At 26.7% G+C, this 45,842-nt stretch carries 44 protein-coding genes and 1 pseudogene; 12 read left to right on the forward strand and 33 right to left on the reverse strand.

Annotation, left to right across the window (positions count from 1 at the left end):
- Positions 1-174 precede the first annotated feature (174 nt).
- On the forward strand, positions 175-1,104 hold the full coding sequence (locus R4K56_RS06700; protein WP_335757940.1) for a hypothetical protein: 930 nt from the start codon (positions 175-177) through the stop codon (positions 1,102-1,104).
- 129 nt (positions 1,105-1,233) lie between these two features.
- The gene (locus tag R4K56_RS06705) at positions 1,234-2,190 is read left to right on the forward strand and encodes a hypothetical protein (RefSeq protein WP_335772901.1); all 957 of its coding nucleotides are present in this window, start codon (positions 1,234-1,236) and stop codon (positions 2,188-2,190) included.
- An 82-nt stretch (positions 2,191-2,272) separates the two neighbouring features.
- On the opposite strand, the gene R4K56_RS06710 is transcribed toward R4K56_RS06705, so the two are convergent.
- From R4K56_RS06710 to R4K56_RS06760, 11 genes and pseudogenes are all read right to left on the reverse strand, one after another.
- Complete coding sequence (locus tag R4K56_RS06710; RefSeq protein WP_335772902.1) at positions 2,273-2,482, reverse strand: hypothetical protein; 210 nt, start codon at positions 2,480-2,482, stop codon at positions 2,273-2,275.
- A 45-nt stretch (positions 2,483-2,527) separates the two neighbouring features.
- On the reverse strand, positions 2,528-2,974 hold the full coding sequence (locus R4K56_RS06715; protein ID WP_335772903.1) for a CAP domain-containing protein: 447 nt from the start codon (positions 2,972-2,974) through the stop codon (positions 2,528-2,530).
- Between the two features lie 82 nt (positions 2,975-3,056).
- Positions 3,057-4,013 carry an ADP-glyceromanno-heptose 6-epimerase gene (rfaD, locus tag R4K56_RS06720; protein WP_335772904.1) on the reverse strand — a complete coding sequence of 319 codons (957 nt, stop codon included), beginning with the start codon at positions 4,011-4,013 and terminating at the stop codon, positions 3,057-3,059.
- A 36-nt stretch (positions 4,014-4,049) separates the two neighbouring features.
- Positions 4,050-4,508: a D-glycero-beta-D-manno-heptose 1-phosphate adenylyltransferase gene (gene rfaE2, locus R4K56_RS06725; protein WP_335757936.1), complete on the reverse strand. Its 459-nt coding sequence runs from the start codon at positions 4,506-4,508 to the stop codon at positions 4,050-4,052.
- 124 nt (positions 4,509-4,632) lie between these two features.
- Complete coding sequence (locus tag R4K56_RS06730; protein WP_297297496.1) at positions 4,633-5,391, reverse strand: MBL fold metallo-hydrolase; 759 nt, start codon at positions 5,389-5,391, stop codon at positions 4,633-4,635.
- Positions 5,392-5,499: 108 nt separating this feature from the next.
- Positions 5,500-7,692: an alpha-galactosidase gene (locus tag R4K56_RS06735; RefSeq protein ID WP_335772905.1), complete on the reverse strand. Its 2,193-nt coding sequence runs from the start codon at positions 7,690-7,692 to the stop codon at positions 5,500-5,502.
- A gap of 167 nt (positions 7,693-7,859) precedes the next feature.
- Positions 7,860-9,056 carry a class I SAM-dependent RNA methyltransferase gene (locus R4K56_RS06740; RefSeq protein ID WP_335772906.1) on the reverse strand — a complete coding sequence of 399 codons (1,197 nt, stop codon included), beginning with the start codon at positions 9,054-9,056 and terminating at the stop codon, positions 7,860-7,862.
- An 82-nt stretch (positions 9,057-9,138) separates the two neighbouring features.
- A pseudogene (locus R4K56_RS06745) lies at positions 9,139-9,990 on the reverse strand (Rpn family recombination-promoting nuclease/putative transposase).
- Between the two features lie 54 nt (positions 9,991-10,044).
- A complete protein-coding gene (locus tag R4K56_RS06750; protein WP_335772907.1) occupies positions 10,045-11,325 on the reverse strand; it encodes a GNAT family N-acetyltransferase in 1,281 nt (426 codons plus the stop codon).
- Between the two features lie 91 nt (positions 11,326-11,416).
- Positions 11,417-12,247: a RecB family exonuclease gene (locus tag R4K56_RS06755; RefSeq protein ID WP_335758596.1), complete on the reverse strand. Its 831-nt coding sequence runs from the start codon at positions 12,245-12,247 to the stop codon at positions 11,417-11,419.
- Between the two features lie 17 nt (positions 12,248-12,264).
- Positions 12,265-13,164 (reverse strand): ankyrin repeat domain-containing protein, encoded by a 900-nt coding sequence (locus R4K56_RS06760; protein ID WP_335772908.1) that lies wholly within the window; start codon positions 13,162-13,164, stop codon positions 12,265-12,267.
- A gap of 268 nt (positions 13,165-13,432) precedes the next feature.
- Here R4K56_RS06760 and R4K56_RS06765 point away from each other — a divergent pair, with 268 nt between their 5' ends.
- Together R4K56_RS06765 and proB are read left to right on the forward strand one after the other, a co-directional pair.
- Entirely contained in the window at positions 13,433-14,683 is a 1,251-nt protein-coding gene (locus tag R4K56_RS06765; protein ID WP_335772407.1) for a hypothetical protein, read from the forward strand.
- Positions 14,684-14,743: 60 nt separating this feature from the next.
- On the forward strand, positions 14,744-15,889 hold the full coding sequence (gene proB, locus R4K56_RS06770) for a glutamate 5-kinase (protein ID WP_335769498.1): 1,146 nt from the start codon (positions 14,744-14,746) through the stop codon (positions 15,887-15,889).
- Here proB and R4K56_RS06775 read toward each other — a convergent pair.
- From R4K56_RS06775 to pyk, 7 genes are all read right to left on the reverse strand, one after another.
- Positions 15,884-16,885, reverse strand: a complete 1,002-nt coding sequence (locus R4K56_RS06775; protein ID WP_335769497.1) for a galactose-1-phosphate uridylyltransferase — start codon at positions 16,883-16,885, stop codon at positions 15,884-15,886. The genes proB and R4K56_RS06775 overlap by 6 nt on opposite strands.
- Positions 16,886-16,894: 9 nt before the next feature.
- The gene (locus tag R4K56_RS06780) at positions 16,895-17,257 is read right to left on the reverse strand and encodes a response regulator (RefSeq protein WP_012670232.1); all 363 of its coding nucleotides are present in this window, start codon (positions 17,255-17,257) and stop codon (positions 16,895-16,897) included.
- A gap of 138 nt (positions 17,258-17,395) precedes the next feature.
- Positions 17,396-18,187 (reverse strand): pyrroline-5-carboxylate reductase, encoded by a 792-nt coding sequence (gene proC, locus R4K56_RS06785; protein ID WP_335756528.1) that lies wholly within the window; start codon positions 18,185-18,187, stop codon positions 17,396-17,398.
- 110 nt (positions 18,188-18,297) lie between these two features.
- Entirely contained in the window at positions 18,298-18,720 is a 423-nt protein-coding gene (locus R4K56_RS06790) for a PaaI family thioesterase (RefSeq protein WP_335756527.1), read from the reverse strand.
- 39 nt (positions 18,721-18,759) lie between these two features.
- On the reverse strand, positions 18,760-19,542 hold the full coding sequence (locus tag R4K56_RS06795) for an EFR1 family ferrodoxin (protein ID WP_335772406.1): 783 nt from the start codon (positions 19,540-19,542) through the stop codon (positions 18,760-18,762).
- Positions 19,543-19,642: 100 nt separating this feature from the next.
- Complete coding sequence (locus R4K56_RS06800) at positions 19,643-21,034, reverse strand: sodium-dependent transporter (protein ID WP_335759653.1); 1,392 nt, start codon at positions 21,032-21,034, stop codon at positions 19,643-19,645.
- A 145-nt stretch (positions 21,035-21,179) separates the two neighbouring features.
- Positions 21,180-22,613, reverse strand: a complete 1,434-nt coding sequence (gene pyk / locus R4K56_RS06805) for a pyruvate kinase (RefSeq protein WP_335756524.1) — start codon at positions 22,611-22,613, stop codon at positions 21,180-21,182.
- A 166-nt stretch (positions 22,614-22,779) separates the two neighbouring features.
- Here pyk and R4K56_RS06810 point away from each other — a divergent pair, with 166 nt between their 5' ends.
- Positions 22,780-23,331, forward strand: a complete 552-nt coding sequence (locus R4K56_RS06810) for a hypothetical protein (protein ID WP_335756523.1) — start codon at positions 22,780-22,782, stop codon at positions 23,329-23,331.
- Here R4K56_RS06810 and rsmA read toward each other — a convergent pair.
- The 4 genes from rsmA to R4K56_RS06830 are packed head-to-tail and all read right to left on the reverse strand — an operon-like array spanning position 23,328 to position 26,638.
- Positions 23,328-24,173 carry a 16S rRNA (adenine(1518)-N(6)/adenine(1519)-N(6))-dimethyltransferase RsmA gene (gene rsmA, locus R4K56_RS06815; protein ID WP_335759651.1) on the reverse strand — a complete coding sequence of 282 codons (846 nt, stop codon included), beginning with the start codon at positions 24,171-24,173 and terminating at the stop codon, positions 23,328-23,330. The two genes, R4K56_RS06810 and rsmA, sit on opposite strands and share 4 nt — an antisense overlap.
- Entirely contained in the window at positions 24,163-25,890 is a 1,728-nt protein-coding gene (locus R4K56_RS06820; protein ID WP_335772405.1) for a tetratricopeptide repeat protein, read from the reverse strand. The genes rsmA and R4K56_RS06820 overlap by 11 nt, the downstream gene beginning before the upstream one ends.
- Entirely contained in the window at positions 25,887-26,321 is a 435-nt protein-coding gene (locus R4K56_RS06825) for a tetratricopeptide repeat protein (RefSeq protein WP_335772404.1), read from the reverse strand. The genes R4K56_RS06820 and R4K56_RS06825 overlap by 4 nt, the downstream gene beginning before the upstream one ends.
- An 11-nt stretch (positions 26,322-26,332) precedes the next feature.
- Entirely contained in the window at positions 26,333-26,638 is a 306-nt protein-coding gene (locus R4K56_RS06830; protein WP_335756519.1) for a hypothetical protein, read from the reverse strand.
- 274 nt (positions 26,639-26,912) lie between these two features.
- Here R4K56_RS06830 and R4K56_RS06835 point away from each other — a divergent pair, with 274 nt between their 5' ends.
- Positions 26,913-27,566, forward strand: coding sequence for a hypothetical protein (locus tag R4K56_RS06835; protein WP_335769491.1), 654 nt, complete (start codon positions 26,913-26,915; stop codon positions 27,564-27,566).
- Positions 27,567-27,594: 28 nt separating this feature from the next.
- Positions 27,595-28,341 (forward strand): hypothetical protein, encoded by a 747-nt coding sequence (locus R4K56_RS06840; RefSeq protein WP_335756517.1) that lies wholly within the window; start codon positions 27,595-27,597, stop codon positions 28,339-28,341.
- A gap of 80 nt (positions 28,342-28,421) precedes the next feature.
- Here the strand turns inward: R4K56_RS06840 and rarD are convergent, their stop codons facing one another.
- From rarD to R4K56_RS06870, 6 genes are all read right to left on the reverse strand, one after another.
- Positions 28,422-29,309, reverse strand: coding sequence for an EamA family transporter RarD (gene rarD / locus R4K56_RS06845; protein ID WP_335772403.1), 888 nt, complete (start codon positions 29,307-29,309; stop codon positions 28,422-28,424).
- A gap of 169 nt (positions 29,310-29,478) precedes the next feature.
- Positions 29,479-31,479 (reverse strand): tetratricopeptide repeat protein, encoded by a 2,001-nt coding sequence (locus tag R4K56_RS06850; protein ID WP_335772402.1) that lies wholly within the window; start codon positions 31,477-31,479, stop codon positions 29,479-29,481.
- Positions 31,480-31,552: 73 nt separating this feature from the next.
- On the reverse strand, positions 31,553-32,200 hold the full coding sequence (gene rpe / locus R4K56_RS06855) for a ribulose-phosphate 3-epimerase (protein ID WP_335772401.1): 648 nt from the start codon (positions 32,198-32,200) through the stop codon (positions 31,553-31,555).
- Positions 32,201-32,371: 171 nt separating this feature from the next.
- A complete protein-coding gene (gene rnc / locus R4K56_RS06860) occupies positions 32,372-33,106 on the reverse strand; it encodes a ribonuclease III (protein WP_335756513.1) in 735 nt (244 codons plus the stop codon).
- A 103-nt stretch (positions 33,107-33,209) separates the two neighbouring features.
- Positions 33,210-34,673, reverse strand: a complete 1,464-nt coding sequence (locus R4K56_RS06865; RefSeq protein WP_335772400.1) for a VWA domain-containing protein — start codon at positions 34,671-34,673, stop codon at positions 33,210-33,212.
- 8 nt (positions 34,674-34,681) lie between these two features.
- A complete protein-coding gene (locus tag R4K56_RS06870) occupies positions 34,682-36,358 on the reverse strand; it encodes an AAA family ATPase (RefSeq protein ID WP_335772399.1) in 1,677 nt (558 codons plus the stop codon).
- Between the two features lie 156 nt (positions 36,359-36,514).
- Here R4K56_RS06870 and R4K56_RS06875 point away from each other — a divergent pair, with 156 nt between their 5' ends.
- From R4K56_RS06875 to pgsA, 4 genes are read left to right on the forward strand one after another with little or no spacing between them, the layout of a single operon-like run.
- Entirely contained in the window at positions 36,515-37,462 is a 948-nt protein-coding gene (locus R4K56_RS06875) for an ABC transporter ATP-binding protein (protein WP_335756510.1), read from the forward strand.
- Complete coding sequence (locus tag R4K56_RS06880) at positions 37,463-38,197, forward strand: ABC-2 transporter permease (RefSeq protein WP_297297841.1); 735 nt, start codon at positions 37,463-37,465, stop codon at positions 38,195-38,197.
- A gap of 41 nt (positions 38,198-38,238) precedes the next feature.
- The gene (locus R4K56_RS06885; RefSeq protein WP_335772398.1) at positions 38,239-39,264 is read left to right on the forward strand and encodes a DUF4340 domain-containing protein; all 1,026 of its coding nucleotides are present in this window, start codon (positions 38,239-38,241) and stop codon (positions 39,262-39,264) included.
- Between the two features lie 30 nt (positions 39,265-39,294).
- Entirely contained in the window at positions 39,295-39,852 is a 558-nt protein-coding gene (pgsA, locus tag R4K56_RS06890) for a CDP-diacylglycerol--glycerol-3-phosphate 3-phosphatidyltransferase (protein WP_297297837.1), read from the forward strand.
- A gap of 134 nt (positions 39,853-39,986) precedes the next feature.
- On the opposite strand, the gene R4K56_RS06895 is transcribed toward pgsA, so the two are convergent.
- From R4K56_RS06895 to galK, 4 genes are all read right to left on the reverse strand, one after another.
- Positions 39,987-40,559: a hypothetical protein gene (locus tag R4K56_RS06895; protein WP_335756508.1), complete on the reverse strand. Its 573-nt coding sequence runs from the start codon at positions 40,557-40,559 to the stop codon at positions 39,987-39,989.
- 133 nt (positions 40,560-40,692) lie between these two features.
- Positions 40,693-41,265: a hypothetical protein gene (locus tag R4K56_RS06900; protein ID WP_335756507.1), complete on the reverse strand. Its 573-nt coding sequence runs from the start codon at positions 41,263-41,265 to the stop codon at positions 40,693-40,695.
- Positions 41,266-41,378: 113 nt separating this feature from the next.
- A protein-coding gene (gene prfB / locus R4K56_RS06905) for a peptide chain release factor 2 (RefSeq protein ID WP_297297831.1) occupies positions 41,379-42,483 on the reverse strand; the annotation gives its coding sequence in 2 pieces (ribosomal slippage) (positions 41,379-42,410 and positions 42,412-42,483; 1,104 coding nt in all).
- 36 nt (positions 42,484-42,519) lie between these two features.
- Positions 42,520-43,701, reverse strand: a complete 1,182-nt coding sequence (galK, locus tag R4K56_RS06910) for a galactokinase (protein WP_335772397.1) — start codon at positions 43,699-43,701, stop codon at positions 42,520-42,522.
- A 237-nt stretch (positions 43,702-43,938) separates the two neighbouring features.
- On the opposite strand from galK, the gene R4K56_RS06915 reads away from it, so the two are divergent.
- Positions 43,939-45,207, forward strand: a complete 1,269-nt coding sequence (locus R4K56_RS06915; RefSeq protein WP_335772396.1) for an L-cysteine desulfidase family protein — start codon at positions 43,939-43,941, stop codon at positions 45,205-45,207.
- 29 nt (positions 45,208-45,236) lie between these two features.
- On the opposite strand, the gene R4K56_RS06920 is transcribed toward R4K56_RS06915, so the two are convergent.
- The gene (locus R4K56_RS06920) at positions 45,237-45,626 is read right to left on the reverse strand and encodes a hypothetical protein (protein ID WP_335756504.1); all 390 of its coding nucleotides are present in this window, start codon (positions 45,624-45,626) and stop codon (positions 45,237-45,239) included.
- Between the last annotated feature and the right edge of the window lie 216 nt (positions 45,627-45,842).

A 45,842-nucleotide genomic window follows, 5' to 3' on the forward strand; every position in this document is an offset into this window, starting at 1 on the left:
TTATACAATATCCAATCTCCAAGCTCCAAGCTCCAAGCTCCAAATAAATTTATAATTTCTAATAATAATTTATCAATCAAAAATACACAATTAATAAAATACAGCATTTCTTTTATCGTTGCAAAAATTTTAATTAATAAAAATTTAATAAATATATTTTTTAAGGAGAAAAATATGAAAAAACTTTTAATTACATCAATGATGTTATTATCTTTATTTATTATAGGATGCGGAAATAAAACTACAGCTCCTACAACAACAAATAATAATAATCATTCACGATCTTTTACAGGTAATTTTACATTTGGAACATTTGGTAATGCTTCTGCTTTATCAATCAATGAAGATGGAAGTATTTATATGAATATGGATAATGTTTTATTAACGATAAAAAAAGAAATGGTTACTAAAATATCCGATTCAAAGTACCAAATAAAAGGACAAATGCCTACTGTAAAATATGATACTTCATCAGCAGCTGCAAAATCAATAATGTTTGCTCAAAGTGCTTCTGATATGAATACTGTAGATGTTTCACTTAATTTAAGCGGTACAAGTTTATCATTATCTGGAAAAATTAACAATGATAATGTAAGCGGCAATTTAAAAGAAGTAAATGGATATATACCAAGTGATTATGTTGGTGTATATTATATAGGTGATGATAAATATAATACTGAAATTGAAATAAGGTCTGATGGTTATATAACTATGAAAGGAAAGCAAGATGGTATTGTTGTTGTAGAACAAGAATATACTGATAAATTAATAAAGTTATCTGAAAATGAATATATATTAAATCATAATTCTGCCAAAAGAAATATACCAAGCACTGGTACAATAAGTTTTGCTGATGCAGAAAGTATTGTAATAACAGAAGCTGAAAAATATTATAATATATCTCAAAAATCTACTCTAAAATTTGAAAACAATACTATGATAATTACAGTTCAAGGATTAATAGTTACTTATAAAGATGTAGATACGATAGGAAAACAGATTGAAAAGGTTAGAGAAGACAGGGCATATCTTAAAGAAGTTGACTATTCATTATTTTCATTACAATTAACAGATGAATCTTCTGATACATTTACTAAAAAATAATCAATTATATAAACTAACAATAATAAAAGGCTTGAGTTAATTCAAAATTGAAAGGCTTTTATATATTAGTTTATTATACAAGCATTAATAATAGTTAATAAATAAAATATATTTTTTAAGGAGAAAAATATGGAAAAACTTTTACTTACATTGATAATGCTATTGTCTATATTAGGCATTAGCTGCGAAAAGAAACCTACAGCCCCAAATACTACTAATCCTAATAATACAGGTCATTCTCAATCCTTTACAGGTAGTTTTACATTCGGAACATTTGGAAATGCATCTGCTTTATCAATCAATGAAGATGGAAGTATTTATATGAATATGGATAATGTTTTATTAACTATAAAAAAAGAAATGGTTACAAAAATATCCGATTCACAGTACCAAATAAAAGGACAAATGCCTACTATAAAACTTGATACTTCATCAGCAGCTGCAAAATCAATAATGTTTGCTCAAAGTGCTTCTGATATGAATACAGTAGATGTATCACTTAATTTAAGCGGCGGAAGTTTATCATTATCTGGTACAATTAATAATAATAGTGTAAGCGGAAGTTTGAAAGAAGTAAGCGGATATATACCAAGCGATTATGTTGGGGTGTACTATATAGGTGATGGTATAAACGATTATGGATTTGAGATTAAATCTGATGGAATAGTTGTTAATATAGAACTTCAAAATGGTAATGTAATATATCATAAAGGATATACTGAAAAATTAATAAAAGTGTCTGACAATGAATATATATTAAATATAAACTCTTTGGAAAATAATACACCTTCTACAGGTCCAATAAGTTTTGGAGAGGCAGAAAGTATTGTAATAACAGAAGCTATGAAATATTATAATATATCTCAAAAATCTACTCTAAAATTTGAAAACAATACTATGATAATTACAGGTCAAGGATTAATAGCTACTTATAAAGATGTGGATACTATAAAAAAATATATTGATGAAGTTGCAAAAGACAATAAATATTTAGAAAAACTTGATGATATTGAACGCCGTAACTTATTTTCATTATTTTCATTACAATTAACAGATAAAACTTCTCAAATAATAAATAAAAAATAATAAATCATAATAAGTTAGAAATAATAAAAGGCTTGGGTTCATAAAAAACTCAAGCCTTTTTAAATTTAACTAATTTATAAAATTAATCAAAAAGTTCGTCTATTTTATCTCCTGCTTCATCTAATGCCTTTTCAGCTTTCTCACCTGCTTTCTCGATTTTATCTTCTGCTTTGTCCATTGATTTTTCTATTTTGTCAGTTACTTTATCAATTTTCTTTTCCACTTTGTCATCTTCGCATGATATAAAGATTATTGACATTATCATACAAAAAATAAAAATAATTTTTTTCATAAGAATTTACTCCATTTTAATTTATTTCAACAATAAAAATATTATTTATTCAGCTAATGAACAATAAAGAATAGCCCAATAAGTATTTTTAGCATTTTTGTATATACCTACCCCAATGTAAGTATAGTCTATATCCAAAATAGATGAAGAATCGTTAGGGTCTTTGATCATAGCCCTAAAAATTCCATCTGCTGTTTGATGTCCGCTTCTTATGGATTCACCATAATATGCCACTCTAATATTATTGTCTGTATAAACTGTATATATATCTCTGCCGTCCGGTCTTGATGATTCAAATACTTCTGCTATCTCCTCTGCTCTTATTGCTGCTACATTCTTTAATTCATCGCTTGTCTTATACTCATAAAGACCTGCTTTTTTCCTTTCAGCATTAATCAATTCAAGTAATTTAGCCGCTTCTTCAGGATCCTGAGAAAACAAAGGCAAAGAATATACTAAAATACAAAACAAAAATAAAACTATATTTTTCATAATACTATCCTAAATAAAAACTATATATTTTAAAAGCATTATAATAGATAATAGTAAAACATTTTGTACTACTTTTTTGTTATTACATCAAATATCCGTTACTTTTTTCTAAAACTTCAGCATATTTTTTTACGCCGGTATTAACATTCATGAAACTTTTATCATAACCAGCATTTCTTAACTTTTTCAAATCTGCTTGAGTATATTTTTGATATTTACCTTTTAAAGCATCTGGGAAAGGTATATATTCTATTTCAGCACTAGAATAAACTTCTTTTAACGCCTTAGCTATTTCAACAAAACTTTCTGCATTTCCTGTACCGCAATTGAATATTCCTGATTTATCTGCATTTTCAAAGAAGAAATTATTAACTGAAACAACATCATCAATATGAACGAAATCTCTTAAGAAATTTTCACTTCCTTCAAATATTTTCATCTTTTCGCCTGCTTTAATTTGATTAAATAAATGGAAAGCTACTGATGCCATTCTGCCTTTGTGATTTTCTTGTGGGCCATAAACATTAAAATATCTTAATCCTACAACTTGAGTATTAACTTTATTTTCTCTAAATAATTTATTTAAATATCTGTCAAATTGATATTTTGAAAAAGCATAAACATTCAAAGGATACTCATTTTTTTCATCTTCTTCAAAACCATTTTCACCATTACCGTATACAGAGGCACTTGAAGCATAAAAAAGTCTTATTTTATTGTTCAAACATATATGAAGAATATTTTTTGTATATTCATAATTATTTTTCATCATATATTTACCGTCTGTTTCCATAGTATCAGAACAAGCACCTTGATGAAATATTGCATCTACTTTATTTTTTCCTACAAATGAAGTTAAATAATCTAAAGTAAAGTCTTCTTTATCCATATAATCTTTAAACTTAATTCTATTTAAATTCTTATGTTTAGAAGCATTCTTTAAATTGTCAACTATTAATATATCATCGATACCTAAATTATTTAATCCTCTTACTATATTAGAACCTATAAATCCAGCTCCGCCTGTTACTATAATCATATTTACACTCCTATAATTTTATTTTGTTAAAATAAATTAACTATTAATTTTTTTTATAATATTTGTAGTAGAATAACCGTTTACAAAATCAATCAATATTGTTTCTTTTGCATATTCTCTGCCTACCACATTTTCTATTTTATAGTCGCCGCCCTTTACTAAAATATCTGGTTTTACAATCTTTATCAATTCAAGAGGTGTATCCTCATCGAATATAGATATAAAAGTAATACATTCCAAAGCAGCTAAAACTATAGCCCTATCAATCTCATTATTTATTGGTCTGTCATTACCTTTTAAACGCTTAACAGAATCATCACTATTAAGTCCAAGTACAAGTAAATCTCCCAATTCTCTAGCCTTTTGTAAATACTCAACATGTCCTCTATGAAGTATGTCAAAACAGCCGTTTGTAAATACTATTTTTTTATTTTCTTTTCTATATTCATCTAGTATACTAGATAAATTATTTCTTTCTATAAGTTTTTTATTCATATTAAAATCTATTCCAACTATATATTTATTTAATTATAGCATAGAACATATTAATAACAAGAATATAAAATTGCTAATATTTATAAGATTTGAGCAAAATATATAATAATGCTATATAAACCGATTATACTTCTATAGTAAGTCCGTCATAAGCAGGATGCATATTAGAAGGAAGTTCTCTTTCTAAATGCCTATGCAATACATCATGTGTCATATGCGTAAAATAAGCCTTTTTCACTCCCAATTTATCAGCTATATTAACGGATTCCTGTAATGATAAATGTGTATGATGCGGTCTGTATCTTAAGCCATTCAAAACTAAAATTTCTGTACCTTCTATTAATTTAAAACTTTCATCGCTTATGAAGCTGGCATCAGTTATATAAGTAAAATTATTAAATCTATATCCTAATATATCCAAAATACCATGCTTTACTGGAATAGGAGTAACTTTAATATCATCAAAAATCATAGTATTTTCAATATGATGAAAAACTACTTGTGGAAGCCCTCCTCCAACTTGAATCGGATTAAAAAAGAAATCATATTTATCTCTCAATATATCCATAGTATTTTTATTACCATAACAATCTATAGAATCATGCATAATAAAATTTAATGATCTTAAATCTACTATGCCTGAAGTATGATCAGCATGTGAATGCGTATAAAATACTGCATCAAGTCTGTCAATTTTTTCTCTTAGCATTTGATATCTGAAATCTGCTGAAGTATCTACTATATAATTTTTATTATTATGCTGAATTAAAATAGAAGAACGTGTCCTTTTATCTCTTTTATCTTTGCTGCTGCATACTTTGCATTTACAGCCTATCATAGGTACACCGTCAGAAGTGCCTGTTCCTAAAAAAGTTATCTTCATAAAATTGCACCTCCATTTATTAATACTAATTAATATTATATAATTTTTATTCTTAATATCAATAAGTATTTTTATAAATGAAGGTGCTCAAATACTAATTATATCGATTTAACTAATTTTCTTTATAATCCATTGATAAGATAAAGCATCTTCTAATATCTCACCAAGTAAAAGACCTATATTCATCAACTCTTCACCTGTATAAATTTTACTAGAATCATTTACTTTATACTGAGATTTTGCATCCAATCCTTGTAAACGTAAACGCTTAGTAACTAAATTAGGTCTTACATTTATTTGTACATAAGTAACAACTATTGTTTTTTCATCAATACTTTTATAAAGCCAAGCATATTCATTACCTGCATCTAAACCTTTTAAACGGTAAAGACTTCCAAATTGAACTGTACTTCTTATAGATTTATACAATTCTAATTTTTCGGATATAACTTTTTTATCTTCTTCACTGATCTTATTTAAATTAAGCTCTAATCCTAAATTACCCCAAGACGCAACATTAGCTCTTGTTTCTATTCTTTCTTTTCTATGAGTTTGATGATTAGGTATATCTGAAATATGACAAGCTAAAGATATTGAAGGATAAATCAAAGAAGCACCATATTGTATAGCAAGTCTTTCTATAGCATCAGTATCATCACTTGTCCAAACTTGAGGCATATAATAAAGCATACCAGCATCACATCTTCCGCCGCCGCCTGCACAGCTTTCAAACAATACATTAGGAAATGCATTAACTATCTTTTCCAATACGCTATAAAGTCCCAACATATATCTATGAGCCTGTTCTTTCTGTCTTTCAGGGCTTAAATAAGAAGAACCCATATTAGTAATATTTCTATTCATATCCCATTTAATATAAGAAATATTGTTTTTAGATAAAAGTTCTGTCATAAAATTAACTATATATTCGCATACTTCAGGATTGCTCAAATCTAAAACATATTGATGTCTTGAAGTTTCTATTTTTCTGTCTTTTACTTGAATAGCCCATTCTGGGTGCTTACGGAATAAATCACTATCAGGAGATACCATTTCTGGTTCAACCCATAATCCAAAACTTATTCCTTTTTTATTTACTTCATCTATTAAATTTGATAAACTTCCTCCAAGTTTTTTTTCATTAGGAGTCCAATCACCAAGAGAACTTTTATCATCGTCTCTTTTTCCAAACCAGCCGTCATCTAATACAAATAATTCAGCACCTATTTTATTTCCTTCTTCTGCTAGTTTCAATAAACTTTCCTTATTAAAATCAAAATAATTAGATTCCCAACTATTAATTAAAATAGGACGTTCTTTATAAGCATATTTTCTTGACATTAAACAATCTTGATAAAGTTTATGGAATGTTCTTGACATCTCTCCTAAACCTTTATTAGAATACACTAATACTACTTCAGGAGTTCGGAATTCTTCATTAGGCATTAATGTCCAACCGAAATCAAAACTATTTATCCCCATTTGAAATCTAGTATTCAAATGCATATCTACTTCAGCACTTGCAGTAAAATTTCCGCTGTAAACAAAATTCATAGCATATACTTCGCCGTTATTTTCATCAGTATTTGGAGATATTAAAGCTGCAAAAGGATTTTGTCCATGTCCTGAAGCTCCTCTTGCACTTCCTATAGACTGCATTCCCTGCTCTAATCTTCTTCTTTTAATATGACATTCTCTGCCCCAAGCACCTGCTAAATGTAAAAACTCAAAATTAGAATCTTGAATATCCATATTTGCTGAAGCTATTTTTTCTATATACAAAGAATCTGCAGAATTTTTATTTATAACTTTTACTGATTTAGTTATAGCATTATGTTTTTCAAATACTGCCAAAGTAATTATAACTTCCACTTGTTTCAAATCATCAAACAAAACTAATTCCAATACTTCACTGTCATCATCTGATAACACTGTAGGAAGTCCTTCTAATTTTTTCTTATTTTTATATATATTATGTGATTTATAACGTAAGTCTGTAATCCTTGAACCGTCTTTATGAACGAAATGAAAAGCAGGTTCTTTTAAATCTGTATAACCATAAGAAGGATATATTTGAGGTATAACTTCTAATTGGAATTTTTTTCTATTATCTGTATCAGCCATATAATTAGCTTCAGTAATACCGTCAATAATATAATCTATATCAATTGCTTCTATTCTGCTTCCCCAATATGGTAAAAATACATAATTGTCTTCATGAACCATTACAACCAAAGATGTAGAAATAGTGTTTAAAAAGAATAATTTTCTTTTTTTATCATTTTCAATAATGCTGATCATTTTTTATATCTCCTAAATATAGAAATAAATTCTTTGATAAATAATATAAATAATTCTAAAGTTTTCAATAGTATTAAATAAAAAATATTGAATTTATATGACTTTTTAACAAAAAATATAGTAATCGATTACATCATATAATACAAATTTTAAAAAAAATAAAATAATTAAGATTTTTTTTCCAATAATGAAATAACTTCTATATGATAAGTGTCCGCAAACATATCTATAATATTTAAATCTGATAATTTATAATAATCTTTAATTAAATTTATATCACGTGAAAAAGTCATAGGATCGCATGAAACGTATATAATTTTTTTAGGCTTAATTCTAATTATATTTTCTACAACGTTTTTATTTAAACCTTCTCTAGGCGGGTCTACTACTAAAACATCTATATCATGATTAATATTTTTTAAAGTTAATGCGGCATCTTCATTTATAATATTTATTCCATACTTTGAAGCAACAGCTGCTGAATCTTTACTTATCTCTGATGAAATCAATTTATAATCATTATTAAAATTATTTAAAACATTGAGTAAAGCTGAAGTAAAAAATCCGCTTCCCGCATAAAGCTCAACTATTATTCTGTCATTATCATTTAAATATTTTACAACTTCTTTTTGAAAATCATCTAATAAATATAAATTACTTTGAAAAAAAGTTTTATGCCCAATACCTACATCACCATATTTAGTTTTATAAACAATAGTATCATCACCATAACTTTTTATTGTTTTATTATGCTTAACACTAATTCCATTGAAATATTTATTAAAACATTTTAAATTAGTTTTTTTATTAACTTCAAGAAAAGCAATAGCTTCATTATTATTATTTTCTAAAGCATAGATACTGCCTGTTATATTATTTTCTGATATAAAATTTTTAATTCTTTCAAATAAGCTTTCTTTTAATATAACACATTCATCTATATTGACAAAATCATTAGTTTTAAATTTATAAAATCCAACTTTTCCATTAACAGAAACCATATTAACTCTAAGTCTGTAATTGTAATTATTATTATAAATAATTTTTATGTCATTATTATATTCAATATTTCTAACAGCATTCAAAACTATATTTTTCTTTATATCCAACTGTTTTTTATAATCAATATGATTAAATACACAGCCTCCGCAAATACCAGCATATTTACATTTTGGATTAATTCTATATTCTGACGGTTCTATTATCTTATTTATAGATCCATAAGAAAATTTTTTAGTTTCTTTTATTATATCAATATCTAATATATCATTTTCCACACAATGAGGCACAAATATTACTTTACCGTCATTATCTTTAGCAATTCCATATCCGCCATAAGCAGTATCAATTATTTTAACTTCCATAAAACAAACACAAATTAATTTTTTATTTAAATAAATAACTATTAATAATTAAAAAATCTAAAATTAGAATAAATATAAACCTTCAAAGTTTTTCTACTTCCTCTAAACTTAAACCTGTATTATCACTTATAAATTTATTATCGAGTCCTGATTTCTTAAGACTTTTTGCTATATTTATTGCCTTATTTTTTTCACCTTGTTCTATGCCCTTCTCTATACCCTGTTCTATGCCCTGTTTTATACCTTCTTCTTTTCCTAATCTTCTTTCTTCATCAAGCATTATTTGATTACCATATAAATATGCTTCTTTCTTCTCATATTCCATCATCATCAATTTACTTTTCACAAAATTATTATATTTTTTTGTACTTCTTCCATTATAGGTTTTTCTTTTACTATTTCAGACATAATAACCTCCCTACGAGCTGTAGCACCAAACCGCACCGTATTTCAAAATATTATGGATAGTCTTCTATAGGTGCGGCTGAATACATTTCATTACACCATAAATTTATTTTATTACTAATTATACTATAAGTATTATCTAAATTGAAATCTAACATTTTAATACTTATTAATCATCATATCTTTCACCATGCTTTAATAGCTTACTGTAATTAGCTGCCCAATAATAAAGTATACGTTCTGGAAATCTTGAATTGCCTTGAAGCTGAATTTCTATAATAACGACTGCTCCGTTTTGTGTAATACACTTTATATCAACTATGGTCTCTTTCAAATTTCTATTCTTTTTCAAATTAAATGGAGTAAGTATTTCCACAGAACGAAAAGTCTTCATATTGGCATTAAGCATTATAGAATTGATAAAATCCAAAAGTATAGATTCGCTGCTTCCCTTATCAGTAAAAAGGTAACGTATAAAATAATCATTTAAAGGATTAAAAGTTTTTACATTACTTAATTTCTCTCTCATAAATATATTATACTGAAAATATAAAGTTTGTCAAAATAAAAAATAATTAACAAATTAAAAATAATCTGAGAAATAAGCCTGTTCTTTTGGTATGATTGACTCCAATAAATTTATACCTTTAGTACTTGATTCTATTCTTCCAATTTTGTACAAATAAGAAGGTGTTTTATAACTCATAAGCATAGTTGTAAGTGTTTGAATATCCATTTTTACAATAAATCTATCTTTACCATTTCTTTTATATTCTTTATTCAATCTCTTACATACGACCTCTCTATTTTCGTCCCAATAAATCAGAAAACTTCCATTATTCCATTTTGCCATATTATCTTTTATTATCAAATTGATTTTTTTATTTTTTGGTTTTCTTAAAAAAGGATAATTGGCAATGAATCCTTTAACATCTGTAATTCTAGCCATTATATATGGTCTTATAGTTTCTTTTATCTCACTATCCTCAAGCAAAAAAGCTACAGGTTCATTAGTATAATTATAACCTTGAACTTTATCTACCATAGAAAAATGTGCTGATATATAATTCCAAAGTCCCAATCTTGCCTCAAAATTCAAATATACCATTTCCTTAACATGAAAAACATCATTTTCTATAACATATACTAAAAAGCCTTTAGCCTCTTCTTTTTCATCATAATATATAGCAACTATAGTATCATCAACGTCCCATCTCCAATATTCTTCCCATTCCAAATCACCTCTAATCAAAGCACCATGCCTAATATGTGAAAATTTATCATAAAGTCCTTTCAAATCCTCACTATCAGTAGCAACACGTTCTACCCTTCCCTTACTTGTCATAGTTTTTGGTAATTGAGTATCTTTAATAGTAAAACTCATTTTGTCAGAAATAATTTCCCAACCTTTCCTTCTATAAAATGGAATAGAATATGGGTACAATACAGATATGGTTTGTCCTTCTTTTTTCATGTTCTCAATGCTTTTTATCATCAAATCATTCATAAGTCCCAAATTAGAATATTCGGGATATGTGGCAACTCCTGTAACTCCAGCCATTTTATATATAACACCATGAATATTCATTTTCATAGGATAAACAGCAATTTGAGAAGCAAGTTTTTCACCGTCAAACCAGCCTAATACTTTGGCCTTGCTTAAAACAGCAGATTTAGATTGTTTTATTTCATCTATTTCATAACCTAAATTTATAAGTTCATTATTACTTACTTGAAATGCATATCTTAATAAATTATTAAAATCATCTAAATCTTCTATTGTTAAATATCTTATTTTAAATTTGTCTTTCTTTCTCTTTATTATGTTTTCTTTTGAATCTTCTTTTTTATTATGATTACTCATAAAAAATACCTATATCTTGATAATATAAAATAATAATACTAAAAATATTTATAATTGTCAATTTTAAAAATAAAGTGTTTAAAATACAAAATTAATTATTATCAGAATTTTCTATATTAGCCATAAAAAGCTCATCAGAAGGCAAAACTAAATTATCAACATCATCTTCTTTACCCTGACAAAGTTTGAAAAAATCACAAAACTCACAATGCCTTCCTACTTTTTTTTCAAAAGCTCTGTCATATCTTATATCATCAACAATTTCATCAAACCATTCTCTTAAATAATTAATAGATTCAGGAGTAAATTCTATAGTATCAAATTTATCATCTTCAAAATGATAATAAGAACCGCTGGTAACTTTACATTTAAGACCATCTAATATACAAGCATACAATTTAAGCTGTATAGTTTTTCTGTCTCTTTCATCATTATCTTCACCAACATCATAATATTTTGTGGTTTTATAGTCTACTATTTGTAAAGTACCATCAGCAGATAAATCTATTCTGTCTATTCTTCCAAATAAAATATAATCTCTGACCCTATTTTCCATATAGCTTTCCATTCTATATGGAACTTTCTGACCAAATGAATTAAAGAAATTAGAAAGCATATAAAGACCTCTTTCTCCTAATTCCTTTTCTTCTTCTCTACTATTAAAAAAGGCTCTTATGCCGCTTCTTTTCCACACATTTCTAAATATATTATGCAAATTATCCAATGTGCGTTCTTCAGCCCTTTGTTCATAGAATTCTTTACATGCTAAATGGATAGCATTACCAAAGATAAAGTAAACATTAACACTTCTCTTTTGCTTTTTGAAAGGTTTTTCTATATATGTATATCTATACTTCCTAGGACAAAGCAAATATGTAGACATGCTATATTCACTAAATCTTTGTAATTTCTTTGATTCCATAATTATTAATTAGAAGTTTATTCTGCTTCAGTAATTTCTGTTGTTTCAGCTGCATCAGCTGTTTCAGTAATTTCTGTTGTTTCAGCCACATCAGCTGTTTTAGTATATTTATTTAATAATGCTTCTATATCTGTATCAGTAGTAACATCAATAGGCTTTTTACCTTCTATATCAGCAATGTTAGCATCAGCACCATTTTTCAAAAGTATTTCAACTGCTCTGTAACTATCTGAAGCTGCAGCAAAATGTAATGGAGTCCAGCCATCATCATCTTGTAAATTAACATCTGCTTTATATCTAAGAAGTACAGATATTACTGGTACCTGATTATTCATAGCTGCCCACATTAAAGGTGTAGTTCCTGTATTATCACCAATATTTGCAATGTCAACACCAGAATTTCTTGCCGCACTAGAATCTAATATAGCACTTACAACATTAGCATATCCTCTTGCTGCAGCAATATGTATAGCCATAGCATCATCTATAGTATCTTTAGCTAATACATCAGCACCATAACTTAAAAGTATAGTTACTATATCATAATATCCATAATAAGAAGCAAGTAAAAGAGGTGTTTGTCCGTCTGCATACCATTTACTATCACCTTCTATAAATATAGTATCTACAGGCAAAACTGGATTCATATCTATTTTTTTATGAGATAATAATTCTTTAACTACAGCTGGTTTATTAGCTTTAACTGCTATATGCAAAGCAGACCAACCTTCTTCATTAACGCTATTAACATTTGTTCCTTGAGATAATAATTCTCTAATCTTTTTTATATCACCATTTTCTATAGATGAGAAAAATATGTTATTAGTACCGTTAGTAATATCTTGATTTTCAGCTTCCTGTGAATATAAGGCAAAAGTTAATAAAAATAAACTAATAATTATATATACCTTTTTCATAAATAATATATCCTCATAATATAATATTATAATAGTAAGAATTATAGTATAAAAATTTAAAATATACAATAAGCAATATAATAATTTTATATAATATTACTTGATATATTGACTTATATCAATTAATATTATATGATAAGGAGCATGTATTATGACACAAGACACAAGACACAAGACACAAGACACAAGACACAAGACACAAGACACAACTAACTCATATAATATATTAACCTCAAACATAATATTTTATTTCGTCATTATTTGTATTATGTTACCTTATTTAAATAATAAGGCGTATACACAAACCACAAATACCAATAACACAAAAAGATACGGACAATTATCAGCATCTTTAGAAATGATAGCTTATGGAAGAATGAGCGATTTAATAGAACAAACTGGTAATGAAGATACCCTAGGAGTACTTTTATATGGTGATTTGCATTATATAAAAGAATATAAATATGCTTCTATAGAGGCTGCTGCTAATGCAAGATTTTATGAACCATTATCACATAAAGCTAGATTCTATAAAAACATGTCTCCTCCTGTATTTGATTTTTCTAAAATGAATATATTTGTAAATTTTAAATATATAGGAATAAGAGCTGGAGTATTAGAGCCATATACAAAAAATATACCTATGACATCATATTTTCCAACCTTATTTTATGTACATACTGTAAGCACTAATAAAGCAACTGTATTATCTGGCCCAAGGGATATGCCCATAGGTTATGATACTCAATTAATACCTAGATATGACACAGGTCTTATGATAGAATCTTCTTTTTATGGCGTATTTATCGGTGTAGGCTTAGTTAATGGGGAAATGGGGCTTGATGCCAATTCATCTAAAGGATTAATGGCTAAAATATCTTACAGTAATGATTATATAAATACAGGTGTTGCTGGAGTAGTTACAGAAATAGGTTCTCAGCCAATAAAAGAATGGGGAGATAGCATTAATGCATATTTCTATTTTAGAAATGGAAAAAATGGAAGATTTACTGTAGGTGTAGAAGGTTTTTGGTTTAGACATGGTATAAGAATATATAATGAATATTTTCCAGGTCAAGATAATACAAATAAGCCTCATTTTAATGATGGTTATTATACAGATTTTTCTATTCAAACATTTAATGGAAATAAACCTTATTATGCTATGAGCGGTTTCTTATTCTTTGAAGCTAGAAGATTATGGAAATTTGATATAACAGCTCATGTAGGGATACATGATAATAACATATATTCTAATTTAGAAGATATTTTTCAGCCTAAATTTAGGGCATTTTTAAGAATAACTCTAAACATAACAGACGATTTTAAAATAATGTTATCTGATACATTTACTTATGACCCTGTATATAAAAATAATTATCAATATTATGAATTAGAGGATAGATATCAACTTGGTGTTATATCTTATGAATCTAAAAATGGCGGTCATTATACAGTTGATAATGATTTTTATTTGGGATTAAGCTTTAAATTCGGCGGTACTTGGGGAAAGAAATAATTTTAAATAAATAGTAAATTATAACTTTATTTTTTTAATTTTTAATTTATAATACTTCGCATGAAAAAGATAGATTTAAACAATATAAATAGAATAGTATTCAAATTTGGTACAAATGTTTTAAGAAATGATGAAGGATATATTTCATTAGCTAGAATATATTCTTTTATAGAAGCAATAGCAAAATTCCATAGAATGGGAAAAGAAGTTTTAATAGTAACTTCCGGTGCTGTCGGACTTGGAGCAAAAAAAATTAATGTAAAAGATTTAGATGAAGTTGCTCTAAAACAGGCTTGTGCTGCTATAGGACAATCTCAGCTTATGTCTATATATGAAGACGGATTTTCAAAATTCGATATAGTAACAGCTCAAATTCTATTAACTGAAGAAGATTTTTCTAATAGAAGAAGATATTTAAATCTTAATTCTACATTAAGTATGCTTTTAAAATACAAAGTTGTACCTATAATAAATGAAAATGATACAGTATCTAGTGATGAGCTTAAACAATTATATGATGTTACACAAATAAGTTTTTCTGATAACGATAAATTATCTGCTTTAGTAGCAAGCGAATTAGATGCTAATTTACTTATAATACTTTCTGATATAAATGGTCTTTATGATGATAACCCTAAAACTAATCCTAATGCTAAATTCATACATGAAGTATTTGAAGTAACAAAGGAAATAGAAAGTTTAGGTCTTGATGCTTCTAAAGGCGGACGAGGCGGAATGAAAACAAAACTTCAGGCTGCTAAAATAGTTACAAGATCCGGATGTGCATTATTTATAGCAAATGGAAAAAGACCTAATGTTCTTAATGATATATTTGAAACTAAAGACAAAACAATATTCTACCCTGTTGAAGAAACAAGCGAACTTTCTACTAAAAAAAGATGGATTGCTTATGCTACTACTATAATAGGTAAATTAATAGTAAATGCCGGAGCTAAAAAGTCAGTTTTAGAAAAAGAATCAAGTTTGCTTCCTATAGGTGTAATAAAAGTAGTTAATACATTCAAAAAAGGCGATATAGTAAGCATTGTAGATGAAAGCGGAAATGAATTTGCAAGAGGTATAATCAATTATAACTCTGATGATGTAGAAAAAATAATAGGCCATCATTCTGATGATATATTAAAAATATTGGGATATAAAAATTACGATGCTGTTATTACTAGAGATTATATAGTAATATTATAATACAGATTTAAGGTGTTCGGTAGCATCTTCAGGTGTAATTGAATTAATAAATACTCCGCTTCCTAATTCATAACCTGCCAATTTACTCATTTTTGGCATTATATCTAGAAACCAATGACTTGAATGATCATATTTATTTTCAAGTACTGGTAAAAGTGTATGAAGCACATAATTAAAACTTACTTCACCAAGAAGTTTATATAATCTATCAAATATATTCTTTAATAAACTAGCAAAGTCTAATATTTGAGGACTAGATGCATAAGTTATACTGTTGGAATGTTTTTTAGGAATTACATATATTTGATAAGGCGACCTTGAAGCAAAAGGCGAAATGGCTATAAAACTGTCATTTTCACATATAACTCTTTTATCAATTATTTTTTCTTCTTTTATTATATCGCAATAAACACATCTTTGATTTTCATTATAATATTCTAAAGCTCCATTAATTTCATCGAGCATTTGTATAGGAATGAAAGGAGTAGTAATAATTTGTGAGTGAGAATGAGAAAGACTGGCACCAGCTTCAGGGCCGAAATTTTTAAAATGAAGGCTGTATAACATATCTTTATTTTTAGATAAATCTTTAAGCCTCATCATTACCGCTTTAAATATATAGAAAAAATCCTCTGTCTGAGCATGATAAAAATTAAAATGATGATTAGGGTGTTCTATAATAACATCATGAAACCCTTTAGAACTGCTTGCACAAAAAAGTTTATTTGTCATAGGCAATTCATTTTCACGAGTTTCAGATATTATAGGATACTTATTAGGCACTATTCTGACCTGCCAAATTTCCTCCTGTTCAGCATAAACTGTATAAACAGGATCAGGTGTTTTCATCTCATGGCCGCGGCAAAAAGGACAACTTAGTTCAGAATTAGCAACATGCTTTTCATTCATATTAACATAATCACTAGGTCTTCCTGTCCTTTCCGATGAAATAATAACAGACTGCTTTGTTACAGGGTCTTTACGAATATGTGGCATAAAAAATATTTAACCTATAAGTCTCTTTATCTTGTCCTTAATCTCTGTAAGATTACCAGATTTTAATATATAACCATCAGCATTCCAAACAGAGAACTCATGTCTATAATTGTTATAAGCTGTACATATTATAATTGGTAACTCTCTATGTTTCTCTCTAACTTTGGCTAAAAAGTCTAATCCGTCCATTTTTGGCATTTTTATATCCAAAGTTATCAAATCAATATGAGGAGTACCTTTATCAAGCATTTCTAAGGCTTCTTCTCCACTATCAGTGGATACTACATCATATCCCTCATCTTTAAACTCTTCTTCAAAGAGAGTTCTAATGCTCTTTTCATCGTCTAAAACTAAAATTGTTTTCTTAGGCATATTTTACTCCATATATCTTATATTCATATTATAATAATTGAATTAAAAAAGTCAAATAGAATTTTTTAATTTGATTATCATAATTTTGTTTATTTCATACAAAAAATTATTTATTGTATATATATTATAGTACAATTTTTACTTTTTTTCACTTTCTATTGACTTATTATAACTAGCAATAACACTTTCTATAAGTCCGCTTCTAAGTCCTTTTTCCTCTAATACTTCAACACCTTTAATAGTAAGTCCTCCAGGTGTACATACTCCGTCTTTTAATTGTGCTGGGTGCTTTCCAGACTCTAAAACCATTGCTCCTGTACCTTTAAATACTTGGGCAGCCATTTCTATAGAAGTTTTTCTGTCTATACCCATAACTACACCTGCATCGCTCATAGCCTCTATTAATATATACATAAATGCAGGAGAACAGCCAGCCATAGCATTATAAGCATGTATTTGTTCTTCTTTGATCACCTTAACCATTCCAACACGTTTTAATAGCTCTACAACACCATTTTCCACAACTTTATTTTCTGTTTCTACAACGGATATAAAACCATTACAAGTTTTTACAGGTGTATTAGGCATTATTCTTACTATTCTGCTTCCATTAAAATACATAGCCAAATCTTTTTTAGATATAGAAGCAGCAACACTTATTATTGTGGCACCAACTTTAATAGCTGATGATATTTCAGCAGCTACAGCTCTAACCATATATGGCTTAACTGCTATAAATAATACATCAGCCTCAGAAGCTACTTTTCTATTATCAGTATAAACTTTTATTCCTAAATTCTTTTCAAGATAATCTTTTTTTTCCATAGTTTTTACGCTTGCTATGATATTTGTATACTCTATTCCAGATTTAATAAATCCTTCTATTAAAGCTCCGCCCATAGCACCAGCACCAATAAAACCTATAATCATATTAAAAACTCCATAAAAATTATTTATTATTAAAAATTATTATATTTTAAAATATATTAAATTTCATAAAATAAAATATTAATAATTTTCATATTTCAAATATAAAAATATTATTTTAAAGAAGTATCAATTACAAACATAGTTGCTATCATCTTTGAAAGCATATTATCTTCTTCATCTTTCACTACTGATTCTACTATAATTAGATTTTTTCCTTCATTAATAACCTCGCCTACTGCTATTACTTTTTTACAAACAACAGGCTTTAAAAAATGTATTTTCAATTCGGAAGTTACTACTCCTTTTCCTTTTTCAAGAACGGTAGAAGCAGCATTACCTCCTGCAGTATCAGCCAAAGCAGTAACCATTCCGCCATGCATATAACCTAAATACTGAGAAAACTCTTTTTTATTTTCGCATGATATTATAACCTTGCCTCTTTCAACATGTTCAAGTTTCATTCCAACGAAAGACAAAAAATCTTGAGAATAAAATCTTTTTTCTACTTTTTGATATATTTCCTCATCTGTCATTTAATTATCAGCTCCTAAAATTTATAAATAAATATCAAACTATTTCAGTAAATTTAAACAGTCCTTAATGCTATATTGTGAAAAAACTTTTTTACCAAATAATGTAATAGCCTGAACCGGACATTCATTTACACATCTATAACACAAAGTACAATTATGATTACTGCAAGCCTTTTTATTTTCATTCAAATTTAAATTCTTCATAGGACATAATTTAACACATTTTCCGCATCCTATACATTTATTTACATCTATTTTTAATTTATTACTAAAATCTCTATTACCAAACCAAGCTCTTTGAGATAAATATCCAAGCATAAAACTTACAAAACTAAGTCCGTCTTTTGGATATTTTCCATCTTTTAATAATTTTGCTGTTTCCTCTATTTTTAATTTTGTTTTTCTTATTATATTAGTATTATTTTCTACAGTTTTGCATGTAAATTTTCCATCGCTTATAGAGTCAGGCATTTTTAAATGAACTGCTCCAATTATATCAGCTTTATATTTTTTTAATATTCTCGCCAATACTCCAGCACCATCACCGCTAAACATATACATAGTAGCTATTATAAATACTTTTTTATTATTAAAAATACTTCCGTTACTATTCACAAACTCCATTAATATTCTAGGTACTGAACTAAAATAAATAGGATAAGAAATAAATATATTTTCATCATTAGAAATTTCATTAATTAATTCTTTATTATTATTTAATTCTTCTACAGAAAATATTTTATAATTATCAGTATAGCACTCTAAAAAATATTCCAAACAATATTTGCTATTGCCTGTACCGCTGAAATAAATACCAGTCATAAAAAACCTCAAAAAATAATTTATATTTAAAATAATAATATTTTTTATAAATAAAGCCAAGCATAAAATATACTTGGCTATAATATTTAATATAATATTTTTAATTAATAAAGAATTTATATATATAATTAATAATAAACATAGCAAATAATATTATTGGAAGAACATAAGTTACATAAAATCTTGAAGAATTTGGAAACTTTATTCCAGTACCAGAATCAACTTCTTGTAAGAAATTATTCCAGCCCCAACCATATTTAGATACACAGAATATTATTATATATATTCCTCCAAGCTCAACTAAATTATAACTAACTATAAAATCAAATAAATCTAAGAAGCTTGTATTTGCCCCCATAGGCTGAATAAATGATAAAACATTAAAACCTAAAGCAGTACTTAAAGAGCATATAAATACAACTATACCAACTATTATAGATGCTTTATTACGCTTCATATTAAATTCTGACATTGTAAATGCTATCAAATTTTCAAATACAGTAACAACAGTAGTTAAAGCAGCCATTGATAAGAAAATAAAGAACAATGTTCCCCATAATCTAGGTAAAGGCATAGAATTAAATATATTAGGCAATGTAACGAATGCAAGTCCTGCACCTTCTCCAGGATTTACTCCAAAAGCAAAACATGCAGGAAATATTACAAGACCTGAAAGAAATGCTATTAAAGTATCCAATATTACTATTATTATGGATTCATTGGTAATAGATTTCTCTTTTCCTATATAACTTCCAAATATAGTCATGCTTCCTATACCAATACCCAATGTAAAAAATGCCTGACCAACTGCTGCGTATATAACTTCAAAAAAATTATCTACACCTCCATCGAACATCTTTGATAAATCCGGAAGTAAATAGAATTTTATGCCCTCTATAGCACCATCTAAAGTTACAGACCTTATTATAAGAACTATAACTATAACAAATAATGATGACATCATAAATTTAGAAGATTTTTCAACTCCGCCCTGAAGACCTTTAAAACATATCAATGTTCCTAAAAATACAGCTATAAATAAACTTATAACCATTACTTTAGGATTAGAAAGCATATTTCCAAAAAATTGTGCAACTCCATCTGGACTTAATCCTAATGTAGCACCAGTAGCCATATAATAAGCATAAGTAATAGTCCAGCCTGTAACACTGGTATAAAACATCATCAGTATAAGACAGCCAAGCATTTGTACATATCCTATTAGATGCCATTTTGAACCTTCTTTTTCTAATACTTTATAAGAACCTGCAATATCTCTTTGACCAGCACGTCCTATACTGAACTCCATTATTAGTATTGGAAGACCTACAACTGCTAAACATATTAAATAAATAAGTACAAAGGCAGCTCCGCCATATTTACCTGTTATGTAAGGGAATCGCCATATATTTCCAAGCCCTATAGCACATCCTGCTGATACTAATAAAAAACCGAGCCTGTTTGATAATCTTTCCCTCTTTTCATTATGCATAATAGCAACTCCATACAATTATTTTAATTCAAATATTATACATCATAAAAATATTACTTCAAGCAGTAATAATAAAAATATTTAAATTTATTATAAAAAAAGGACCACTAAATATAGTGATCCTTAAAATTTCATAATATTGATATTAGTGTATTGTAACTATACGAACACTATTTTCCTGCCATCTTCCCTGCCATTTACTGCCGCTGACAAGTATAGCTGTATCTCCATGTGAAGCCAAATTATGTTTAACTAAAGTATCTTCAAGTATATCAATTTGACCGCTATGACTAATACCTGCACTGAAATTCAAATCTTCAGGCATATTTATAGTATAAACATTATGACATATAGCAAGACTATTACATAAATTACTATCAGCTGACATAAATACAATAGGAGTTTTTGGTCTTTTCTTAGATAAATTTTTAACTGTTCTTCCAGACCTTGAAAGAGCTATTATTACTTTATTAGGCAAACTATATGATAAATAAGATGCACTATCTGCCAAAGCATCATTAAGGCCTCTGTCTAAATATGTCATATTTTCATGAGATGTTTTTACAATAGACCTTTCAGCAGCTTCAACTATAGAAACCATAGCTTTTACTGATTCTACCGGATAATCACCAGAAGCAGTTTCTGCAGACATCATAACAACATCGGTACCATCTAAAACAGCATTAGCGACATCGCTTGCTTCAGCTCTTGAAGGAACAGGGCTTTTTGTCATACTTTCAAGCATTTGAGTGGCTATTATTGTAATTTTACCCATATTATTAGCCATTTTTAATATTTTCTTTTGCCAAACTGGTACTTCTCCAAAAGGTATTTCAACACCTAAATCTCCTCTAGCTACCATAACACCATCAGAATGCTTTATTATATTCTCTAAATTTTCTAAAGATTCAGTATTTTCTATTTTAGATACTATTCCAACATGCTGTAAATTATTATCATCTAAAATCTTTCTAAGTCTGATTACATCTTCATCTCTTCTTACAAAGCTCATTCCTAAATAATTAACACCATTTTTTGCAGCAAATAGAGCATCATTAACATCTTTTTCTGTTAAAACCTCTGTTGTAACATGTGCTCCTGGTAAATTAATACCTTTACTGCTTAATATAGTTCCACCTGTTATAACTTTACATACAACAAGTTTTGAAGCTTCATCACTAGATTCTACTATTAATTGTATTGTTCCGTCTGCTATTAAAAGCATAGAACCATTTTTTACATCATGAGCTATATTACTATGAGTTGTAGGAATGATACTTTCATCATTTGTTTCTTTATAGCCGCTTAATTTTACTATATCCCCTTCTTTTACTGTAATAGGTTCTTTTAATTTTCCTATTCTTATTTTAGGACCTTGTAAATCTGCAAGTATAGCCACAGGCTTTTTTAAATCATTTGAAACTTTTCTTATTATATTGATTCTTTCCAAATGTTCATCATAAGTACCAAAAGAAAAGTTCAATCTGCATACATCAGCACCATTTTCTATAATCTTTTTTACCATATCTTCATTAGACCATCTAGGGCCTAAAGTCGCTATTATTTTAGTTTTTCTCATTAATACTTCCTTTATTCAAATTTACACTTATTAATCATAAAATTTTATAATATAAATATAAAAAATTATAGAGTAATGTAAAAATAATTTTTTAATTTTTATAAAAAAATAATAATATAATAAATTTTACACTTTAAAAAATATATTAATAGTATATAATAATTATATGATGAGAAATGTAATTATTATTTTTATAATCAGCATATTAATATTGCCTATATATGCATGCAAACCTCAAAATGTAACCATAACATTTAATGATATAGCTGTAGATATACCAAAAGATTTTCAAAAAGGTTTCCTAGATCAAACTGTTTCTGTTGATAATTCTGTGGAATTCAACGAATCTTATGGAGTTGAAAGAAAAACAGCTATATATACAGTTGTATATACAAAGCATAAAATAGCTTATAGCGGAAGAGTAAGTTTAGAAAATGCAAGAAACACTATAGTAAATGGACTCAAAAACAACAAAGCTGTACAAGAATTTCAGGTAGTTAATGAAGGTGCAGTAGAGGGATATGAGAACTCTTATCAAATTTTACTAAGTTTCTATTATGGTCCAAATAAAACATATCATAAATCATTTTTAATGCTTCATAATAATGCAATACTTCAAATAATGTGTATGTATAATGCCAATAGCAAAAAAGATGATAAAGAAATAAATAATATTATAAATTCTGTAAGAATCTTAGAAAATAACACTAATAATTAAATATATTCAATTAATATAGAAGCTAATTCTTTAACTTTATCTATATGTAAAGTTTCCCCTCTTATATTTCCGTCTATATTAGCTTTCTTTAATATTTCATCAACATATTTTTTATCTATATTTAAATAAGGTGAATTAATAAAGTTATTTTTTATTGTTTTTCTTCTATTATGAAATAAAGTTTTTGATAGAGATTTGAATATTTCTATCATATTAACATTAACTTCCTTAGGTACTACACTTATAATAGATGATGTAACTTTTGGTATAGGATAAAAAACATCTTTAGAAACATTATACTCCAATTTTATAGATGACATGAAATTAGCAAATAAAGTTAAAGAAGAATAATCTTCTGTATTTTCTTTAGCTATTAATCTATTGGCAAAATCACTTTGAACCATAAAAACTGCATAATTCCATTTACCATAAGATTTTTCTAAAAGCCACTCCATTATTGGGCTTGCTATATTATATGGTATATTTCCATAAACATCATATTTATTTTCTGAATTTGAAATATCAACAGTAAGTATATCTTTATGAATTATATTAATATTTTGAAATTTCTCTATTAAATGATTATATAAAGCATTATCATATTCTACTATAGTCAAATTTTCTTTATATATATCAACAAGCATATTACTTAAAGCTCCAAGTCCTCCGCCTATTTCTAAAGCAAATTCACCTCTTGAATAATTTTCTGGAACTGTAGATGCTATATTATATGCTATATTTCTATCGCATAAAAAATTTTGACCTCTATTTTTGTTTGGAAATATAGATTTATCTTTTAAATATTCTATTACTTCTTTTTTTGAGTATAAATTATCTAACATCTCTTGGAATTCTAGCCATTTGGAATAATACTATTAATATCAATATCAAAGCTATAACAATAATAATAATTACACTTAAAGTAATTTGAGATACCATAACAAGAAGCATAGATATATAGCTTACAATTACTTTAAATACTAAGCTTAAAAGCAATGTACCAACTACTCCAGTAACTCTATTATATATATGGAAATAATCTGTACAAGTTGACATTCTAAATCTAAATGAATAATAAGCTATTATAACAAATAACAATAAAAATGTTATAGGTTCTATACTTTTTGTTATTAATTCAAAATTTATATCTTTATCTGAATATCCAAATTTAGTAATTTCTTTTCTCAAAACAAATAAATCAGATAAATTTATATATTTTAACTCTAAACTTGCATAATTTTTTATAACATCTATAGTATTATCTGATATAGATATAGGAATAATTATACTATTTGTATCATCAAATGTATAATTTTTATTTACAGTATCAAAGTGTCCTTTTAAAATTATATTTTTATTATTATTAGTTCCTTTAAATACATCAGCGATTTTTCCATACATATAATCTTCGCATGAAATAATTTTCAATTCATCATCTAATTTAATTAAAGAAATATCGAAGAGATAAAAACTATCTTTAAAAATAGCACTGCTTGCTGATGATAATAAAACATTTTTATCCACCATTAAGTTAATACCATTATGATTCAATGCTGAAGAATATTGTAATATAGCAGGATTATTAATATATGCTTCTCTAATTTCTCTAGCTTCTTTTATAAAGAAATCATATCTGCTAATAGCATCTTTTATAATAGAATAATAGTTATTTACTTCTGCAACTGTAGGAGCTTCCATATACAATTTAGAAATTCCATCATAAGCTTCCCATAATCTTCCAGTTTCATAAAGAGTAATGATTTCTGATAATCTGCTGTATGTAGATGCCTCTTCTGTAGTAGTACTATGATAAAGAGGCTTTTCATTATTAGCTATGCTTATTCTATTTATATAATATAATGCTAATGGATTATATTTATCTAATGATACAACTTTATCGAAATATTTATATGCTTCATTATAATTTGACAAACTGAATGCTCTTGTACCTTGTTTTATCAAATTATTAATATTATCAACTTCTGTTTTATGAAGCCTAATATGTTTCTTTCTTTTTTCTTCCTGAATACCTTTTATAAGAAGCAAAGTATTACCGTCATTTTTATCATAGAATAACGCTTCTTCTGCAAAAGATGAAGCCATTTCTAAATTGCCATTTAAAAACTCATTTCTAGCCTTTTCATAAGCTTCATTTTTCAATTTAAGACCATATTCATAGTATACTTGCATATCTCTTTCAGCATTATGATTTTTAACTGTAGAGATAAAAATATTTACAAAAGAATAATCATATACGGCATAAAAAACTACCATTAGTACAATAGTAGCAATAGGAACAGCTATAACTTTAGATACACTTTCCTGATATAAGAACTTAGCTTTGAAAAAAGCAAAATATACAGATAAAGATATTATATAAGGCATATAAGTTTTATAAAATATCAAACTTAATAATACATAAGTAAACAGTGAATAATCTCTACCTGCCCCCCTAGAGTATAAAACATATAATACGAGTATTATAGTTATACTTACAATACTCATTATTAAGAAGTCTAATACAAGTCTAGTAGTTATGCTATGTTCTTTTTTCATCATGAATCTATATTTTCTTCAATAACTTCTACTTCCTCTTCTATAATCTCTACGGGTTTTAACTTAGGCTTTTTATCGTAAATATCCTGCATAACCTTCTGAGCCAGAATTCTAGGAGGTAAAACTGTAAAATTATTTACAACTATATCGAAATAATTTAAAGCTTCTTTATACTTATTTTGATAGTAATAACAAAAACCTATTTCATAATAGGCCCAAGCTACATCTTTAGCATAATTCTCTCTATCAAAATTATCTATTATGTATTGATAATATGCTATAGCTTTTTTGTAGTTTTTATTACCAAATTCAGTATACGCTTTCTCTGCTATTATCCTAGGGTATCTTTCTTCCTCTACAGATACTTTAACAGCAGAGGCACATGAAATTAGTAAAAATAAAAGTACAACTAAAAAAACAAAACTTTTTTTCACCAAAAATTCCACTATTTTTTTATAGTATATACTTCATCACGTACAGGCAAACTTTTGCGTAAAGCTTTTAGGAAACTTCTTAAATCTCCCATTTCTTTATAGTCATCACACTTTTCCACTGTTCTTCTGGCAACTGTAAAATACTTGTACATCTTTTCTTCACCAAGTTTTTTACGCCATTGTTCTTGTGTGCATTTTACTCTTAGCAAATATTGATTTCCGTCTATACCGCTAGATTTTCTAAACAAGACGCAATATCTGCAATTAGCACAATAAATACCTGTTTCTGACGATTGTTCATTTTGTTCTTCGCTCATAAATACTTACCATAAATTATATTTGTTTTATTTTGATACTGCAAGTATAACAAACTTTAAGATTAAAGTCAAGATTTCAGCTTTGCTAAAACATTTTATATTTTTCATAAATTTATAGTAACAAACAAAGCAACAAAATTTAATTATCTTATATTATTAGATGAAATATATCATTTAAATAAAAACGAAAAATATTACATTTGTAAAAAAAATATAATATTATTTTTTATTATTGCTAATAAAAAATTTTACGAGAATAAGAAAAAGGATAGTTATGAAAAAAATAATATTAATATTTATTTTATTATATATCACAGCATACTCTCAAGATGTTTCAAGTAACTTTGAATCTTTATATGAACAAATAAGAGAAAAATATTCTGCTATATATCCAAAAAAAATTGAAGCCTATATAAACGGTAAAATAGTACAAAGACAAATTGATACTATACCTGCCAAAAGCTATTCAAAAACAAAAGAAGATATAAAATTAAAATTCACTTTTTCTCAAGGCGGCAAACCTACCCTAGTACTTGAAAATGTTGATAGTTTTTATAGAAATATGTTTTCTGTTTTTGATGGGGCATTAGAAACTGTAGGCATTTATACTATTGTTGGTGAGAGTGATGATTATGCATCTTTATCAAAAAAATTCACTTATGAAACTGCTGAAGAAAACAAAGATAAATATGAAATAACATTGAGAGCAAAAGGCGAGAACAGCAATTACACAATTACATATATAGTAGATAAGGAAACTTTGTTAATAGAAAAAGCTGAATATTATAATAAAAAATCTAAAATATATGATGTTTCCATAACCTACGAAAATATAGAAGATTACACTATTCCAAAAATTATAAAATATAAAAGCTCTGACGGTAAGGTAAATTCTGAAATAGAATTTGTTGATATAAAAACTTCTTAAAAAATAAAAAATTACGGACTGAAAACTTATGAAAAAATTATTATTAATTATAACTTCTTTAGCTTTAAGTATAAATCTTTATGCCATTGATGTAGAAAGTTTATTTAATCTTTCAAATAATGGAGATATTGTATATTATAAAAGTGATGATATAAATAATAATGATTATACTCAAGCTGAAAATTTAAAACAAAATTTAGAATCTAAAGGCTACAAAGTAAATTCTATAGTTATAGCTGATGTTCTTCCATTTGAAGGAAATGAATTTATTGCTTTGGTATCTTCAACACAAGGAAATAAAATTTGTATATACAATAACGGTGAAGAAGAATTCTCATACAGCACTGATAAATTTGGTAAAAATACTGCAGTAGATTTAGAAAACTTTTATGACAAAAAAAATGAAGTTGGAATAATTAAATATTATATCATAAATGAAAATGGAAAAGACAGAGATATTTATATGTATATGTTTAGAATAGATGGTGCAAGTATAAAATTCATTGCTGATATATCATTCTATAAAGAAATTAATTCTATGAAAAGCTCTGTAGTAACACAAATGGATAATATATTTGAAGATATAGACGGTGATGGAATATATGAAATGTTAGTAGAATCAAGAGAAACTATTGATGGAAGAAATGACAGAGTTGAATATCAAATATACAAATTGAGTAAAAGCAAAGGAAGATATGAATGTATTATGTCTTCTTGGCTTGAGGAAACTCCTGTTGATTTATCCGGATATTTTAGAAAGAGAATACAAAAATAATTAATATATATAAAATAGTTATAAAAAGCCTTAGGTAATAAAAATTACTTAAGGCTTTTTTATATTATCTATAATAATACTTAATTATTTTTATTAGAAGAATTTTTAAATATAGAAATAGCATAAAGAACTGCGGCTAATATTATTATAGCCAAAGTAATAGCTCTATTCAAATTAACTTCTTCTTTATAAACAAAAATTGCAAGCAAAGTAGCAAAAAATGGAAGCAAAAATTGTAAAAATCCAAGAGTAGAAACTTGAAGTCCTTTAGCTGCTTTTGCATATAAATATAAAGGTATTCCTGTAGCAACTCCTGCAAACATCAATGATACCCAAGAATGAATAGGCTGAGAAGTTTTAGGAAAATATATTGTACTTAAAATTATTGATGGAATTAATATAGCAGCCGTTTCTAAAAATAAACTTTCCCAACTTGAATATATTGTAAGTTTTTTAAATAAACCATATATTGAAAAAGTAAGACCTATAAAAAATGCCATTATAGGAGGTCTGCCTAATGTGATAGTTTGATAAATCATTCCTATAAACATTAAAATAATTGCAGCATATTCCAATGGAGTTTTTTTCTCTCTAAAAACTATAATGCCTACTAATATACTTAAAATAGGTGCTATATAATAAGCAAGTCCTGCCTCAAGAACATGACCAGAATTAACAGTATAAATATATAAATACCAATTAAGCCCTAAGAAAATTCCAGCTATTATTATAGATATTAAAGGCTTAATACCTCTATATAGATTTGATTTTTTATATATTATAATTATTAAAGTAAATATAAAAGTAGTTATAACTCTGATTCCCAAAATAAAAGCCGAATCAAAATTTTGAACAGATTTCCAATAAAGAGGAAGAAGTCCCCATATTATATACGCTGTCGAAGCTAGTAAAATAGATTTATTATTATTATTATTATTATTATTATTATTATTATTATTATTTGACATCAATATATCCTACATATTTTTTTGATGGTAATAATAAAATTTAATAAAAATATTTTCAATATATTAAATTCAAATATTTATGAAAAATTTAATCTTATACTTTATGAAACTTCTTTATATGAGATTAAAGAGTTTATTTTTAAGTTTTTTTAATAACAAATATCACTTACTATTTTTTTAATAATGAAACTGTCTTAAACATTAGAACAAAAATTACTGTAAATAAAGGTAATGCCATACCAAGATTAGCTTTTACTTTGAATAAAAATATACCGCATACAATAAGAACCAAAATAAACAAAATTGCTACCCAAATATATGCATACTTTAAAAAATTTACTCCTACACTTTTTAAGCCTTCTTTATATGTTTGATTATAAGGATTTATTTTCAAAGCTTTTTTATATGCTTCTTTAGCTTCTTTATTTTGATTAATATTTTTCAATGAATTACCTAAATAATACCAATATTCTGCCTCATCTGGATGTAATTCTGTTAATTTCAAAAAAATATTTATAGCACTATTATATTCTCCACTATCATAATATGATTTTGATAAAGATTTTAAATTATCTGTATCATTAGGATTTAAACTATCATATTTAACAAACATTTCTATTGCTTTTTTATGATTATTTACAGAACTATATGATCTTCCTAATAAAGTTAAAATCTCCAAATTGTTTTCATCTTTTTCTAACACTTTCGATAAAATGGAATCAGATTTTTCATATTTTTCTGATTTGTAATAAGACTTTCCTAATATTGATAAGTATTCTATGTTTTCATCATCTATTTTTAAATTATCTATTTTTGACGCATTCTTTATAACTTTATCATATTTACCTATATTATAATATGAATCAGCAAGCCAATAATAACTATCTATAATATTGCTGCTTAATTCTATATTTTTCAATAGAAAATTTATTGATGCATTATAATTTTTATTTTGATTATATGTAGATCCAATCCAATGAAGATTGTAAATATTATCATTATCTAATTCATAAGCAAGTAAGAAAAAACATATTGATTTATTATACTCTCCAATTTTATTATAACATTTTCCTAACAAATGATAATAATCATAATTTTTTTCATCTAAATCTAAATTTTTACAAAGCTCTTCTATAGTTCTATCGTTCAATTCTAGTATTCTATTTTTTAATTTTCTAGATTTAATATTTATTAATTTTTCTTCTTTATGATTTTCTTTTAATAATTTTAATGTATTCAATAATATTTCTATAGATTTATCATAATCTTTATTTTTATAAAATGCATTAGCTAATACATAAGAATTACAAAAATTATTTTTATTTAAATCAACTGCTTTTGACGCTGAATCTATAGCTTCTTTATATTGATTTATTAATATATAAACATTTGCAAGCAAGTTATAATTAAAATCATCATTAGGATACAAATCTAAGTTTTTTGATAATGCTTCTATTGCCGTATTATACTGCTTATTTTTCATATATAGTATAGAAAGATATTGATATCCGAAGCATTCATTTATTTTTTCTGTATGCTCTAAATATTTTAATATAGATTTTATGGCTTCATCGTATTCACACTTAGCATCATAAATATAAGCTAATAAAAGCAAATTATTATAATCATCATTTCGTAATTCTATAGATTTAATAATTAAACTTAAAGCATTGTCATATTGATTAATACAATAATAAACTATTCCAAGCCTTTGAAAATATTTATAATTATTAACATCTAATCTTATAGCATTTAATAAATGATTTTCTGCTTCTTTATAATTCTCATTTAATATATATAATCCGCCAAGTTTATAAAGATATTTATGATTATTAGGATCCAATTTTACACATTCTGATATAGCATATACTGCATCATTATATCTGCCGCCATTTAAATATAAATAACTTAAATGCTCCCAATATTCTGTATTATTAGGATCAGTCCAAAGTATTCTAAAATATGCTTCTATAGCTTTTTCATATTCGCCTTTATCAGCATATTCTTTTGATGTTCTTTTCCAATCTTCAAAAGTTTTTTCATCTGGTTTTGGAGGAGTTATTAATATTTGACCTGATTCAAGAATTTGAGCATTATTTATAAATACTTTTGGAGAATCTGAATTTTCTTCTTCGTTTTCATTATTGTTACTATTATCTAATTCTTCCATATTTTCCTTTCTTATGTTGTATAAGACTTATATCAAAACTAAATTAATAGATATTTATATGGCGTTATATAAATTAATTTCCTCTTAATTTATTAATAGTATCTTTTTTATTATCGCTGTCAATAATAGCACTTCCAGCTACAAGGAAATTTGCACCAGCCTCTAATACTTTACCGCAAGTTTTTAAATTAACTCCGCCATCAACTGCAAGAATTATATCTCTATTACCTATTAATTTTTTAGCTTCTTCTATTTTTTTTATAGATGACTCAATGAATTTCTGTCCGCCGAATCCAGGATTAACACTCATTATAAGCAAATAATCAATATCATCAATAATTGGCTCTATAACATCAACTCTAGTATGAGGATTAAGTACAATACCAGCTTTTATATTATGTGCTTTTATTTGATAAATTAATCTATGAATATGTATATTTCCTTCAAAATGAACGCTTATAATATCACAGCCTGCTTTAGCAAAATCATCAATATGTTTTTCAGGATTTACTATCATAAGATGAGCATCAAGAGGTATTTTACTTACTTTTTTTATATCTGAAACAACTTTTGCTCCGAATGTAATCTGCGGAACGAATACTCCGTCCATTATATCCAAATGAAGATAATCGCTGCCTGCTTCTTCAAGCTCTCTTATAGTTCCTTCCAAATTTGTAAATGATGCTGTAAGTATTGATGGTGCTATATTAATTTTACCCATGAAATTTTCCTTTATTATTTTTATGTTCACCTTCCACATTAATAAACTAAAAAACAAAAATTGTCAACTATTTAGGCTTATTTGTTTATTGCTATGTTAGCCTTTAATTACTATTTTCCATTAACAAAAATACTAAAATTTATATTTTTTAGTATTTCAATATTTTAATTATTATTTATTAGTTTTTTTATTTTTCTTTATTGTTATACTAGCCTTCTCTATTCTATCCAATGCTTTTTTAGCTGCTTCTGTTTCTGCCTCTTTCTTACTTTTACCTATACCTGTAGCAAAGTTTTTATCATTAACATAAAGTTCAGCTTTAAACATCTCATGATTATTTTCATCATGAAATTCATAAGACTTATATATTGGGCTTGTTTTATGCTTTTTTTGTATCAATTCTTGGAATATAGTTTTATAATCTTTATCAAAATTATCAATATCTAAATTATTAAGTCTATTTCTATAAGCCATCATAACAAATCTGGTAGCATTAGTAATGCCAGAATCTAAATATATAGCTCCAACTATAGCCTCAAATAAATCTTCAAGCATATTATCTCTATAACGTCCGCCTGAAGCCTCCTCTCCATGTCCTAAAAGCAGGAAATTACCAAGTTTAAGTTCCTTTGAAATATCTGCTAAACTCTTTTGAGATACCAAAGATGATTTTACTTTTGATAATAATCCTTCTTTACTTGTATTATATTTTCTAAATAAATAATCTGACATAATAAGAGAAAGTACAGAGTCCCCAAGAAATTCCAATCTCTGATTATATTTCATTTTCTTTTTTGACTCATTAGCATAAGTTCTATGAGTAATAGCTTCCAAAAGATGAGATTTATTTCTAAACTCATACTTTATAGTTTCTTGACAATTAGTTAAGATTTCTTCTATATTCATACTATAACTACCTAAAAAGATAGCATTATAATACAATGAAAAAAATAACAGTCAAGAAAATAATATCATTTTTTTATATTTATTTATCATTTTAATAAAATAATTAGCAATTAATTATAGATGAATACATATTTTCTGTGATTTCTTTAATAGATGATATAGAACTGTCATAATACCAATTATAATCAAACAAGCTTTTTTCAGTATTAAGCATATTAGTATTTCCTATTATAAGAGAATAAAATTTATTTTCATTTTCTTTTTGTTTTTCTGCTAATTTATAATCTTCATCAGTAAATCCATTAAATACAAAATCGGATATAAAAAGCAAATCAGATTTTTTATAATTTTCACTATTCATAGTTTTTATAGCATGCCTCAATGCTGGTATAGGATTTGTACCTCCATTGAAACTTAATCTTAAAAAATCAATTAAATTATCTATTGTGTTAGGATATGTTAAATCTATTATTTTTATTTGCGTGCTGAAATTTATAAGATAACAATCTCTTTTTTGTTTCATCGCTCTTGACGCTAAATATAATGTAATAGCCTTTGCAACAGTTTCCGGAACTCCTTTCATAGAACCGCTTGTATCAACACATATTATAATAGGCCCTTTCTTATTTTCTTCTTTTACCTGAATTTCTTCTTCAATATCCATATCATAATAAGAATCAATATATCCTTCCTTCTTAAAAGTTAAAAGCCTATTTTCAAAATATTTTATTCCAAATAAAGTTTCAAGTACACCTTCAGCTAAAAGAAGTTTTTCCTGAGGAAGTATATTATGTATATCTTTTGAATAAGTTATACCTACTATTTCTTCTTCTGAATTAATATCTTTTATTTTTGTGCTGAAACTTTCTTTTCTTAAAATCTTTTCTGTTTTTATAATTTCTTCAGACTTTATAAATCTTCCAAGTGTATCGCATAATCTTTTTATATCAGAATTTTCTTTTAATAAATTTAAAAGTCTTTTTATATATTCAATATCCTTTTTCAATAATTTTCCTATACCCAAATCAAATAATAAACCTATATCCTCTCCGAATGCATCTTGTATATACTTCAAATCATTCAAATAATCAAAAAACTTTTCGATATCTTGAAAAAATTTATTTCTATATTTCTCTATTTCATTTAATACCCAATTCATATATTGTTTATCAAGTTCATCTTTCCAACTATTTAAAACTGATTTTCTAATGGCTATTATTTCATTATTGTATTCATCTTTTTCTAAAGAATTTATTTTTGAATAGAAGAACTCTGCATTATCATCGCCAGCAATTAATCTATAATTTTCAATATCCTTAAAAAGTGCTTCCTTATCGGCTTCATTTTCCATAAAACTATTTTTAGCTTCTTCATAAACAGAATATGAATCTTTAAATGGATTATCATCTTTTAAATGTTTCTCTAAATTATAATTAAAATCATTTATTTTCTTAGTAATTTCTTTTTGCATATCATCATTGCTCATAAAAATATCATACTGAGAAAATCTTTCTTTTATTATAAATTTAGTTTCTTTTAATAGGCTGTCAATATTACCAATATTCATACAAAACCTTAATAATTACTCTTTAATTTATCTATACAATGCTCAATATTAATTTTAAGAGATTTCAAACTAGATAAATAATCATTATTATAAATAAACTTTTGTATATATTTTTCATTTATAAAAACAGAATCACATTTTTCAATCATAGATTTTAAATTACTTTCATAAGACTCTATTTTATTATTTATAGTATCTAGCAAATCAGAACAAACATGCATATAACTATCTTTTTTATTTATTTCTATAGGTTTTATATCTCCTTTTCTAAACTTAAAAGGAATAGATACATTCAATGATGATACTACATCTCCATCTTGATTAACAAAACGGCTGTAATAATTATTAGTTTTTATCTGAATAGTATTTGAATTTGTAAATAAACAAAATACACTATCAGCTACAACATAATCATTAGCATTTTTCAAATTACTATAATTATTATAATAGTTGTTATATCTTGGGCTTCTAGTATTTGCATTATTAAAAGCATCATTATCATATACATTTATTAAAGGGCTAAACTGAGTATTATTATTTATTTTATCAATTTCAATATAAAATTTCACATTGCTCATACTATTATTTCCATAAGTATTTTTATATTCATAAAATACATCTATATAAAAATACCTTTTACCATTTATATTAATTTCATTTTCATACACATCTCTGTCACTTATAGAATCTTTATCTATATTTGTTCTAAGTTCTTCTGCCTCATCATATATTTTACCATAGTCAAATTCATCAATATCATCATTCAAAAAACGCATTATAGATTTTTTTACTATGCTATTAACAGCATTAATATTTTCTTCTAATGTCCAAATACAGTTAGCAATTAAAAAACAGTCTGAAAGAACTATTTCTTTTCTGTCTGAAAAATATGCAGAAGCCTTTAATATATAAACAATATTCTTCCATCTTCTATCTGAAATATAAATAGGTTCATTATTTCCGTTATTATATTCATCTATTTCATTTTTTATTGAAATTATAATATTAATAATGTTAGAAGGTACTTCCACTTCTTCTATATTATTTTTTAAACTCTCCAAATCTTCAGCTGATATTTTATCTTCTTCGTTTAAATCAGCATTAAAATCAACATCTTTATCAACTATCAATGATTTAAAATTATCTATATCTTTAGCAGGATTAACCAACAAACGCATTATAAATCTATCATACATAGCATCAAGACCTTGACCTTTTGGAGGAGTTTCATTACTTGCCGCCACTAATATTTTTAAAGGCACTTTTTCTTCAATGCTTCCATTTCTGTATATCTTCTCATTTATTATAGTTAATAATGTATTTAATATTGCAGGACTGCTTTTCCAAATTTCATCTAAAAATACAAAATCAGCTTTAGGTAAATAACCTTCAGTTTGTCTTTCAAATTTATCTTCTTTAAGTTTTGATAAACTCACAGGCCCGAATACATCTTCAGGAGTTGTAAACCTATTCATAAGCTGACCGAAATATTTAGAGTCTTTAAAAGCCGATGCTATTCTTCTTACTATTAAACTTTTGGCAGTACCGGGAGGGCCGTATAAAAATACTGATTTTCCAGCTAATGCACATAAAAAAGTAAATGATATAATATCTTCTTTTTCATAAAGTCCATCTGAAAGTTTATCTATAATATAAGTCAATTTTTCTTTATTTAATTCCATCATAATGCCTTAATTTTTTTATTAATATTATAATTTGAACTAAATTAATTAACAACTTAATAATTGTTTTTTTACTTTATATATATTATAATGTTTTTCTACCTATATATTTTGATTTTTTTGATTAAGAATAAATTATTAAACTGATAAAGGAATAAAATGATATCTGTAGAGAAATTAAGTAAATATTACGGCGATTTTCATGCTTTGAAAGGTGTGAGTTTTGAAATAAATGCTGGTGAAATCGTAGGAATACTTGGCCCAAACGGAGCAGGCAAATCTACTACTTTAAGAATACTCACTTGCTACCTATCACCAACAAGCGGAAATGCAATTATTGATGGAAAAAGTATATTAAATAATGAAAGAGAAGTAAAAAGAGTTATAGGATACTTACCTGAATCTGCACCTCTTTATGATGATATGAGCGTATTCGATTATCTTGTTTATATGGCAGAAATTCAGGAACTTGAAAGAAGCAGATTAAATGACAGGCTTCATTATGTTGTTGATGCCTGCAATCTTAAAGATGTTATATCCAAATCTATAGGAGAGCTTTCAAAAGGTTATAAACAGCGTGTAGGTATTGCCGGAGCCATTATACATGACCCTAAAATACTTATATTAGATGAGCCTACTAATGGACTTGACCCTAACCAAATAGTAGAAATAAGAGAACTTATAAAAGAATTGGGAAAAGAAAAAACTGTTCTAATATCAACACATATATTAAGCGAAGTTGAAGCTACTTGTTCAAGAGCTATCATAATAAATCAAGGAAATGTTATTGCTGATGCTGATCCTAAACATTTAAGCCTAAATAACAGCAAAGAAAATAAAATATCTACTAGAATAAAATTATCAATAAAAACAAATGATGATAATAGCAAAATTATAGAAAAATTAAAAACTATAGAAAATGTTTATGATGTAAAAGCAGCAAACAATGAAAATTTAAAAGATATTGTGATATATTCAAATGATGAGGAACCTAGAGAAAAAATTTACAAATTAATAAAAAGTACTGATTGGATAGTATTTGAAATGATGAAAGAAAGAGAGAATTTAGAAGAAGTGTTCCATACATTGACTAAAGGAGATAAATAAGTGGAGAATACATTTTCAATTAATAAAACAATTAACAAATCTAATGTTATATTAAAGAAAGAATTAAGACATATATTCTTTTCACCTATAGCATATATATTTTCAGCAATATTTTTGATAGTAAGCGGAGTATATTTCTTCTCAAGATTCTTTATACTTCAGCAAAATGATATGCAGGACTTTTTCAGCATATTACCGTTAATACTTTCACTTATAATACCTCCTATAACAATGGGGCTTTTATCAAGTGAATTTTCAAGCGGTTCTTATGAGCTTATAAGCACTCAATCAGTTTCACCATTAGAAATTATACTTGGAAAATTCTTTTCAGCAGTAATATTTATGCTTTTTGCATTAATACCTACTATACTCTACCCTATAACATTAACATTTTTGGGTAGATTAGATATAGGCCCTGTAATTACTGGGTATATTGGAAGCGTATTTCTTATTATGGCATTATGTGCTATAGGAATATTCGCATCATCTACAACTAAAAATCAAATAGTGGCTTTAATTGTAGGACTTGCAATTATGATATCATTAAATATGTTTTTAAGATATTTAACTTTGCTTTTCCCAGCTGCTGTTAATATTATAGAAGTTATAAGCGGTGATTATCATTTTGCCAATATAGCAAGAGGCGTACTAGACTTAAGAGATATTATATACTTCTTATCTGTTACTGTAATATTTATATATTTGGCAAATATTATGCTGGAAAATAGAAAATAATTTACGATATAGAAAATAAAATAAAAATAGGATATATAAAAATGAAGAATAAAAATCTGACAAAAATAATAATCTTACTTGTAGTATTAGCTGTAATAAGCGTTGTAGCTTTCTACACTACAAGACAAAAACGTATAACTGTAGAGGCAAATAAACCTAGAAAACAAATTTTTGAACTTAATGAAACAAATGTTACAAAATATGAATTAAGATATGCTGAAGAACCAATAATAGTTGAAAAAATAAATGATATTTGGAAAGTAACTTCACCTTCTAATGATTATAAAATAGACCAATTAGAAGCTTTTGCTAATGTAAAAAACTTTAATACTCTTAATATAGACATGATTATAACAAATCTTGCTGAAATAGATTCATTTGGTTTAGAAAATCCAAGCAATGAATTTACAGTATGGGAAGGAGATAAAGAATATAAAATCTTTGTAGGAAATAAAACACCTGATGAAGAAAGATACTATGTAAAATATAATGACGAATATTTCAGCATAGAATTCGTATATATAGAAGCTTTAAAGAAAACTATTGATATGTTGAGAGATAAACAAATATTCGACAAGCAAATATACATAGAATCTGTAGTAAAAACAGAAAGTAATATAAGAGATTATACAAATACAATAAGAAAAGAAAATAGAACTAATTGGGTTGTTGATGGAGTAGATGAAGAAATCAATTTAAATAAAGCATACAGAGATTTTGAAACATTATCTTTAGTAAAAGCTGTAGGATTTGTATATGATAATAACACAATAAGATATTTAGAAAGAATGTTCAAAATACCTGATGCTCAAATAACAGTATATATGGAAGATAACACTAAAAAGAGTTATGATATAATATATGATAATAACGACAACAGAGTATATGTAAAACCAGAAAGCGGAATAATATATGAAGTTGATTATTCAGTATATGCTGCTGCTATGCGTGACAGAAGCTATTATATCAAAACTGAAGATGATGAAAAGGAAGAAACAACTCCAGAAGATCCTTATGCTGATATGGCAGAAGAAAGCATGAGATTAGATGAAAATATGAGGCAATAATTTTTAATAAATATTATATAGGAGCCAATTATGAAAAAGCAAATACCTAATTTACTAAGTATTAGCAGAATAGTTTTATCACCGCTTGTTATATTTTTATATTTTTATAATTCTATGATAAGTGCAGTATTGGCATTAATATTTCTTATTATACTAGAAATAACAGATGCTTTAGACGGTGCTATGGCAAGGAAATTTAATCTTGTAAGTGATTTAGGTAAAGTGCTGGATCCTTTCGCTGATACAGTATTTCATATAACAATGTTTACAATATTCTTATATGAAGGTTCTATGCCTATATGGATGTACATAATTTCACTTTATAGAGATATGTTTTCAATGTTTATAAGAATTTTAGGAGGACTTAGAGGTTTTGCTGTTGCTGCTAAATTCAGCGGTAAATTAAAAACTGCATCAAGAGCTGCTGCTGTAGTTATAATATTCCTATTAAAAATATTAAAACATACAGATATAGTTCTTCCTTATGAACAAATAACATATTACAGTTTATTAGTAGTTACAATAATAACTATATATTCATTCTTTGATTATATGCCTTTAATAACTGGAAAAGCAAATAAAAAATAATTAGTATTATTGTTAGTGATAAATAGAATAAAATAATAATCTATATAAAAAATAATGGGTATTCATAAATATTGAATACCCATTTTTATTATATAATAAAATCTTTAATTCTAACAGTAAATAATAACAATATATTAGAACCAATATCTAAATCCGAAATCACCAGAGAATCTAAAAAATTTAGAGAAAGTCCAACCTGTATGACTAGGATACCAACCAAAAGTTCCAAAGCCTTCATTACCGACTGCTATTACATTAAGACCGGGAGCAATCTGTAAAAATATTTCCCAATCCCTGTCAACAATAAATGAAACTCCAAGAGGAAGTCTAAAGCCTAAACCTAAATTCCAATAATTATTTCCAAACTCAGCTACAGCCTCAGCACCGGGCCCAAAATAAAGCCAAGAATCGGATTTGCCAACCTTTCCTATTCTGTACTTTAATCCCCACCAATCAGCACTAACACTTAAGCCCATCCAAGACCAGCCTTTAGTTGATATACCAACATTAAATATACCGCTAAACATAAACGGAACAACATCAAATTTACCAGTAACACCTAAAGATACTTGACTTGGAAAACTAAATCTAAGAAAAAAACCAGCTGCACTCCCCTCAGGATAATTAGCATATAATTTTGACGATAATGAAAATACAGAAGTAAATGACATTATTATCAATGTATAAATTATAATCTTTTTAGCCATAATAAAACAAACCCATTTGATATTAAAAACTATTTATAAATATAAAAAATAATATCGAAAAGTGAATAAATTATCTTTAAAAAAATAAAGCCCCGTTTTAAACGGGGCCAATTAATTTCAATATTGTATAAAATTAGAACCAATATCTGAATCCGAATTGGAATGTCAAATGTAAGAAGTGACCAAAATACCAACGATCATGTCTATCATCATCACCCAAATATAAACCAAGTAAAGAAACACCATTTCCATCTGCATGAAGTACGTTAACAACAGGTGCAGGCTCTAAGAAAATTTCCCATTTTTGTTTAATTAAGAATGAAAAACCTATAGGCATTCTTAAACCAGCATTAACAGACCAATAGTTAGATCCGAAAGCAGCATCAGCAGCAAGTCCTGGTCCTAAGTAGAAATGTACATCAGATTCACCAGCTTTTCCCAAAGGTATTTTTAAGCCCCACCAATCCATAGTAAGACCAATACCAAAATAAGGGTAATTTCCAAAAGGATTTGCTACAGCTTGAACTCCAAACATCAAAGGAACACCTTTAAATTGACCAACTAAAGTTAAACCTTGGTTTGGATAACCAAAAAACAATGAAGCACCTATAGCTGCACCGTCAGAATAAGCAGCTTGTGCTTTTTTTGGCATAGCAACTGTTACAGCTAATACCATAGCAATTACAACTGCAATTTTTTTAAACATAATATTCTCCATTTTTTTATATATATCTACACTATACAATCTATGTCTAAAAATGTCAATAAGTAACATAATATTATTAAATTTTATTTACATAAAAATTATAATGAAATATTTTACTTTTTTATTTGCTGTTTTAGATAAGCAGAAATGAATTCATCTATATTTCCGTCCATAACAGAGTTCATATTACCAGTTTCATGACCGGTTCTTAAATCTTTAACCATCTGATAAGGTTGGAAAACATAACTTCTAATCTGATTTCCCCAAGCTATGTCAGTTTTTTCTCCAGCTATTTTCTGTTTTTCTTTATCTAATTTCTCTTTTTCTAATTGATAAAGTTTAGCCTTAAGCATTTTCATAGCCATATCTTTATTGTTATGCTGACTTCTTTCTGCCTGACACTGAACTACTATATTTGTAGGTATATGTGTTATTCTTATAGCTGACGAAGTTTTATTAACATGCTGTCCGCCTGCTCCAGAAGCCCTATAAGTATCTATTCTCAAATCAGCAGGATTGATTTCAACTTCAATATCTTCATCTATATCAGGCATAACACTTACTGCCACAAATGAAGTATGTCTTTTAGCATTGGCATCGAAAGGAGATATTCTAACAAGTCTATGAACTCCAATTTCTGAACGCAAATAACCATAAGCATAAAGCCCTTGTACATAAAAACTTATTTGTTTTATTCCAGCTTCATCACCAGGCAATTCATCAGTAGTTTCTACTGTAAAACCATGTCTTTCACAAAAACGAACATACATTCTTGAAAGCATAGAAGCCCAGTCACAACTTTCAGTACCGCCTGCACCTGCATTCAATGTTAAATATGCATTCTTACTGTCAAATTCTCCGGAGAAAAGATTTTTTGTTTCTAATTCATCAAAAACACGCTGTAATTCCAAGCATTCTGTTTCTAATTCTTTCTCCATTTCCGGATCATTTGACTCTATAGCCATTTCAACTAATTCATATATATTATTAGAATTCTTTATCAAATTTTCAACAGGTTCTATTTTATCAAGAAGCAGCATTCTTTCTTTCATAAGTTTTTGAGCTGCTATATTATCATTCCAAAAGTCATCTTTAGAAGATATTTCATCAATTTCTTTTACCCTTTTATATATTGAATCAGGGTCAAAGATACCCCCTTAAAATTTCTGACTGTTCCTTAATATTTGATACTATATTTTTTATCTCAGATAATGTCATAAGATTTTCCTAATTTACTTAATTCACTTCCAAAAATTATTCTTCAGTCGGTAATATACGAGTACCATTAGATGGTTTTAATATATAAACATCTGCATCTCTTCTAGTTCTTTCTTTATAACTAGCATATAGATTTTCTATAACATTTTCAACTTCAGTTTTCTTTAAGAATAATAATACTCCGCCGCCAAATCCAGTACCTATCATTCTAGCACCTAAAACGCCGTCCATATTAGTAGATTCTTCAACTAAAATATCTAATTCAGCAGTAGATACTTCATATAACTTACTCAAACCATCATGGGTTTTCAATATCAAACTAGATAAATCTTTTACAGAACCTTTTTTTATAGCTTTTACAGCTTGATTAACTCTATCCTGTTCTGCTGAAACATATAAAGCACGTCTTTGTTCTTTATTTTGTAAAGTTTCTTTTATAAAATCTGCATCTTTAGGCTTTAAATCTGATAAAGATTTTAAATTAGGTTTCTTTTCTTTAAGTTTTTTAAATGCATTTTCGCATTCTCTTTTTCTAGCATTATATTCACTGTCGCTGGAAGTTCTCTTTTTATTACTATTAACTACTGCCATACAGCAATCACCTAAATTGAAATCAAAGTATTCATATTTAAGTGTTTTCATATTAAATAAAAATAATGTATTTTCTTTCGCCATAAATATAGTAACATGGTCGCTTAAAGAAGTTCTATGAGAAGCATATTTTATCTCACCTTCATAAGATAATTTTGCCATTTCAATAGGGTCTACATCTTTAATATTGTTAATATCTAAAGCAGCATAAGTCAAACAAGCACATAATGAACTTGAAGAAGCTAAAGAAGTATTAAAAGGCAAATCTGTATAAACAAACAAATCCATTCCATGAAGTTTATAGCCTTTTTCTAAAAGAACAGAATAAACGCCTTTGAAATAAATTGCCCATTCATCTTCTTTATTTTTCTCTAAATCTTCCAATGTAAATGACTTTCTAGCTTTAAAAGAATGAGCATATATATTGATTTTATTATCAGGTCTTTTTCTAGCTACTATATAAGTACCTCTGTCTATAGCAGAAGTTATAGTATCTCCGCCTGAATAATCTATAAGCTCTCCTATTATTGTAACTCTTCCAGGAGCAAAGTATAATTTTGTATCTCCCTTCTGTCCAAAAACTTCTCTAAATCTTGCTACTATTTTTAAATGTAATCTAGGTATCATAATTATATCTCTCAAAAATTATCTGTTATAAATATCATAAAATGAAAAAAAATCAATAGTATAAACTAAACTATTCTAAAAAAAATAAGATTATTCATATAATAAACTGTATAGACTAATAAATCGTAAATTTTTTCAAAAACTAAAACAAATAATTTACTAAAAATATTGATTTTGGCAATAAAGAATAATATAATATTTAATGTGATGAATATCATTTTAAAGAGGTGTTATAATATGGATAAAAAATTATATGATAATTACATAAATATTCTAAAAGAAGAATTAATACCTGCCCTTGGCTGTACAGAGCCTATAGCAATAGCTTATGCTGGAGCAAAAGTTAGAGAAGTTATGGGAAATATACCTGACTCAATAACTGTTAAATGCAGCGGAAACATTATTAAGAATGTAAAAGGTGTAACTGTACCAAATTCCGGAGGATTAAAAGGAATTGATATTGCTGCAACTTTAGGTTTAGTCGGAGGAGATCCTAACAAAAATCTTGAAGTATTATCAACTATTAAACCAGAAGATATAGAAAAAACTAAAGAACTTATAAGCAAAGGTTTTTGTAAATGTGATTTAATAGAAGGTTCTGAAAATCTACATATTATAATAGAAGCTAAATATCAAAATTCATCAGCATTGGTTGAAATCAAAAATGCTCACACTAATATAACAAGAATAATAAAAGATGGAAAAGAATTATTCACCTCTGATAATTCAGCAGGTCAAAAAGATTCTGCTGACAGAGATTCTTTAAATATAAAAGACATATTAAGTTTTGCTAACGAAGTTAATATAGAAGATATAAAAGAAGTTATACAAAGACAAATAGAATTAAACTCAAATATAGCAAATGAAGGTTTAAAAAATGACTACGGTTCTTCTGTAGGAAAAACATTGATGAAATATTATGGAAATGATGTAAGAAACAGAGCTAAGGCTTATGCTTCTGCCGGTTCTGATGCCAGAATGGGAGGTTGTCCTATGCCTGTAGTAACTAATTCTGGAAGCGGAAACCAAGGTATAACTGTATCTATGCCTGTAATTATATACGCTGAAGACATGAAAGTATCTGAAGAAAAGCTATATAGAGCATTAGTTCTATCCAATTTAATAGCTATACTTCAGAAAAAACATATAGGAAAATTATCTGCATTCTGCGGAGTTGTTTGTGCTGCTACTGGTGCTGCTTCTGGAATAGCTTATCTTAATAACGCTGAATATAAAATAATTTCAGACACAATAACTAATGCATTATGTACAATAGGCGGTATGGTTTGTGATGGTGCTAAGGCTTCTTGTGCATCAAAAATTTCTGAAGCTGTTGATTGCGGAATACTTGCATATAATCTAGCAAAAGATGGTAAAGTATTTAAATCTGGCGATGGTCTTGTAAAAGATGATATTGAAGCTACTATTGACAGTATTGGAAGAATGGCCAAAGAAGGTATGAAAGGTACTGATATAGAAATACTTAATATAATGATAGATAAGTAATCATAATATATTGATTATACATTCAGGTTTTATAGTGAAAAGAATTTTGTTTCTACAATGTTTTTATGTCCTTTAAAAAATAGTACTTTAAAGTATACATCAATATCTAATGCACATAAAAATCCTTTTTTTATCAAAGCTGGTATTGCATTAATTATAAGACCTGAATAGTATATTTTTATATTCAATTTTAGATGATGATTTTTATTTGAAGATAAAATATAACTTTTTTCTAATCTACCCTCTCCTATTTTATCTCCAGAACTCACGCTATTTTTAAATAAAGAAATATAAATATCATTTAATTGAATATTTAGAAAAAAATTATTTTTAACTTTTAAATCTATTTCTAAATTTACTCCTTTAAAATCTATATTCTTAAATTTTATTTTATCAATAGAAAAAGACGGCTCAAACATAAATATACCTCATAAAAAAACAAATATTCACTAAAATATAAACTATATTCTTCAAATTATCAATATAAAAATATATTTACATATGTTTAAGAGCCATAGATATTGCACACTTTTAGTTTAAAAAAAGAAGGTATTCCTTATAATTTAAATTACTACAAATAAACCAAAAGGAATACCTATGAAACAGTATAATACACAACAGAAAAAAAAGATAGT

Origin of the sequence: Brachyspira pulli (assembly GCF_036997785.1) — a bacterium.
In the GTDB taxonomy this organism is placed as follows: Bacteria; Spirochaetota; Brachyspiria; order Brachyspirales; family Brachyspiraceae; genus Brachyspira; species Brachyspira pulli.

Coding starts and splice junctions, on each gene's coding strand:
- R4K56_RS06735 (WP_335772905.1), bottom strand. CDS start 7,692: ATGATCAGCATTATTGAAAATGATAAAAAAAGAAAATTATTCTTTTTA.
- R4K56_RS06730 (WP_297297496.1), bottom strand. CDS start 5,391: ATGAAGATAACTTTTTTAGGAACAGGCACTTCTGACGGTGTACCTATG.
- R4K56_RS06765 (WP_335772407.1), top strand. CDS start 13,433: ATGTTACCTTATTTAAATAATAAGGCGTATACACAAACCACAAATACC.
- R4K56_RS06840 (WP_335756517.1), top strand. CDS start 27,595: ATGAAAAAATTATTATTAATTATAACTTCTTTAGCTTTAAGTATAAAT.
- R4K56_RS06740 (WP_335772906.1), bottom strand. CDS start 9,056: ATGGAAGTTAAAATAATTGATACTGCTTATGGCGGATATGGAATTGCT.
- R4K56_RS06820 (WP_335772405.1), bottom strand. CDS start 25,890: ATGATGAAAAAAGAACATAGCATAACTACTAGACTTGTATTAGACTTC.
- R4K56_RS06865 (WP_335772400.1), bottom strand. CDS start 34,673: ATGAATATTGGTAATATTGACAGCCTATTAAAAGAAACTAAATTTATA.
- R4K56_RS06700 (WP_335757940.1), top strand. CDS start 175: ATGAAAAAACTTTTAATTACATCAATGATGTTATTATCTTTATTTATT.
- galK (WP_335772397.1), bottom strand. CDS start 43,701: ATGATACCTAGATTACATTTAAAAATAGTAGCAAGATTTAGAGAAGTT.
- R4K56_RS06755 (WP_335758596.1), bottom strand. CDS start 12,247: ATGGAATCAAAGAAATTACAAAGATTTAGTGAATATAGCATGTCTACA.
- proC (WP_335756528.1), bottom strand. CDS start 18,187: ATGATTATAGGTTTTATTGGTGCTGGTGCTATGGGCGGAGCTTTAATA.
- R4K56_RS06895 (WP_335756508.1), bottom strand. CDS start 40,559: ATGGCTAAAAAGATTATAATTTATACATTGATAATAATGTCATTTACT.
- R4K56_RS06915 (WP_335772396.1), top strand. CDS start 43,939: ATGGATAAAAAATTATATGATAATTACATAAATATTCTAAAAGAAGAA.
- R4K56_RS06835 (WP_335769491.1), top strand. CDS start 26,913: ATGAAAAAAATAATATTAATATTTATTTTATTATATATCACAGCATAC.
- R4K56_RS06810 (WP_335756523.1), top strand. CDS start 22,780: ATGATGAGAAATGTAATTATTATTTTTATAATCAGCATATTAATATTG.
- R4K56_RS06875 (WP_335756510.1), top strand. CDS start 36,515: ATGATATCTGTAGAGAAATTAAGTAAATATTACGGCGATTTTCATGCT.
- rnc (WP_335756513.1), bottom strand. CDS start 33,106: ATGAATATAGAAGAAATCTTAACTAATTGTCAAGAAACTATAAAGTAT.
- pyk (WP_335756524.1), bottom strand. CDS start 22,613: ATGAGAAAAACTAAAATAATAGCGACTTTAGGCCCTAGATGGTCTAAT.
- R4K56_RS06795 (WP_335772406.1), bottom strand. CDS start 19,542: ATGACTGGTATTTATTTCAGCGGTACAGGCAATAGCAAATATTGTTTG.
- rsmA (WP_335759651.1), bottom strand. CDS start 24,173: ATGTTAGATAATTTATACTCAAAAAAAGAAGTAATAGAATATTTAAAA.
- R4K56_RS06705 (WP_335772901.1), top strand. CDS start 1,234: ATGGAAAAACTTTTACTTACATTGATAATGCTATTGTCTATATTAGGC.
- R4K56_RS06900 (WP_335756507.1), bottom strand. CDS start 41,265: ATGTTTAAAAAAATTGCAGTTGTAATTGCTATGGTATTAGCTGTAACA.
- proB (WP_335769498.1), top strand. CDS start 14,744: ATGAAAAAGATAGATTTAAACAATATAAATAGAATAGTATTCAAATTT.
- R4K56_RS06710 (WP_335772902.1), bottom strand. CDS start 2,482: ATGAAAAAAATTATTTTTATTTTTTGTATGATAATGTCAATAATCTTT.
- R4K56_RS06750 (WP_335772907.1), bottom strand. CDS start 11,325: ATGAGTAATCATAATAAAAAAGAAGATTCAAAAGAAAACATAATAAAG.
- rfaD (WP_335772904.1), bottom strand. CDS start 4,013: ATGATTATAGTAACAGGCGGAGCTGGATTTATAGGTTCTAATATAGTA.
- R4K56_RS06775 (WP_335769497.1), bottom strand. CDS start 16,885: ATGCCACATATTCGTAAAGACCCTGTAACAAAGCAGTCTGTTATTATT.
- R4K56_RS06920 (WP_335756504.1), bottom strand. CDS start 45,626: ATGTTTGAGCCGTCTTTTTCTATTGATAAAATAAAATTTAAGAATATA.
- pgsA (WP_297297837.1), top strand. CDS start 39,295: ATGAAAAAGCAAATACCTAATTTACTAAGTATTAGCAGAATAGTTTTA.
- R4K56_RS06715 (WP_335772903.1), bottom strand. CDS start 2,974: ATGAAAAATATAGTTTTATTTTTGTTTTGTATTTTAGTATATTCTTTG.
- R4K56_RS06800 (WP_335759653.1), bottom strand. CDS start 21,034: ATGCATAATGAAAAGAGGGAAAGATTATCAAACAGGCTCGGTTTTTTA.
- R4K56_RS06790 (WP_335756527.1), bottom strand. CDS start 18,720: ATGACAGATGAGGAAATATATCAAAAAGTAGAAAAAAGATTTTATTCT.
- rarD (WP_335772403.1), bottom strand. CDS start 29,309: ATGTCAAATAATAATAATAATAATAATAATAATAATAATAATAATAAT.
- R4K56_RS06870 (WP_335772399.1), bottom strand. CDS start 36,358: ATGATGGAATTAAATAAAGAAAAATTGACTTATATTATAGATAAACTT.
- rfaE2 (WP_335757936.1), bottom strand. CDS start 4,508: ATGAATAAAAAACTTATAGAAAGAAATAATTTATCTAGTATACTAGAT.
- R4K56_RS06830 (WP_335756519.1), bottom strand. CDS start 26,638: ATGAGCGAAGAACAAAATGAACAATCGTCAGAAACAGGTATTTATTGT.
- R4K56_RS06760 (WP_335772908.1), bottom strand. CDS start 13,164: ATGAAAAAGGTATATATAATTATTAGTTTATTTTTATTAACTTTTGCC.
- R4K56_RS06780 (WP_012670232.1), bottom strand. CDS start 17,257: ATGCCTAAGAAAACAATTTTAGTTTTAGACGATGAAAAGAGCATTAGA.
- rpe (WP_335772401.1), bottom strand. CDS start 32,200: ATGGGTAAAATTAATATAGCACCATCAATACTTACAGCATCATTTACA.
- R4K56_RS06885 (WP_335772398.1), top strand. CDS start 38,239: ATGAAGAATAAAAATCTGACAAAAATAATAATCTTACTTGTAGTATTA.
- R4K56_RS06850 (WP_335772402.1), bottom strand. CDS start 31,479: ATGGAAGAATTAGATAATAGTAACAATAATGAAAACGAAGAAGAAAAT.